78 protein-coding genes (1 of these 78 only partly in view) are annotated in these 53,169 nt (G+C 43.0%); 33 read left to right on the top strand and 45 right to left on the bottom strand.

The window, feature by feature from the left end; genetic code table 11:
- The 5 genes from QUB44_RS09840 to QUB44_RS09820 all read right to left on the bottom strand — a co-directional run.
- Positions 1-252 carry the 5' portion of a hypothetical protein gene (locus QUB44_RS09840; protein WP_333366154.1) on the bottom strand. 294 nt of this gene lie to the left of the window's left edge, so the window shows 252 of its 546 coding nt (coding positions 1-252); it begins with the start codon at positions 250-252; its stop codon lies off the left edge, out of view.
- A 115-nt stretch (positions 253-367) separates the two neighbouring features.
- Positions 368-541, bottom strand: coding sequence for a hypothetical protein (locus QUB44_RS09835; protein WP_333366153.1), 174 nt, complete (start codon positions 539-541; stop codon positions 368-370).
- A 170-nt stretch (positions 542-711) separates the two neighbouring features.
- Positions 712-1,005 (bottom strand): hypothetical protein, encoded by a 294-nt coding sequence (locus QUB44_RS09830; protein WP_333366150.1) that lies wholly within the window; start codon positions 1,003-1,005, stop codon positions 712-714.
- Positions 1,006-1,009: 4 nt separating this feature from the next.
- Entirely contained in the window at positions 1,010-1,336 is a 327-nt protein-coding gene (locus QUB44_RS09825; protein ID WP_333366148.1) for a hypothetical protein, read from the bottom strand.
- A gap of 351 nt (positions 1,337-1,687) precedes the next feature.
- Positions 1,688-1,912 (bottom strand): hypothetical protein, encoded by a 225-nt coding sequence (locus QUB44_RS09820; protein ID WP_333174158.1) that lies wholly within the window; start codon positions 1,910-1,912, stop codon positions 1,688-1,690.
- 656 nt (positions 1,913-2,568) lie between these two features.
- Here QUB44_RS09820 and QUB44_RS09815 point away from each other — a divergent pair.
- The 5 genes from QUB44_RS09815 (at position 2,569) to QUB44_RS09795 (ending at position 4,628) form a co-directional block, all read left to right on the top strand.
- A complete protein-coding gene (locus QUB44_RS09815) occupies positions 2,569-3,054 on the top strand; it encodes a GIY-YIG nuclease family protein (protein ID WP_333366144.1) in 486 nt (161 codons plus the stop codon).
- Positions 2,994-3,596 (top strand): hypothetical protein, encoded by a 603-nt coding sequence (locus QUB44_RS09810; protein WP_333366140.1) that lies wholly within the window; start codon positions 2,994-2,996, stop codon positions 3,594-3,596. The genes QUB44_RS09815 and QUB44_RS09810 overlap by 61 nt, the downstream gene beginning before the upstream one ends.
- An 82-nt stretch (positions 3,597-3,678) precedes the next feature.
- A complete protein-coding gene (locus QUB44_RS09805) occupies positions 3,679-4,041 on the top strand; it encodes a hypothetical protein (RefSeq protein WP_333366138.1) in 363 nt (120 codons plus the stop codon).
- 14 nt (positions 4,042-4,055) lie between these two features.
- Positions 4,056-4,211 (top strand): hypothetical protein, encoded by a 156-nt coding sequence (locus QUB44_RS09800; protein ID WP_333366136.1) that lies wholly within the window; start codon positions 4,056-4,058, stop codon positions 4,209-4,211.
- Between the two features lie 21 nt (positions 4,212-4,232).
- Positions 4,233-4,628: a nuclease A inhibitor family protein gene (locus QUB44_RS09795; protein ID WP_333366133.1), complete on the top strand. Its 396-nt coding sequence runs from the start codon at positions 4,233-4,235 to the stop codon at positions 4,626-4,628.
- Between the two features lie 386 nt (positions 4,629-5,014).
- Here the strand turns inward: QUB44_RS09795 and QUB44_RS09790 are convergent, their stop codons facing one another.
- Positions 5,015-5,914 carry a DNA/RNA non-specific endonuclease gene (locus QUB44_RS09790; protein WP_333366131.1) on the bottom strand — a complete coding sequence of 300 codons (900 nt, stop codon included), beginning with the start codon at positions 5,912-5,914 and terminating at the stop codon, positions 5,015-5,017.
- Between the two features lie 180 nt (positions 5,915-6,094).
- On the opposite strand from QUB44_RS09790, the gene QUB44_RS09785 reads away from it, so the two are divergent.
- The 3 genes from QUB44_RS09785 to QUB44_RS09775 all read left to right on the top strand — a co-directional run bounded on the left by QUB44_RS09785 (position 6,095) and on the right by QUB44_RS09775 (position 8,921).
- Entirely contained in the window at positions 6,095-6,895 is an 801-nt protein-coding gene (locus tag QUB44_RS09785) for a ParA family protein (RefSeq protein WP_333366128.1), read from the top strand.
- Positions 6,895-8,004: a ParB/RepB/Spo0J family partition protein gene (locus tag QUB44_RS09780; protein ID WP_333366125.1), complete on the top strand. Its 1,110-nt coding sequence runs from the start codon at positions 6,895-6,897 to the stop codon at positions 8,002-8,004. The genes QUB44_RS09785 and QUB44_RS09780 overlap by 1 nt, the downstream gene beginning before the upstream one ends.
- A gap of 320 nt (positions 8,005-8,324) precedes the next feature.
- Positions 8,325-8,921: a hypothetical protein gene (locus QUB44_RS09775; RefSeq protein WP_194060177.1), complete on the top strand. Its 597-nt coding sequence runs from the start codon at positions 8,325-8,327 to the stop codon at positions 8,919-8,921.
- A gap of 179 nt (positions 8,922-9,100) precedes the next feature.
- On the opposite strand, the gene QUB44_RS09770 is transcribed toward QUB44_RS09775, so the two are convergent.
- Positions 9,101-9,538 carry a hypothetical protein gene (locus tag QUB44_RS09770; RefSeq protein WP_333366120.1) on the bottom strand — a complete coding sequence of 146 codons (438 nt, stop codon included), beginning with the start codon at positions 9,536-9,538 and terminating at the stop codon, positions 9,101-9,103.
- Positions 9,539-9,941: 403 nt separating this feature from the next.
- Positions 9,942-10,442: a hypothetical protein gene (locus tag QUB44_RS09765; protein ID WP_333366117.1), complete on the bottom strand. Its 501-nt coding sequence runs from the start codon at positions 10,440-10,442 to the stop codon at positions 9,942-9,944.
- 396 nt (positions 10,443-10,838) lie between these two features.
- Between QUB44_RS09765 and QUB44_RS09760 the strand changes: the two genes are divergently transcribed.
- The 5 genes from QUB44_RS09760 to QUB44_RS09740 all read left to right on the top strand — a co-directional run bounded on the left by QUB44_RS09760 (position 10,839) and on the right by QUB44_RS09740 (position 21,634).
- Positions 10,839-14,258 carry a helicase-related protein gene (locus QUB44_RS09760; protein ID WP_333366115.1) on the top strand — a complete coding sequence of 1,140 codons (3,420 nt, stop codon included), beginning with the start codon at positions 10,839-10,841 and terminating at the stop codon, positions 14,256-14,258.
- A gap of 32 nt (positions 14,259-14,290) precedes the next feature.
- Positions 14,291-17,989 carry an Eco57I restriction-modification methylase domain-containing protein gene (locus tag QUB44_RS09755; protein ID WP_333366112.1) on the top strand — a complete coding sequence of 1,233 codons (3,699 nt, stop codon included), beginning with the start codon at positions 14,291-14,293 and terminating at the stop codon, positions 17,987-17,989.
- 2 nt (positions 17,990-17,991) lie between these two features.
- Entirely contained in the window at positions 17,992-19,458 is a 1,467-nt protein-coding gene (locus QUB44_RS09750) for an AAA family ATPase (RefSeq protein ID WP_333366109.1), read from the top strand.
- Between the two features lie 253 nt (positions 19,459-19,711).
- Complete coding sequence (locus QUB44_RS09745; RefSeq protein WP_333366106.1) at positions 19,712-20,527, top strand: site-specific integrase; 816 nt, start codon at positions 19,712-19,714, stop codon at positions 20,525-20,527.
- A 69-nt stretch (positions 20,528-20,596) separates the two neighbouring features.
- Positions 20,597-21,634: a GIY-YIG nuclease family protein gene (locus tag QUB44_RS09740; protein WP_333366103.1), complete on the top strand. Its 1,038-nt coding sequence runs from the start codon at positions 20,597-20,599 to the stop codon at positions 21,632-21,634.
- Between the two features lie 522 nt (positions 21,635-22,156).
- Here QUB44_RS09740 and QUB44_RS09735 read toward each other — a convergent pair.
- A complete protein-coding gene (locus QUB44_RS09735; RefSeq protein ID WP_333339203.1) occupies positions 22,157-22,498 on the bottom strand; it encodes a HepT-like ribonuclease domain-containing protein in 342 nt (113 codons plus the stop codon).
- Positions 22,495-22,803 (bottom strand): nucleotidyltransferase family protein, encoded by a 309-nt coding sequence (locus QUB44_RS09730; RefSeq protein WP_333158275.1) that lies wholly within the window; start codon positions 22,801-22,803, stop codon positions 22,495-22,497. Before QUB44_RS09730 ends, QUB44_RS09735 begins: the two co-directional genes overlap by 4 nt.
- Positions 22,804-22,969: 166 nt before the next feature.
- Between QUB44_RS09730 and QUB44_RS09725 the strand changes: the two genes are divergently transcribed.
- Positions 22,970-23,320 carry a hypothetical protein gene (locus QUB44_RS09725; protein ID WP_333339200.1) on the top strand — a complete coding sequence of 117 codons (351 nt, stop codon included), beginning with the start codon at positions 22,970-22,972 and terminating at the stop codon, positions 23,318-23,320.
- Between the two features lie 24 nt (positions 23,321-23,344).
- Here the strand turns inward: QUB44_RS09725 and QUB44_RS09720 are convergent, their stop codons facing one another.
- Both QUB44_RS09720 and QUB44_RS09715 read right to left on the bottom strand, forming a co-directional pair.
- Complete coding sequence (locus QUB44_RS09720) at positions 23,345-23,668, bottom strand: hypothetical protein (protein WP_333339197.1); 324 nt, start codon at positions 23,666-23,668, stop codon at positions 23,345-23,347.
- Positions 23,669-23,880: 212 nt separating this feature from the next.
- Positions 23,881-24,003 carry a hypothetical protein gene (locus tag QUB44_RS09715; RefSeq protein WP_333314549.1) on the bottom strand — a complete coding sequence of 41 codons (123 nt, stop codon included), beginning with the start codon at positions 24,001-24,003 and terminating at the stop codon, positions 23,881-23,883.
- On the opposite strand from QUB44_RS09715, the gene QUB44_RS09710 reads away from it, so the two are divergent.
- The 4 genes from QUB44_RS09710 to QUB44_RS09695 all read left to right on the top strand — a co-directional run bounded on the left by QUB44_RS09710 (position 24,002) and on the right by QUB44_RS09695 (position 25,549).
- A complete protein-coding gene (locus tag QUB44_RS09710; RefSeq protein ID WP_333339194.1) occupies positions 24,002-24,535 on the top strand; it encodes a hypothetical protein in 534 nt (177 codons plus the stop codon). The two genes, QUB44_RS09715 and QUB44_RS09710, sit on opposite strands and share 2 nt — an antisense overlap.
- 14 nt (positions 24,536-24,549) lie before the next feature.
- Positions 24,550-24,732: a hypothetical protein gene (locus QUB44_RS09705; RefSeq protein ID WP_333314554.1), complete on the top strand. Its 183-nt coding sequence runs from the start codon at positions 24,550-24,552 to the stop codon at positions 24,730-24,732.
- A 79-nt stretch (positions 24,733-24,811) separates the two neighbouring features.
- Positions 24,812-25,120, top strand: a complete 309-nt coding sequence (locus tag QUB44_RS09700; protein ID WP_333314557.1) for a hypothetical protein — start codon at positions 24,812-24,814, stop codon at positions 25,118-25,120.
- Positions 25,121-25,183: 63 nt separating this feature from the next.
- Positions 25,184-25,549: an HNH endonuclease gene (locus QUB44_RS09695; RefSeq protein ID WP_333339191.1), complete on the top strand. Its 366-nt coding sequence runs from the start codon at positions 25,184-25,186 to the stop codon at positions 25,547-25,549.
- On the opposite strand, the gene QUB44_RS09690 is transcribed toward QUB44_RS09695, so the two are convergent.
- The 11 genes from QUB44_RS09690 to QUB44_RS09645 form a co-directional block, all read right to left on the bottom strand.
- Positions 25,512-26,372: a 3'-5' exonuclease gene (locus QUB44_RS09690; protein ID WP_333339188.1), complete on the bottom strand. Its 861-nt coding sequence runs from the start codon at positions 26,370-26,372 to the stop codon at positions 25,512-25,514. The genes QUB44_RS09695 and QUB44_RS09690 overlap by 38 nt on opposite strands.
- Before the next feature lie 97 nt (positions 26,373-26,469).
- Positions 26,470-26,664 carry an HNH endonuclease gene (locus QUB44_RS31110; RefSeq protein WP_445299884.1) on the bottom strand — a complete coding sequence of 65 codons (195 nt, stop codon included), beginning with the start codon at positions 26,662-26,664 and terminating at the stop codon, positions 26,470-26,472.
- A 652-nt stretch (positions 26,665-27,316) separates the two neighbouring features.
- Entirely contained in the window at positions 27,317-27,685 is a 369-nt protein-coding gene (locus QUB44_RS09685) for a DUF7694 domain-containing protein (RefSeq protein WP_333366095.1), read from the bottom strand.
- Between the two features lie 117 nt (positions 27,686-27,802).
- Positions 27,803-27,952: a hypothetical protein gene (locus QUB44_RS09680; protein ID WP_333174269.1), complete on the bottom strand. Its 150-nt coding sequence runs from the start codon at positions 27,950-27,952 to the stop codon at positions 27,803-27,805.
- A 54-nt stretch (positions 27,953-28,006) separates the two neighbouring features.
- The gene (locus QUB44_RS09675; RefSeq protein ID WP_333339180.1) at positions 28,007-28,246 is read right to left on the bottom strand and encodes a hypothetical protein; all 240 of its coding nucleotides are present in this window, start codon (positions 28,244-28,246) and stop codon (positions 28,007-28,009) included.
- 9 nt (positions 28,247-28,255) lie between these two features.
- Positions 28,256-28,498: a hypothetical protein gene (locus QUB44_RS09670; RefSeq protein ID WP_333339176.1), complete on the bottom strand. Its 243-nt coding sequence runs from the start codon at positions 28,496-28,498 to the stop codon at positions 28,256-28,258.
- Between the two features lie 32 nt (positions 28,499-28,530).
- On the bottom strand, positions 28,531-28,920 hold the full coding sequence (locus QUB44_RS09665) for a hypothetical protein (RefSeq protein WP_333339174.1): 390 nt from the start codon (positions 28,918-28,920) through the stop codon (positions 28,531-28,533).
- Positions 28,921-28,934: 14 nt separating this feature from the next.
- On the bottom strand, positions 28,935-29,159 hold the full coding sequence (locus QUB44_RS09660; RefSeq protein ID WP_333339171.1) for a hypothetical protein: 225 nt from the start codon (positions 29,157-29,159) through the stop codon (positions 28,935-28,937).
- A 272-nt stretch (positions 29,160-29,431) separates the two neighbouring features.
- On the bottom strand, positions 29,432-30,049 hold the full coding sequence (locus QUB44_RS09655; protein ID WP_333366089.1) for a hypothetical protein: 618 nt from the start codon (positions 30,047-30,049) through the stop codon (positions 29,432-29,434).
- Between the two features lie 416 nt (positions 30,050-30,465).
- Positions 30,466-30,801 (bottom strand): helix-turn-helix transcriptional regulator, encoded by a 336-nt coding sequence (locus tag QUB44_RS09650; protein ID WP_333174282.1) that lies wholly within the window; start codon positions 30,799-30,801, stop codon positions 30,466-30,468.
- A gap of 35 nt (positions 30,802-30,836) precedes the next feature.
- Positions 30,837-31,160, bottom strand: coding sequence for a hypothetical protein (locus QUB44_RS09645; protein ID WP_333174283.1), 324 nt, complete (start codon positions 31,158-31,160; stop codon positions 30,837-30,839).
- A 231-nt stretch (positions 31,161-31,391) separates the two neighbouring features.
- Here QUB44_RS09645 and QUB44_RS09640 point away from each other — a divergent pair, with 231 nt between their 5' ends.
- Both QUB44_RS09640 and QUB44_RS09635 read left to right on the top strand, forming a co-directional pair.
- Positions 31,392-32,123, top strand: coding sequence for a hypothetical protein (locus QUB44_RS09640; RefSeq protein WP_333366086.1), 732 nt, complete (start codon positions 31,392-31,394; stop codon positions 32,121-32,123).
- Between the two features lie 36 nt (positions 32,124-32,159).
- Positions 32,160-32,291: a hypothetical protein gene (locus tag QUB44_RS09635; protein WP_333366083.1), complete on the top strand. Its 132-nt coding sequence runs from the start codon at positions 32,160-32,162 to the stop codon at positions 32,289-32,291.
- On the opposite strand, the gene QUB44_RS09630 is transcribed toward QUB44_RS09635, so the two are convergent.
- From QUB44_RS09630 to QUB44_RS09535, 20 genes are all read right to left on the bottom strand, one after another.
- On the bottom strand, positions 32,292-32,921 hold the full coding sequence (locus QUB44_RS09630; protein WP_333366080.1) for a hypothetical protein: 630 nt from the start codon (positions 32,919-32,921) through the stop codon (positions 32,292-32,294).
- A 129-nt stretch (positions 32,922-33,050) separates the two neighbouring features.
- A complete protein-coding gene (locus QUB44_RS09625; RefSeq protein ID WP_333366078.1) occupies positions 33,051-33,668 on the bottom strand; it encodes a hypothetical protein in 618 nt (205 codons plus the stop codon).
- Between the two features lie 79 nt (positions 33,669-33,747).
- Positions 33,748-34,095 carry a DUF3846 domain-containing protein gene (locus tag QUB44_RS09620; RefSeq protein ID WP_333366076.1) on the bottom strand — a complete coding sequence of 116 codons (348 nt, stop codon included), beginning with the start codon at positions 34,093-34,095 and terminating at the stop codon, positions 33,748-33,750.
- Between the two features lie 35 nt (positions 34,096-34,130).
- Entirely contained in the window at positions 34,131-34,517 is a 387-nt protein-coding gene (locus QUB44_RS09615) for a hypothetical protein (RefSeq protein WP_333366073.1), read from the bottom strand.
- Between the two features lie 48 nt (positions 34,518-34,565).
- A complete protein-coding gene (locus tag QUB44_RS09610; RefSeq protein ID WP_333339144.1) occupies positions 34,566-34,778 on the bottom strand; it encodes a hypothetical protein in 213 nt (70 codons plus the stop codon).
- A 35-nt stretch (positions 34,779-34,813) separates the two neighbouring features.
- Positions 34,814-35,104 carry a hypothetical protein gene (locus QUB44_RS09605; RefSeq protein ID WP_333339140.1) on the bottom strand — a complete coding sequence of 97 codons (291 nt, stop codon included), beginning with the start codon at positions 35,102-35,104 and terminating at the stop codon, positions 34,814-34,816.
- A 176-nt stretch (positions 35,105-35,280) separates the two neighbouring features.
- The gene (locus QUB44_RS09600; protein ID WP_333173953.1) at positions 35,281-35,949 is read right to left on the bottom strand and encodes an MT-A70 family methyltransferase; all 669 of its coding nucleotides are present in this window, start codon (positions 35,947-35,949) and stop codon (positions 35,281-35,283) included.
- A 1-nt stretch (position 35,950) separates the two neighbouring features.
- Entirely contained in the window at positions 35,951-36,313 is a 363-nt protein-coding gene (locus QUB44_RS09595; protein ID WP_333173955.1) for a hypothetical protein, read from the bottom strand.
- Entirely contained in the window at positions 36,310-36,537 is a 228-nt protein-coding gene (locus QUB44_RS09590) for a hypothetical protein (protein ID WP_333366068.1), read from the bottom strand. Before QUB44_RS09590 ends, QUB44_RS09595 begins: the two co-directional genes overlap by 4 nt.
- A gap of 99 nt (positions 36,538-36,636) precedes the next feature.
- Complete coding sequence (locus tag QUB44_RS09585) at positions 36,637-36,861, bottom strand: hypothetical protein (protein WP_333366065.1); 225 nt, start codon at positions 36,859-36,861, stop codon at positions 36,637-36,639.
- A gap of 58 nt (positions 36,862-36,919) precedes the next feature.
- The gene (locus QUB44_RS09580) at positions 36,920-37,336 is read right to left on the bottom strand and encodes a DUF1257 domain-containing protein (protein ID WP_333366061.1); all 417 of its coding nucleotides are present in this window, start codon (positions 37,334-37,336) and stop codon (positions 36,920-36,922) included.
- 31 nt (positions 37,337-37,367) lie between these two features.
- Complete coding sequence (locus tag QUB44_RS09575; protein ID WP_333366058.1) at positions 37,368-37,610, bottom strand: hypothetical protein; 243 nt, start codon at positions 37,608-37,610, stop codon at positions 37,368-37,370.
- A gap of 17 nt (positions 37,611-37,627) precedes the next feature.
- Complete coding sequence (locus QUB44_RS09570; RefSeq protein WP_333366055.1) at positions 37,628-37,969, bottom strand: DUF6283 family protein; 342 nt, start codon at positions 37,967-37,969, stop codon at positions 37,628-37,630.
- Positions 37,970-38,101: 132 nt separating this feature from the next.
- Positions 38,102-38,485 (bottom strand): hypothetical protein, encoded by a 384-nt coding sequence (locus tag QUB44_RS09565; RefSeq protein WP_333366052.1) that lies wholly within the window; start codon positions 38,483-38,485, stop codon positions 38,102-38,104.
- Positions 38,486-38,572: 87 nt separating this feature from the next.
- The gene (locus tag QUB44_RS09560) at positions 38,573-38,971 is read right to left on the bottom strand and encodes a DUF6876 family protein (protein ID WP_333366049.1); all 399 of its coding nucleotides are present in this window, start codon (positions 38,969-38,971) and stop codon (positions 38,573-38,575) included.
- A gap of 73 nt (positions 38,972-39,044) precedes the next feature.
- A complete protein-coding gene (locus QUB44_RS09555; protein WP_333366046.1) occupies positions 39,045-39,353 on the bottom strand; it encodes a hypothetical protein in 309 nt (102 codons plus the stop codon).
- A 48-nt stretch (positions 39,354-39,401) separates the two neighbouring features.
- On the bottom strand, positions 39,402-39,683 hold the full coding sequence (locus tag QUB44_RS09550) for a hypothetical protein (RefSeq protein ID WP_333366043.1): 282 nt from the start codon (positions 39,681-39,683) through the stop codon (positions 39,402-39,404).
- A 92-nt stretch (positions 39,684-39,775) separates the two neighbouring features.
- On the bottom strand, positions 39,776-41,347 hold the full coding sequence (locus tag QUB44_RS09545; protein ID WP_333366040.1) for an AAA family ATPase: 1,572 nt from the start codon (positions 41,345-41,347) through the stop codon (positions 39,776-39,778).
- 222 nt (positions 41,348-41,569) lie between these two features.
- Positions 41,570-42,847, bottom strand: coding sequence for a hypothetical protein (locus QUB44_RS09540; RefSeq protein ID WP_333366037.1), 1,278 nt, complete (start codon positions 42,845-42,847; stop codon positions 41,570-41,572).
- 105 nt (positions 42,848-42,952) lie between these two features.
- On the bottom strand, positions 42,953-43,489 hold the full coding sequence (locus QUB44_RS09535) for a helix-turn-helix transcriptional regulator (RefSeq protein WP_333366034.1): 537 nt from the start codon (positions 43,487-43,489) through the stop codon (positions 42,953-42,955).
- 356 nt (positions 43,490-43,845) lie between these two features.
- Between QUB44_RS09535 and QUB44_RS09530 the strand changes: the two genes are divergently transcribed.
- From QUB44_RS09530 to QUB44_RS09515, 4 genes are read left to right on the top strand one after another with little or no spacing between them, the layout of a single operon-like run.
- Positions 43,846-44,112, top strand: coding sequence for a hypothetical protein (locus tag QUB44_RS09530; protein WP_333366031.1), 267 nt, complete (start codon positions 43,846-43,848; stop codon positions 44,110-44,112).
- 16 nt (positions 44,113-44,128) lie between these two features.
- Entirely contained in the window at positions 44,129-44,497 is a 369-nt protein-coding gene (locus tag QUB44_RS09525; protein ID WP_333366028.1) for a hypothetical protein, read from the top strand.
- Positions 44,494-48,072, top strand: a complete 3,579-nt coding sequence (locus QUB44_RS09520) for a virulence-associated E family protein (RefSeq protein WP_333366025.1) — start codon at positions 44,494-44,496, stop codon at positions 48,070-48,072. The genes QUB44_RS09525 and QUB44_RS09520 overlap by 4 nt, the downstream gene beginning before the upstream one ends.
- Before the next feature lie 13 nt (positions 48,073-48,085).
- Positions 48,086-48,313 (top strand): NblA/ycf18 family protein, encoded by a 228-nt coding sequence (locus QUB44_RS09515; protein ID WP_333173989.1) that lies wholly within the window; start codon positions 48,086-48,088, stop codon positions 48,311-48,313.
- Between the two features lie 877 nt (positions 48,314-49,190).
- Here the strand turns inward: QUB44_RS09515 and QUB44_RS09510 are convergent.
- The gene (locus tag QUB44_RS09510) at positions 49,191-49,385 is read right to left on the bottom strand and encodes a hypothetical protein (protein ID WP_333173991.1); all 195 of its coding nucleotides are present in this window, start codon (positions 49,383-49,385) and stop codon (positions 49,191-49,193) included.
- A 192-nt stretch (positions 49,386-49,577) separates the two neighbouring features.
- On the opposite strand from QUB44_RS09510, the gene QUB44_RS09505 reads away from it, so the two are divergent.
- The 3 genes from QUB44_RS09505 to QUB44_RS09495 all read left to right on the top strand — a co-directional run bounded on the left by QUB44_RS09505 (position 49,578) and on the right by QUB44_RS09495 (position 50,767).
- Positions 49,578-49,814 carry a hypothetical protein gene (locus tag QUB44_RS09505; RefSeq protein WP_333292204.1) on the top strand — a complete coding sequence of 79 codons (237 nt, stop codon included), beginning with the start codon at positions 49,578-49,580 and terminating at the stop codon, positions 49,812-49,814.
- Between the two features lie 70 nt (positions 49,815-49,884).
- A complete protein-coding gene (locus QUB44_RS09500; protein ID WP_333173995.1) occupies positions 49,885-50,253 on the top strand; it encodes a hypothetical protein in 369 nt (122 codons plus the stop codon).
- Entirely contained in the window at positions 50,201-50,767 is a 567-nt protein-coding gene (locus QUB44_RS09495; protein WP_333366020.1) for a hypothetical protein, read from the top strand. Before QUB44_RS09500 ends, QUB44_RS09495 begins: the two co-directional genes overlap by 53 nt.
- Before the next feature lie 148 nt (positions 50,768-50,915).
- Here QUB44_RS09495 and QUB44_RS09490 read toward each other — a convergent pair whose 3' ends face one another.
- Positions 50,916-51,077, bottom strand: a complete 162-nt coding sequence (locus QUB44_RS09490) for a hypothetical protein (RefSeq protein WP_333366017.1) — start codon at positions 51,075-51,077, stop codon at positions 50,916-50,918.
- Positions 51,078-51,093: 16 nt separating this feature from the next.
- Between QUB44_RS09490 and QUB44_RS09485 the strand changes: the two genes are divergently transcribed.
- The 6 genes from QUB44_RS09485 to QUB44_RS09460 form a co-directional block, all read left to right on the top strand.
- Complete coding sequence (locus QUB44_RS09485; protein ID WP_333366014.1) at positions 51,094-51,426, top strand: hypothetical protein; 333 nt, start codon at positions 51,094-51,096, stop codon at positions 51,424-51,426.
- A 17-nt stretch (positions 51,427-51,443) separates the two neighbouring features.
- Positions 51,444-51,656 carry a hypothetical protein gene (locus tag QUB44_RS09480; RefSeq protein WP_333366011.1) on the top strand — a complete coding sequence of 71 codons (213 nt, stop codon included), beginning with the start codon at positions 51,444-51,446 and terminating at the stop codon, positions 51,654-51,656.
- A 9-nt stretch (positions 51,657-51,665) separates the two neighbouring features.
- Complete coding sequence (locus QUB44_RS09475; RefSeq protein WP_333366009.1) at positions 51,666-52,127, top strand: hypothetical protein; 462 nt, start codon at positions 51,666-51,668, stop codon at positions 52,125-52,127.
- Positions 52,128-52,335: 208 nt separating this feature from the next.
- On the top strand, positions 52,336-52,554 hold the full coding sequence (locus QUB44_RS09470; RefSeq protein WP_333366006.1) for a hypothetical protein: 219 nt from the start codon (positions 52,336-52,338) through the stop codon (positions 52,552-52,554).
- Positions 52,555-52,591: 37 nt separating this feature from the next.
- Complete coding sequence (locus tag QUB44_RS09465) at positions 52,592-52,927, top strand: hypothetical protein (RefSeq protein WP_333366003.1); 336 nt, start codon at positions 52,592-52,594, stop codon at positions 52,925-52,927.
- The coding region (locus QUB44_RS09460; RefSeq protein WP_333366000.1) for a hypothetical protein at positions 52,920-53,169 on the top strand (250 nt) is incomplete at its 3' end. The genes QUB44_RS09465 and QUB44_RS09460, both read left to right, overlap by 8 nt.

Genomic DNA, 53,169 nt, shown 5'->3' with positions numbered 1-53,169 from the left:
GAAGAGTTCATCAAGGGTTTGATAAGAAATTGCCCGATTTGCCGGAGCTTTGTAAGTAGGGGCTTCGGGATTCAGCGCCTTGATTGCAGCTCTTCGCATTGAAGCATCTCTGGAAAGGATAGCTACGTCATCCAAAGGCTGTTTCGCTCTTCTAATTGCCAGCAATGAATCGCCTTCGGATTGAGGCCAGAAATTGTAATCGGCAATTGTCGATCGCAATAGTTTTGTGGCTAGTCCTGCTGTTAACACCATGTCCGTAATCAACTAATAAATTATTTTTAGTTTATATCCCTTTCCTTGTTTTGAGTTTATAGACTAAAAACTTGACTTTTATCCCCGTTTGTTATAGAGATAAAAGCCAAAAACGTCAATTGGATTCTGACCAATTAACTACAATAACAGAGACAGAATCTTTGGCGAAATTATTAGCTTTGAAGTTTTGCTGTAGAGTTGCAACTACTTGTTCTGCTTTTTCCTTACACTCAAAGAAATAGGCTTCTTCAAAATCAGTAATCCATTCAGGAGTTTCATAGTTAGCCAAGAACATAATGCTACCATGTTAGGTGGCAGCACCCAGCGAATAATAGGCGTAACAGATAACAAATCTGTGCTGAATCAAAGAAGGTGAATCAGCATTAGCATTGGAAACGGGGGAATTGAGCATAAAAAAACCAGTAGCGAACTGGTAAACTGCTGCTGTTAGGTAAAAAACTAGGAAACAAGAGGCTTGAAAGTGTTAATTCTTGTCCAATCGAAAGTATTTCCGATGTAACTGTCGAACAAATGACTGTCACCGCGAAACAAAACCTTGTTGGCAGGAAACCAATGACTTTCGCCACTACAATATCGAACTAAGATAAAGGAATGGGAGTAACAGGGGACGATCGGTAATTCAATTGCACCAACCGCCCAACCTGGACACCAAACATTTCCATAGTGAAAGAAACAGTCTTTTGGTTCAGAAAACCAAGTAATGTGTTCTTGAGTGATTTTTAAGGTTTCCATAGAATCACCAGATAATTGGCTTAAAACTGTTGATTTTCTCCCAATCGAAAGCATTTGCTGCGTAAGTATCGAAAAGGTGAGTTTGACGATGATTGCCCCCTCGAATGGCAACATTTTTAGCAGAAACCCAATGGCAGCCACCTTCAACATCACGAACCAAAGTCAAGCAACGGGAATAGCTAGTAGGGATAGGAAGCTCAATTTGACCGATCGCCCACCCAGGACACCAATTAGAGGGATTGTACAAGAAGAAACAATCTTTGGGTTTCAGAAACAAATCAATGTGTTTCTGAGAGGTTTTTTGTTTTTCCATCGTTTCTACCGTTTCCATCGTTTGTGTTTCTCTTCAATTCAATTTCTGCAACAGCTTGATTGAAAGCTTCATCGGTAGGTTTTTCAATGATACCAATCAAACAAAACCATCGGAGTTGGATAGTACGTCCGCCTCGGCAAATAGTTTTTTCCGCGCTGTGGCATAAGTGCTGGGAGCCGCCATTGAGGAGTTGATCGTAATAGTATGTGAGTCGTTTGGGGGGGGAGGTCGATCGGTTTTTTCCCACCAAACGGACAGGAATAGCAGCAGTTTGCTGGTACATTGTAAGCACTTAAATCTCTTGCCATGTGTTTTAGGGTTAGTATGAGTTCTGACCTCCCAGTAGAATGAGAGGTCAGTGGTCAGTAGTTAAACAGATTCTGCAATTTTATATGCTGCTAGATAGGTTGCCTCGGTACTTTGGGGGCGCTTCCCTTCTATCTGGTCGCTTATTGCTAGGGCTATTTTTATCCTTTGAGCTTCGGTTGGTGATGGAAGCACTTGGTTCTGAAAATAGTATCCAGCAGTGGAATCAAAGAATCTGTTGAGGTCAGTTTCATATTTCAGAAACTTTACTAATTTCTCTAGATTCATGAGTTTTCCGATTGAGCTTTCAGATCGTGCCTACTTTCGGACAGTCTGGAAAATGTCGAACGTCCCGAAATGAACAGAGATATCTGTTGGGATTTTATGTCCGGTTCAACTCTTTTTTGGATTGATAAAGAATGATGATGATAGATTCTCATAGTTAAAGAGCAAAAACATCATCACCCCAAAGCGAAGCATAATGGTTTTCTTTCGCCCTGGATTGTTAGCTCGTAAGAAGCGCAAAAGCTGACGTAGCATTTCTTTATAAATTGCTGTGATTTGGTTCGATTTGTTATGAAGAGCTAAGAATCGATCGAATAGATAGGCAACGTGAAGGCAACGGTTTCCGAAACTTGGCTAAATAAACCTTCATTTACATCAAAAAACTAAGGAATCTGTAACAGAATCTCCAAATTCTCCTAATTTCCATTCATGAATTCTCTAGTTTTTTAAAGAATCACGGTCATCAGTTTGGTATAGTTGTGACAGTAGCAGTTCCATATTTGGAGACATTACTACCGGGAGCGTGATGTTTGGTATAATTCCATTGAGCTAAACTTGACAGCAGCGATCGTTCAACAATCTTTAAATCCGTGGAGCCACTCGAACTTTTCCCTGAATTTAAATCCAAAGCCAGAACCCCGAAATCTCCTCAATTAACGATGAGTTCTGATGCGCTAAAAAGCTGGAAACAGCGCATTTTTGAACACCAACAATCTGAAGGCACTGACCAACCGCGACAGGGAAGTCTATTCGAGCTCGCACCCAATCCCTGTGACTCTAACAGCATCGACCCGTTTACCCTGGAATTACACAATCTTTCCTTCTGCGAAAAACCGGATTGGGGTGATCGTACTTGCCTCTACTTCGTTATCGACAACGAACTCCCCTTGGTGCTGTATATAGGAGAAACAGACCGTACTCCCAAGCAACGATGGATGAGCCACGATTGTCACAGCTACATTGCCAACTACATCGAATTGCATCGGCGTTATTCTCTGGGTGTGAGTGTAGCCATAGCATTTTGGTACGGAGCGCCGAGCAATCGGAAACAGCGGCTACAGTTAGAGTCCGAGCTTATCTACAAATGGCGATCGCCTTTCAACAAAGAATGCTGGCAGTGGTGGGGGCAACCGTTCGGGAAGTAAAACTGCTGCAATTTGGTATTTTAAAGTTAGAAACGATAGAGGAACAATCAGCCATCCCCGAATCAAATATGGATCGATTTGAATTTCAGCTAGCCATGCTGCAACAAGGAGCAGAGGAACTAGAGAAAAAAATAGCTAATTTCAGTACGATTTTGCAGCAGGTAAAAACGGCAGCTATTACCATTTGGGTAGCGTTAATTGGTTGGGTGTTTGCCAGCAAAATAAATGCGTTAACTCCGCTGGGATACGTTATAATTTTTGGTTTTTGGTTTTTAGAAGCTACATATTGGAGAGTACAATTTTATTATATGCAAAGAGCCGCTGAAGTTACTGAGTTCTTGAATGATGAAAGGGCTTTAGATGAAAGTTTTAATACTGGTTCTATACCCAAAGGTTTAGTTCACCCGCTCGGTTCTTTGAAAATATTTAAAATGCCTTCTTTAGGGAGAGCTATGGGTGCTCCATCAATCTATATTTTTTATACCTTTTTGTTGGCTGTTAATTCAGTCGTTTGGTTGATAAGCCTTAAAACAGCTCTTTAAGTGGGCGAGTTCCGAACGTGCGCTCGACCGAAGAATATCTTTCATCCCAACTAACTAGAACTAGACGCATCTCCACCTACCAATGAAAAAATACATCAACCTCGCCACCGCCCTCATCGCATCACTCAAGCCCAAATCCAAAATACCTATAATCGACACTTACGGTGAATCCACGCTTAACCAAGACGAGCAGCAAGCTCTTATGGAATGGCTCTTTGCTAGTTTGATGGGTGCGGGCTACTTCGGCAAAGCTCACCTCATCTGGGATGATGGCAAAGACAGAGAGCGGGAGATATTTACGGCATTGATGAGAAACGAGCCGATATTCCTGTACCGCCAGGGAACGCGATCTACCCCAACGGTTGAAGGATATCGCTGGCGGCTGATTGGCGAACATCCGAGTTTGAGGGTGTATGAGTTGGAGATGGAGGCTGAAGGAGATTGAGGACGATCGATATCGTGACCGACGAAGAAAGTTGCCAAGGTTGCCGTGACGTAACTAAACACCAAAACTCACCCAGCGTCATCACCACAGGCAGTTTTAGGAGTTTCAGAATTCCCAGAGCGATCGCCTCGAAGCCCGCTGTAGCAACACCAACTGTACAATCACAGTAAAGCTGAGGAACCACCGCAATCATGACCGACTCGATCGCCACCCAACTCAAACAAGCTTCCGAGGGCTTACTCTTCGGAAGCGAAACCGATGCCCCCTTCGAGGTCATTCATTGGCCGACACAGGGAGAGCTAACCCCGCCGAAACTCTTGCAACTCACCGAACATTCACCCGATGCTTCAGTCGAAGTAGTAACAGTCGATGAGTTCTTTGATGCCGCCACCCAAGAAGAAGATTGGCACGATGAAGAAGAACGCGAAACAGTGAAGCACTTTCAGAACTTAGTGAGCGTCTTGAAGCAGAACCTATCGCAGTTGCAGGTTTACCGAGTGGGCAGCATTGAGATTGATGCGTACATCATTGGAGTGACGGACGGTGGCGGAGTGGCGGGGCTGTCTACGAAACTGGTCGAGACTTGATTGCAACAGACAGGTCAGCGTTGGCTAGTTCACTCATCTCATTACATAGCACCCATAATTAGAGTCAGGAACAGAGGTTGTAATATGAGCGCGCTTGGCAAAGTAATTAGTTGGCTTGCTTCTCTTTACTGTTTAGTTATGCTAGGAATTTTATTATTCCTCTCTTACACAGAGGGCAAGCCATTCCAGATGGGTATTATAGCTTCCTTTTTTATGTTCCTAATTGTTTTTCCTCCCCTCTGGTCTTACCTTGATCGAGAATATAATTTCAGGATTAACTGGCTAATCAAGTTTTTTCTATTCATCGCTTCTTACGGATTCCTAATGCTAAATGTTAATGCAGTTGGTTAAAAGTCTCAAGCAAAAAAGTAAGTTTTATCCTTTTTTTACTGACTGTCCACTTTGCTTTCAATCACCTGCTGAACCTGGGGCGGGACATTAGATAAGAAATTTAGCCCCGTCTCGCGTTCAACTCTTGCTACGGGAACTCGAAAGCTTTTCCATCCTTTCCCCTTGACGCTGGCATCGTTGGGCATCATCACGGCGATCGTCCTCGTGTTGGTCGTAATTCCCTGCATCCCCAATCCTTGTTGGTTGAGAACCACGATAACTTTCCAATTCCTTGCGGGCACAGCAATCTTCTCCTTCCTGCCAATGCTGCCTTTCCTCCCTACGGGCCCCGCTACGATGTAAAGTTCTTTGCCCTGTGCCACCAATTCCCGGCAATACTCTTCCAAGTCACCCCACACGCCTCTGTTAACTTCTGGTACTTGCGGCATCATATTGGTCATCAGGAATGTGCTGCTGTTGTCCGCTTCGTTGCGGGTGCGATCGGCACTGGGTGCAATGTGTCCCCGGTCATAGCCGCTTCCCATGTAATCGCTCGGTCGCACTTTGTACCAATCAGCGGGCAGGGAATCATCGGGGCGGAAGTTGTCTTGACGATCGGCTGCTCCAATCCAAGAGCGGTTCAGTTGCCACGAAACCCAGTTGGCGGTCTTAGTTTTACTGTTGTAGCTCATCACGTACTGGGGCTTCACCAGTAAATAGTTGTCGATGCTGGCAATGCTAGGAACGGCATTGCTGGGATTTCCCAGGAGTAAGTTGCGGTTATTGGTGGCTGAGCTGATGGGTTCTCTGGTGCTTGATTTTGGTTGCTGCACCCTTGGTTTTTCACGACCAATTTGAGGAAGTCGAGACGGCGGTGATGGCTCAGTCAAGTTGCAGCCGCTAATAATCCCTAACAAAATCAGAGCGATCGCCCCCCGTTGCCACAAATTCTTCACTCTCAACCGCTCCTCTTACATCTTCCATGCCAAGCTTATCAGCAGCTTGCCACTTAACAAAAAGAATACAGCACCGCTAGTCGTATCTTAAAAGACGAAGCAAATGTTCTGTCGTATCTTAAAATACGACGAGGCAAACTTTCTGTCGTATCTTAAAATACGACTTTTCTGAGTGAAGTTATGGCAAAGCAGAAAATTATTATTGGGATTTTAGCCAATGCAGGCGGGGTTGGGAAAACAACGTTAGCAGTACATCTAGCCTACGAGATATGCAAGCGAGGACTCACAGTAGCTTTAATCGACCTCGACCCTCAACGAGCTTTAGATGTATTCTGTGGCTTACCGAACGCAGAAGTTGAAAACACAGTTGTCCGAGTGTTTGACAAAGACTTCGACGGAAATTGGCCCTTGGTTTCGGCTTGGAACCATCCCGATATCGAAATCTGTCAAGGTCATCCCGCTACCGCACAGGTGGCAAGCGATTTAGTCATTCGGAGACGCGGTGAGTACGTGCTAGCCGATCGCTTAAAGAGCCATCCTCTGCGCCACGATGTGATCATCTTAGACTGCCCTGCCACCATTGGAATCATTTGCGAAAATGCAGTTGCGGCTGCCACCGGCATACTAATTCCCCTTCAGTTAGAGATGAAATCTGTTTCCGGCGTAGCTGACTTGACGCAGTGGTTGATTGGAATTGCTGACGACTTAAAGCTAGAACCACGCCCTCCAGTCTTAGGCTTAGTTCCCAGCTTATATGACAACAGCCGCGCCATTCACCGCCAGTACCTCCAGCAGTTACCTGAAGTCGCCCAACAACTGCGAGTAAAACTATACCCGCAGATTCGAGATTCCTCAGAATTCAAGAATGCGAGCGCCAACGGTCTGCCTTTACAAAAATACCGCCCAGCCCATCCCGCTTGCAAAGACTTCAAATCGATCGCTGACGACCTCGTTACCTTAGTGAAGAAAGGAAAACTTTAATGGGTAAACTTCCTAAAATAAACGAACGCTTTGCGGGTGCTTATCAAGCGGCTGACCAAGCCGAACGGATTGCCCAATTACAAGCTGAAGTAGAGAGGCTGCGAGCTACACCATCTCCAGAGCTAGAGCAACAAATGGCAGCTTTGCGAGAGCAACTGAAAGCGCAGTCGGGTGAATTAGAAGTAGCTGTAGATTTAATTGACCCCAATCACTACCAACCTCGCCAGACAATTACACCGGAAAGCATTCAAACTTTGGCTCGGAGTTTGGCTCACGACGGGCAAATTACTCCACTAATCGTCATTCCTCAAAGTGAAAGATACTTGTTATGGGACGGACAGCGCCGTTGGGAAGCGGCTAAACAGTTGGGTTGGAAAACAATGCGGGCTGTCACTGCCCCCATGCCTCAAGATTTACATCGCAAAGCGCTGTTGACGTTTATCCATCACGAAGACCTCAACCCCTTGGATAAGGCTGAGGCGATTATTCAGGAAATAGCTACCACTACCGGCCGTGAGGCTGAAGAGATTTCTACTGTACTGTCAACAGTGTTGCGGCGTTTGGAGCGTTCGTCTCAGGCTCATCAACTGACTGCCCTCGTGACGGCTGCGACAGAAGAACAGCAGCAAGGAGTGAAATCTTTGGGAGTGAGCGAAACGGAGGAAAAGTTGCTGTTAGCTTTGTTGGATTTAGCTTTAAATCCCGCTTCGGTGAAAGCTAACTTGATTCCTATGTTGTCCCTGCCAAAGGATTTGAAGACAGCAATTCGAGAGCAAGGGCTGAAAGGAGCGCACGCTTTAGCTTTGACGGTTTTATCTCCTAAGACTTTAAAGACTTCTGAGCGTCAGGCTAAGAAGGAAAGGATGGAAGCGACTAACCAAGTGATTGAGCAAGATTTGACGGTAGCGAAGACTCGCGAATTGGTGGGACAGATCAAGGCTAAATACCTAAAATCAGTCACTTCTGAGTCGAAAGAAGTCACAACATTGGTGCGGGGGGTTAAGAAGTTATCGAAAGTAGTGATGGTTTCGACGAGCGCCGAACAACTGACGGAGTTGCGCCAAGTTTTACAACAAAAGCTTTCGGAAATTGATGAAATTTTGAGATGATACTAAGCGGGAGTTTCTTGGTATATGCTGACCCAGGGCTTAAAACCGCTAGAGCTTCATGAGGATAGGTACATATTGACCAAAGGCTTAACACTGCTACAGCTTCATCAGGATATACCAATTTCCTGCTTCAGAACGTCAAATCTCTATAACTGCGTGTTTGTACAGACGTATCAAAGCAAAAAGGGAATTAAGGTAGAGATAGAGGTGGATTTTTATGCGAGACGCTATAGGGTGATCGAAACGCGATCGCAACTCGCTCTTGATTCTGCTGCATCTACGGCTTGTTTGACTGCAATATCACACCTAAATAAAATCCCATGAAAATCAATCGCAAAGTATCTAAAGCCCTAACTGTAAGTTTTTTAGCTTTATTTACTGTCTCACTCACAGAAAATAGCTGGGGACACTCAGGTGGCACTAATGCCCAGGGATGTCATAACAGTAGCAGTGGATACCATTGTCACAATTCTGGTTCAGGGTCTGGTTCCCCTGGTTCAGGGTCTGGTTCCCCTGGTTCCGGGTCTGGTTCATCCGGTTCCGGGTCTGGTTCGTCTGGTTATGGGTCAGAAGGCATTTGCTTAACGTATAACGACTGTATTAATCGGGGAGAAAAACAGCTTAATTCAAATGCTGCTCAGGCTCTCAGCTATTTTCAACAAGCTTTACTCCTCAAACCGAAAGATATAAAAGCATTTACCCAAATTAACATTATCGAACCTTACGTGATGGAAATACGAGGTAATTGCCCAACTTTCCAAACCTGCATGAGTTTAGGATACACGGCAGTGAAAAAGCAAGAATACCAAACTGCATTAGTCAATTTCAAGCGGGCATTAGCGTTTAATTTAGGAAACAAAAACGCTGTTGAAGCAATTGGAAATGTTTCTCGCTCTATCCAACAATCACGCAATTGATATAAACCCTTTAAAACCTTTAAACCCGCTACACTGTGACTGTGACGGGTTTTCTGTAAGTGCCAGCTTCTTAAAAACATCAAGCATTTATAGCGGTTATTAGTCACATGAGGGAGATTTTTGAATCTAAAAACTTTACCATTAAAGGAATTCAACATACCTCAATATAGTGAGAAATGCTATAGGTTGCGATTAATTCTTTGAATCGGTCGGACGTAATTTGTATTAGCTCTGACCCAGCAGCGAAATCGACTGAATGAAGTACCAACCCATAGCCAAGGTTTTCCCCGTCGGTCAAGAGAAATTCCAACAGTATCAAATCTTTCTCCAGGTGGCATAACCCTATCAACTGGCAACTCAAGCATATCCAGTCGGTTACTCGGACCAGTCCTATCTTGACAGCGAACATTCAAACCTTCTGGATCTACGGCTTCCCACACAAAAGGCATGACTACACTATTTCCGTTGACAATGCGGTAGTCTCCATTTTTGTCAGCCTCTGGATATGCGTTGGGATTTTGAACTTGGAGCAAGGGAGTAGCGACACTCCCACCAGAAAAAGAAGGAAAGAAAACTCCGGCAGTGAAGATTAGACGAATCCCAAGATTTTTGAACATAAGAATGATATATCTCACCTGACCAAGAAACCCTATACATCTGAAGGTTTAACGTAAAAAAGCTAGACCCGCAACCGCTCTAACCTTGCCAACACTCCGACCGTGGCAACAGCGCTAGACCTGCGAATCGTGGCAGCCGTGGCAGCGCTCCGACCGTGCCAACCATCGAATCACCCCAACAGCCACCACAACGCGCTAGATTGTGCATTTTGGAGCCGTGCCAGATACGCAAGGCATCAGAGCGATCGACACGAGGCGATCGGCGCTTTAATTTGGTTTAGGTTGATTTTGCTTGACTTATTCTGATTTTCTTGGTTTAGGTTGATTTTTGTTCAGTTTCTGACAGCCAAAGGCGATTTTCCTGACAGCCAAAGGCGATCGCCATCCTTGTCCGAGTGATATGTCAAGTCAAGTTGCTTCTCATCTGCGAAATAGCTTGGTTCAATCCTTCACTGTGAATCCAGCCTACGAAGCCACCGTAAATCATTTTGCCATCGCGATCGGCTAAAAAAATGTGGTCAACGCCGAGGGGGTTTTTCCAAGCCCTAACCGCTGTTCCATCCCTAAGTCTCATAATCGGATTGGAGCTGTTAAAATCCCTGTGGTGTGCTGGTGTCATCCCTGGGACAGCTTCTAAAATGGCGCGAGCCTCCCTGGTAACATCTGAAAGGTTTGCAGCGCTGGCTGCTGAACAGCCACATCCATCTGTCACGGTTTGCTTGAGCCTTTCTTTGATATCGCCATCAAACAGGGATAATTGCTCAATCTCATCTAAAAGTTTCCCGTGTGGCTCAGATAAGCGCCTTTGGCAATAAATTGCTGTCAGCAAGTCCTCTAACCCTACTTTTGTTAAGGCATCTGCAATTAACCCCGTCAAACCTAGTACGGCCATGCCTCCGAGCATTCCTGCCGGGCCACCTAGAAATGCTAGAGCTGCTGTGATTGCAGCCTACAAGCACCAATGGCTGAGAGTTTACTGCTTTACTCACGGGGGTGACAACCCGCCAGATTTGCTTGTGTACCAGATGCAAATCTGGCGGTAGAAAAACTGGTTTTTTATGCCCAATTGTTGATTCAATCGTTTAAATCATTAGCAGGATCGTTTCAATTGTATTATTTTAGTTCAGCAGTCAGATTTTTCCACTAAATTTGTGTAATATAAAAACAGGTAAGCGCTAGATACTCACCTTCTGGCTTTCCTAAAAGGCAAAACACTTGTTTTTTGTATGACTCAACAGTTTTTTGAAAGCCAAAGAAAGGAAACAGTGGCAACGAGTATTTGAGCTAAGGGGTAAGAACGATGATATTAGACAACGAAAATCCGAATCCGAAAGTCCATGAATGGATTGCTAAATATACAGAACAAGGTACTATTGACATCGTTACAGGCTATTTCACTATTGGGGCTTTAGCTTATCTTTCGCAGCAGGTTAATCAAAAAATTACGGAGTTTCGCCTAGTATTGGGAGACATCGTTAACTTAAATCGAGTTGATGATCGTCCCCTAGATTTACTAAATGAAAATATTACAATAGAGGCAGCCCTGAAGCTTAGTTTTTTGGCTCAGGAAGCAGTTGATTTTTTAAAGCAGGACAAGGTGAAAGCAAAAACGTTAGAGCCGAATTTTTGTCACGCTAAGTGCTACTTATTTGAGCCATCAAACCAAGACGGTCGCAACAAATACTTTATTTCAGGCAGCTCAAATTTAACCGAAGCAGGGATAGGCTTAAAGCATACTAATAATCTGGAGTTAAATATCGCTGAGACGGGAAATAATAGCCAATATAAAGAGCTAGCTGCATGGTTTGAGACACTATGGCAGAAGCCCCAAGCCCATACAGAGAAAACGATTCTGACTAAGGATGGTACGAGTAAAGAGATTGATTTTAAGCAGTATTTGATTGAGGCGATCGCTAAAATATTTATCGAATATTCGCCACGAGATATTTACTACAAGATTTTGTTTGAGCTATTTGGCAATCAAATTCTAGAAATTGAGAACGATCCAGAGTTTAATCGTCAAGTGGGCAGATTAGAAAATACGGCTGTCTTTAATGCTCTATATGACTTTCAGAAAAAAGGTGTCTTGAGTTTAATTCGGATGCTTCAGAAATATGATGGGGCAATCTTAGCGGACGCGGTGGGTTTGGGTAAAACTTGGAGCGCTCTAGCAGTAATGAAGTTTTTCCAGATGCAGGGGCGTGAGGTGATATTGCTTTGTCCTAAGAAACTGGAGAATAACTGGAGACGCTACAAGGAAGATCAAACATCTAAGTTGGAGGTAGACAAGCTCAAGTTTTTTATTCGCTTTCATACGGATATGAGTAAGTCTCGCTTAGAGTCATACACTGATCGCGCTGATAAGTTCTTTGGTGACGATAAGCCTAAGCTGATTGTGATTGATGAAAGTCATAACTTGCGGAATGACAAGGCTAGTCGCTATAAGTTTTTGGTTGAGCAGATTTTGCAGAAAAATCAAGATGTCAAAGTTTTGTTGATATCAGCAACACCGATCAATAATTCTCTGAATGATGCCAGGAATCAGTTTAAGCTAATGGTGCAGGGAAATGTGCATGGCTATGATGCAAAATTGGGAGTGAAAAATATTGATTATTCTTTTAAGCAAGCGCAGACCCTATTTAATGAATGGCGCAAAGATGATAATCCTACAATTGGCGATTTTATTAAAAAACTTTCGGGTAATGATTTCTTTAGATTGACTGACTCTTTGCTCGTAGCACGAACTCGAAAGATGGTTGAGAGTCAGGAGACTGATTTAATGTTTCCTATCAAAAATAAGCCCGTAAATTTGTTTGTAACGCCACATCAGCTTGGTAATTTTGAAACCTTTGAGGAGTTGTTTGAGCATTTCCCACCGATGCTGTCAGGCTATCAACCAGCATTTTATTTGGACGAGGATTCAGGGGTAAAGAAAGATATATTGCGTGATGAAAAGTTGCGCGATCGCTTTCTGGTCAAAATGATTTATATTCTGATGGTGAAGCGGTTAGAGTCTTCTTGGTTCTCCTTTTATTCAACAGTTGAGAAGATTAAGGATCATCATCAAAATACTTTGGACAAAATTAAGGTATATCAAGCAAGCAAGGCAAAAACTGTAATCCTAGAAAATGATCCGCTCAACTTGGATGATGAGCAAAATGACGATGAGTTTACAGAAGCGGTTGAGCAGTACACGCTAGGTCAGAAACGCCGGATTAGTATTAAAAAAATTGATCTGGGTGGGAACTTAGATAAGTTTAAAGAGGATCTGAAAGAAGATTTAGATGCTCTAGATAAACTTGCGGTTAACTTGCAAAAGTTTGCTGTAAAACTTGATAAAGAAATTACTCCAACTTCCAAGAAGTCGGAGCGGCTGAAATCCTGTGATGATAAGTTGAAGGCTCTGATTGCAGAGATTCTCAAAAAGCGGAACTCGGGCGCAAATAACTATAATCCCAAGGTGGTAATTTTTACGGTTTATCGAGATACAGCGGTATATCTGTTTGAGCAGCTTCAAGCGAGAGGGTTTCAGAAGATTGCGATCGCATCGGGGACAGGCTCATACTCAGACGATGACACTCGCAAACAATCAGTGGAAGCAATCCTCGAAAGATTTGCCCCCTATACAAAGCTGTTTCGTGAAAAAGAATGGACTTTTGAATCTGACAAACAAGGGTTAGAGGCTTTTGCAGAATGGAAAAACTGGATCGCAGAAAACCATACTGAAACTCACCATAAGTTAACTAAGCCAATTGATATCTTGATTGCTACTGATGCACTCAGCGAGGGGCAAAACTTGCAGGATGCCGATATGGTGATTAATTACGATATCCATTGGAATCCTGTACGGATTATTCAGCGTATGGGACGGATCGATCGCTTGGGTAGTCCGAACGCGCAAATCTTCGGGATTAACTTCTGGCCCTCAGCCAATATTAATTCTTACCTCAATCTGCAAGGACGGATAGAGCAACGGATGGCGGCGATGAAGTTAGCTGGGTCAGAGGTCGATCATCAGTTCTCTGACAGCTTTGCAAAGATGGCTCATGATGAGGACTTTGACCGCAAGATGAATGATCGTATGATGGAGCAAATGCTGATCACTTGGGATGACATTGAGGTAAGCGAGCAAGGGTTAGGCTTTGATAGTTTGTCTTTGGAGCGCTATCGACAGGATTTACTCGCTGAGTTTAATCGCGACAAGGATAAATATCGCCAGATGCCCAAGGGTGTTTATTCGGGATTTGTGGAAGATATGGCGACAGGCGCTCGTGACGGCATTGTGGCTTTACTTGGCTATCCTGCAAAACCATCGAAGAAGCTCGATCATCAATATCAGGTGTTTGACTTGATTTATATCGACAAGTCAGGCAAGCTGGTTTTAAACAATCAAAAAGAGGTGTTGGATTTTCTGACTGTAAACAAAGACCAAGAGCGATTTGTACCTGATGCTGTGGATCAGGGGGGACAGGTTGCGATCGCAGAGTTAGTTAATGCGCTCAAGGTTTGGCTCAGTAGTCAGGCGGTGCAAACTGAGGTGATGGAGGATGGCACTGAGAAAAAGACGATGGGTAATGCTCCAAGGGATCTGTTAGGGCTGCTCAAGAAAGGTGACAAAATGGCTTTAGGGACAATCAAGCAAAATGTTAAGATTGATGAAAAATTTCAGCCTGATAACTTTGATTTAGTTGCTTGGTCTTTGGTTAGCCTTACTACATAATAGAAAAACCGTCTTGGAAAAATAAAACAAACATGAAACTTAGCATTTTTAATGAGCTAGATTTTTTACCTGCTTTACGCGCTTTGTTCAAGGAACTGCAAGTGCCGATTAATGCGGTAATAGATAGCTCTATTGATGCTAGCGATATTCTCACCAATACTTACCGCGATCGCGAATCTTTCAATCTTATTAATGATGTTTATTTTTTAGGCATGGTTGATGATGGCGCATTTCGGGGAAGAGGGGCGATCGCCTTGGAAAATGTACAGGAATTTACTAAGGATTATGAGGGAATTGTTATTTTTGGGGTGACGCTGAAAGGGCGCGAGGGTGGTTTATTGCCAACGCGATCGCAGTTAGCGGAAATATCGCGGGCTTTTAATCGGGAGTTTTGCTATACGCCTGTGGTGGTGGTGTTTAAGTATGCGGGTGCTGATGGTGAGTATCTCGCGTTTGCCAATACGGAAAGGTCAAAATATAAGCGCGATCAGGAAGGGGAGAAGGCGGGCAAGGTAACGCTGCTAAGGGATATTGATATTAGGCAGCCACATTCGGGACATGAGAAAATTTTGGCGGATCTCAAGATTCCAAATGCAGGTAAGGATCGGGTGGATTCCTTTGACAAATTATATAAATATTGGCAAAAGGTACTTGATGTCAGCCTATTAAATAAGCAGTTTTACAAAGAGGTTTCGACTTGGTATTTTCATGCTTGTAAGCAGGTGGTTTTCCCGAAGGATGCTAAGGACAATCAGGAGAGCTTAATTAGGTTAATTACACGGTTGATGTTTGTGTGGTTCCTCAAAGAGAAGGGATTAGTTCCTGATGCTTTGTTTGATAAGCAAGATATTCAGTCGATTCTCAAGAGTTTAGAACCGCAGGAAAGCACTTATTACAAGGCAATTTTGCAGAATTTATTCTTTGCAACGCTGAATACAGAGGGTAAGCGCGAATTTATTAAGGAGAGTTCGGGCGGACGCAATTCGCGGTATATGGTGCATAATACGTTTCGCTATCAGGACTATTTTCAGCAACCCAATCAGGTAATAGATGACTATTTTGCAGATATTCCGTTTTTGAATGGTGGTTTATTTGAGTGTTTAGATCGCCGCGATGAAAATGAGCCAGAGGTAAGGATTGATGGGTTTAGCAACAATCCGAAAAATCCTTTGTCAGTTCCCAATGATTTATTTTTTGGTGAGTTGCAAGATGTGGATCTAAATGCAGATTTTGGCACAAGTCGCAAGAAGTATAAGGTGCGTGGCTTAGTCGAAATCTTTAAGAACTATAAGTTTACGATCGCTGAAAATACACCTTTTGAAGAAGATGTAGCGCTTGATCCTGAGTTATTGGGGCAGGTATTTGAGAATTTATTGGCGGCTTACAATCCTGAAACCCAAACGACGGCGCGGAAGCAAACGGGTTCTTTTTATACGCCCCGTGAAATTGTGAATTACATGGTGGATGAGAGTTTGATTGCTTATCTCAAGAATCAGTTGTTAAGCGAAGAGGCTGAGTTAGAGCAGAAGTTACGGCAATTACTTTCCTTTGATGATGTAAATTCTTTTGCGGGTGATGATGCAGTTCAGGAGTGTTTAATTAAGGCTTTGGATAATTGCAAGATTCTCGATCCGGCTTGTGGTTCGGGGGCTTTCCCGATGGGTGTGTTGCAGAAAATGGTGCATATTTTGGCAAAGCTCGATCCTCATAATGAAGGCTGGAGAAATCAACAGAGGGAAAGGGAAATTTTGCCTGTGTTGGCTGATTTACAACAGGCGCAAAAGATTAGTTATGAGCAAGCTAGGGATGCGGCGGTGAGTCAATTAAGGGAACGTTTGGCGCAGATTGAGGATGATTTTGCTAATAATGAGAAGGACTATCCGCGTAAGTTATTTTTGATTGAGAATTGCATTTATGGGGTAGATATTCAGCCCATTGCTTTGCAGATTACGAAGTTACGCTGTTTTATTTCGCTGATTGTGGAGCAGAAGGTAGATAATAACCAACCGAATCGGGGGATTTTGCCTCTGCCAAATTTGGAAACAAAGTTTGTGGCGGCGAATAGTTTGATTAGTTTGCCACTTCAGATGAGTTTGCGGAGTCCTGCGGTTCAGGAAAGGGAAAAGGAGTTAAAGGAGGTTAGACAAAAGCATTTTATGGCACGATCAAAGGCGACTAAGGATAAGTATCGTCTGCGTGATCAAGAGTTACGCAATGAGATTAGAGCTTTGTTGAAGGATACGGGGTTAGAGGTGGCTTTGGCTGATAGTTTGGCTAGATGGAATCCTTATAATCAAAATACTTCGGCGGATTTTTTCGCTCCTGAGTGGATGTTTGGGATTGCTGATGGTTTTGATATTGTGATTGGGAATCCGCCTTATGGAAAATTAGATACTAAGAATCAGAAATACTTCACTGAGACATATAAGCATCAAGACTACCAGAAAGATATGTATTTACTTTTTCTGGAAAGATGTCTGGACTTATTAAAAGGTGTGAATAGTATCCTATCTATGATTGTTCCAAATACATGGTTATCTTCGGTAACATATAAAAAAATTCGTAAATATCTTTCTACTTACTACACTTGGTTAAAATTTCTTCATGTATCAACAAAAGTTTTTCAAGCAGTTGTAGATACTCACGCTTTTGTATTTATAAAAAATCTCTCTAAAGCAAAAAAACAACCATTGTTGTCTGTTCAAATAGATATACTTGGCGACAATGGTATTTTTTCATCTCACCAAATATCTCACGAATCAATTCCTACGGATGGAAATACTATTAATATAGTTGCCAATGAAATAGTTCAAAAAATTTACAGAAGGATCATTGATAGAAGCTTGCCTTTATCTAGTTACTGTGATGTTTTTAATGGTGTAAAACCATTTGAAAAAGGGAAGGGCAAGCCCCCACAAACAGATAAAATCATGCGTGATAAACCTTATGTATTAGAAGGTAATCGCCCTAGTCCAGAATGGAAACCTTTGTTAAGGGGAAGTCTAATTCAGAAATATCAAGTTCTTTGGGATAACAACTACTGGATACTTTATGGAGAATGGTTAGCAGCACCTCGTAATCCTGCAATATTTGAGGCAAAGGAAAAACTCTGTATTAGACAAACAGGTGATTCTATAATTGCAACTTTGATTTCAAATCAATTTATTGCAAGAGACAACTTACATATTGCAATTATTAAAAATGATGTTAATAGTAGATTGTGTTTCATTCTTGGCATTATAAATTCAAAAATCATGGATTTTGTCTATACACAAATTAATCCAGAAAAGGGGGAAGTCCTTGCACAAGTAAAGAAAAATCATGTTGAACAATTACCTATTCCCACCGCCACCGAAGCAGAACAAAAAGCAATAGAAACCCTTGTAGGCTATGTCCTCCACCTCACCGCCGCCCTCAAAGATATTCCTAGCGTCGGTCAAGGCTTAGAACAAGCATCAACAGACAAAGTGATGACCCAATACTTTGAGAAAATTATTGACGGGCTAGTATATGAACTCTATTTACCCGAAGAACTCCATGCCAAAGATAAATATTTTATGCGCTATCTCCTGTCAGAGAATCTGCCAAATATAGACAAAATTAAAGGCGACAAAATGACAGAATTACGGCAAATATTTCAGAAACTATTTCACAAAGATCATCCCATTGCCAAAAATCTATTTTTCCTAGATAATGTTGAAGTAATCCGCATCATCGAGGGCAAAAAATAACCATGACCCGCATCACCAAAATTGATATCAAAAACTTTCGAGCCTTCTACAGCAATCACACCATCAACCTAAAACAAGACGGTAAAAACTTACTCATCTGTGGTGAAAATGGCAGTGGCAAATCATCATTATTACTTGCTACAAAATTGCTTATAGATTCCTATATCCAAAACCTAAATTTCTCAGATCATCGCAACCGCTTTGCAAACACAGCCGAAGACGCTTTTATTAAAGTCACTACTTCTAATAATGATGATACAGGTGATAGTATTCATACATGGTCAGAGACAGCTAGAGATACTGGCGCAAACCTGATTCGGAATGCAGCAAAAACTAAAGGAATCTTAGACTACAAATCTCTACTAGAAGTCTATTTTCTGCAAAGAGAAGCATCAGGACTAAATATTTTTAACTTATTAATCGAAAATTTATTAGCTAATAGCACCGATCGCATTACAGGCAACATAATTGGAGAAGAATGGCAAGAAATAAAACAAAGTATTCCCACACATCGAGGACATAAAAGAAAAGCTAGAGAACTCCAACAAAAACTAGATCTATTTACTGATCGAGTAAGAAACTTATTAGAACAATTACAGGAAAAAGCAGCAGAAATATTACTATATTTTAATTATCCAATCCAGCTTCAAATAGAGTTTCTAGGCTTGACCTATAATTCAGATATCAAAGAAATTGATGGCAAAGAAATTATACTCACAGTTGATTTTTTACAACAAACTATCAACTCTCCTCATCAATTCCTCAATGAAGCCAAACTTTCAGCGATCGCCCTATCGCTTTATCTCGCATCACTCCTCATTAGTCCCGATAGCGATCTCAATATTTTAGTTCTAGACGATGTTTTGATTGGACTAGATATGTCAAACCGTCTACCAGTCATCAATATTTTACATAACCATTTTCAGCACTATCAAACTTTCTTTATGACCTACGATCGTGAATGGTATAACATCATGAAGCAAAGAATTGAGGCATCTGATACTAGAGATAATTGGCTATATCTTGAGTTATTCTATTCACGCATTGATGATGAATTAGAAATCCCAGTTTTTGCTCAAGACAAAGACTATCTAGCCAAAGCAAAAGAATATCTAAATGCAAACGACTTCAAAGCAGCAGCTATATATTCACGCACAGCCCTTGAAGTTTTAATCAAGAAATTCTGTGAAAAAAAGAGCCTGTCTGTAATGTATAGAGAAGACCAAAGGAAACTAACAATTAATAACTTCTTACAACCAATTAAAGACGGAGGAACAGATAGAAATGGCAATAGACTAACTTATATTGATGAGCAACTAAAACACGACATTGATCAATATCTCAGTATAGTGATGAATCCTCTAAGTCATTCACGATTTGTCACAGTTTATAGGCAAGAAATTGATGACGCGATTCAAACTATTGACAGGCTAGAAAATGCTTTATTTCCTCCAAACAATAGGAGGTAGATTTTTAATACATAATCTCTTCCTACCGCCACGGAAGCAGAACAAAAAGCAATAGAAACCCTAGTCCAGAAATGCCTTAAAGCCAAAGGTCAAAACGTTACTCAATGGGAACAGGAAATAGACCAAATCGTAGCGCGGCTGTATGGATTAAGTGATGAAGAGATGCAGATAATAAAAAGTCAGAATCGCGGATGATGCGGATTAAAGGATTGCGCGGATTAGGGGTAAAGCCGAGATACCTGCAAAATAGGACGTGATATTAAGAAACGTAACAAATAAGTCCCTAGTTAAGAAATCCCCGTCTACCGATGCAGCAATGCAGTATTTGCGGCAAACTTTGTGGTATCGGGTCGAGTTTACCAAGATGAAGATAGAGGGACACGGGCAGGCCAAGATATTCACGCAAGAGGAAATCGAACTCTTGTTCAACGAAGGTTTGCTAACCTCACGCGATCGCACCCTCTTCGGAGTTTGTCTCTACACGGCTTGCCGGATTGCCGAAGCTTGTTCCCTGGAAGTCATCGATATTTACACTGCCAGAGGTACAGTCCGACCTACAATCAACTTCCGCAAGCGCAACACCAAAGGAAAACTCCAAACCAGGACGATTCCAGTGATAGAGGATTTGCGATCGCTCCTAACATCTTGGAAACCCAACGCGGGTCAGACTTATTTATTTCCCGGCCGCTACCCCAACCACCACTGGAAGCATTTGCATCCCAACTCAGCGGATCGGATTTTGAGAGAAGCGTTCGATCGCGCCGGCATCGAGGGAGCCTCCACCCACAGCTTCCGTCGCACCGCCCTGACTCAGATGAGCAACGCCGGAATTCCGCTGCGGATTATTCAAGAAATCAGCGGCCACAGTAACCTCGAACAGTTGCAGAAATACTTAGAGGTGAAGCCGGAGCAAGTCAAAGGAGCGATCGCCTCTTTATCGATGCTTTCCTACGCGGGGAAAGAGGTATTTCCCCGCGTACAGGATGAATTACCCGCTGGGCCGTTACCGAAAGAGCAACTGTCACAAGGCCTATCAGACTCGGAGCCTGAAGAAATTCCCGATTGGTGACGAGCAGTTTTAGATTTTAGATTTTAGATTTTAGATTTGGGATGCAAGGATTAAAGTCACGCATCCCAAATGGAATGCCTAGAGCTTTCTTTCCCAAGGCAGAAGCCCTCACCCCTGGATTTGTTACAATTCTCGATCGTGTGGAGCAGGTGCATCTACGAAAACCTGCTTTTAGGAGAACTTTTGACTATGTGGCTAAAATACGGCGTTGCTCTCAGTGGCGAACTGACGAGCATTGATGAGGTTGTGCGCGGAAAAACTCAGCTAACTTGTCTCTACTGCGGTGGCGGATTGACAGCAAAAAAGGGTTCGGTGAAAGAACATCACTTCGCGCACACCGGGGAGACTTGCAAGCCCGTGTCACAGCGGATTAAAACCAAAGCTTTCCCATCGCTGCCCCTCTACAATAATTTCAACATCGAACTCAAGGGTGATGAACTAGAACAATTGAAAGTGCTGTGGAAAGAGTACGGGGCCCAAAAGCGATCGATTCCCAAAGACTTGGTAAACTTTCGGTGGGAACTCAAAGGATTGGTGGAGTCGTCGGGCGATCGCTCTTATCAGTTTACCGACTTGGGTAAAATCCCCGTCGGCGCGCTTCCCCTGGCGTTGTTCAACAAAGTCCAAGAACCGCTGCTGCTATCAGAGTTAATGAAGTTAGAAGGCTCTGTAGGGATTGCGGAAGCTGCGGAGTTATCTTGTTTGGATGAACGGCGGGCTGATTTGCTGATTTATCGAACGCAACTTCGTCGGATTCTGGTGAACGCGCTCTATTTTCTGGAAGTCAAAGCTGACGAAAGCTGCTTCTATAAAATTGGAATTACTACTCGATCGATCGAGGAACGCATCGCCGAGGTGCAGCGGGATGTGAGGGCGCATTACTCAGATGTGGTTGTTAATTTGCTGGGACTTTGGGAACATCGGGGGAATGTGGAACTGTACTTCAAACACCGATATCAACCCTTTAACTATCGCATTGGCAAGCTGACGGAATATTTTGTGTTTCCGAACGTCAAGGCGGTGCTGAATGATTTGTACGGGATGGAACCCAAAGTGTTGAGTGATGTTGAGTTGGATGCGATCGGGGGCGGGTGGAAGAGGATGTAAGTGAAAATCAAGAGAAATGTATACCATATACCACGCCTATAAATCAGCGACTCACCGATTTTTTATAACAGAAGCTTGTCTTAAGAAAGGCTCGGTAATCCACTATCCAGCAAATATGAATCAAGTTGAAGTAAAATATCCTCAATCTCTTGCCATTCTTGAAACTACACTCTTCTGGAAGGGCGAAATAATTGCAACTAATGGGGATTGCTTGCGAATTTCAATTAGAAAGAGGCGGTATAGCTCAGGAATTTTTTGAGGGAAGTTCCAGTGGCGGGGAGAGAAACTAGAGCTGAATGTCGGAGTTCTGCGACAAGCGGACAGCCAACGCGAGTTTCTGAGCGATCGCTCCCTAAAAAGTAGCAGTTCCTTCGTTAACTTGCTTTTGAGTTCAATTAACAGTAAAGGCGCTTGGACTGCATTAGATCACGGGGCGCTTTTACGGTCATCAGAAATTCTTAGGAAAAACGCTGCTGCCAGAAACTCTGGGGAAAAACGCTGCTGCCAGAAATGCTGCTGAACTCACGTATCTAGCAATTCCTGTAAAATCTGTTCTACTGTTATTTTCAACGGAGGTAAATTATTCTGTACGATCGCCCAAACTAGGTTTAGCGAAACTCTGAAATATTCATGCACTACCAGATTTCTAAACGCTACAATTTGCGCCCACGGCACTTGGGAATATCGACCTGTCAACTCGGACGATAACGCATTTGTTGCTTCTCCAATAATTTGCAGGTGATGAACAATCCAAATTTGGATTAATTCTTGGTTATCAAATGCCTGCCTGCCAAGGCTAGCATATCGCTCAATTGCGGCTATTGCATCTAATATATCTTGCAGCCGTTGGGCTTCCCGTCTCATAGTGGTACAGCTTCCTGCAAAACGCGCTCCCGAATCCGTTCTTTGAGCATATCTACTGTGGCGATATCGACCTTGCGATTGAGTAGTTGTTCTAAATCGAGCAATAGTCCACCTGGAAACCAAGGCGTAATTTTTTCTAAATCGTAATCCACTAACAAATCAATATCACTTTCTGGGGTCGCTTCGCCCCGTGCTACCGAACCGAATACGCGCACATTGTAGGCTCCGTGTTTTTGGGCAATGGCTAGAATTTGCGATCGCTCACAATACAGCAATTCTTGAATGCCTAATCCTGTTTTTTTCATCAAGCCCTCCTCAACGCCTTAAGATGGTGCCCTCATCGCTATTTCTAGTCTGGCACTTTCAGCAACAAGTTAAGCTCACGCTCGCTACACAACGCCATTTGCGATCGCCACTAACACCCCAATTTGCGAGAAACTAAACCCAAATCAAAACCTCAACAGCCCCGTCATGCCCAAACTCCCTGAGTGCGATCGCTGTCTCCTCTACGGCCGCAACCCACACCTCATCTGTGCCGTGCATCCCACAGGCCCTAACACTAATACTTGCATTGACTTTCGAGAAAACCCCGATGCGGAACCAGAGGAACTGTGGGAACCCGAAGGGGCGACCTACTATGGCGACGAACTTATCCTGCAACCGAGGCAACGGTGGACACCAGAGCAACAGTTAGAACTTTTGGATACGCACCCACTGTTTACTGGCCGGTGTCCCCAATGTGAAATGACTTATCCCCAGTACGGAACGCCCCCGGTTCATTGGGATTGTTCGGAGTGCGGATGGATGGATGATTCGGTTTGAGGCGATGGTTCGCAACGATAATTATCAGCAACGGGAAAACACTCGCTCGACACCCCACTTGGAAGTGCAGCCGACTAATCCTCCAACAAACACCCAGAACGCGCCTTGAGGCCACACACTTAACACCGCAAACTCATGCGGCCACGATTGCCACAAGCGAAACATGATTGCGGCGATTGTAGCTAGTAGGGCTATTTTGCCCACAGTTGCTTCACCGATCGTCCAACCCCGGTAGATTCCCTGGCAACAGGCGACTATCAGTTGAACGAACAGCACCAAGTTCAAAACGCTGATGATGGCGCTGTTGATGTTGCTGTTGATGTTCTGCAAAAAGGTTAGTGAATCCATAGGGTTGATTTTTAAAACTACTCCCCAATCTAGCAAGCTTAACAGAAGTTGTGTAGCCGCTGCTTTTCAAGTTTCCTCACCAACGGCCATCAGCCCAGGAGTCACAAACTAAAAAACCCAGGGAGCGGTGGTTGAATGCGATAATGGGGGTTTTAGGAGGGTCAGCGTTTGACGATCGCTCTTCGTCGTTTTCTTTTACCAGTCAAGCTGCCCTAGCGATCTGCACCGTCTCTCCTAGAAACTGTTTTGTGTTGTGGATGGGTAGCAGGAGGCTCGTCGGGAGCACCTTTTTTCTGTCGTTGTGGCTTAGGTGGTTCTTGTTGAGGATCGGACATGGAAAATTTTCAAATAGAAGATGAACAAAGCGAACATACCAATATTAACTTAATATACAGCTACACCGAGTATCGACTTAAACTTACTAATGATAGTATCAATGCACTCAATACAAAATTGAGTTCTATTTTGGCTTTTAGCGCCACCTCAATCATTTTTTCGATTAACCTACCTAACCAAGCATTTATAGCTAGTCCAGGTCATCAGTATATCTGCTATTGCTGCTTGTGGCTAAAGATTGTAGTATGCGTTTTCCTAGCTCTAACAATATATCTAAGCGTTCTTGGATTTCGACCTAGGGCAGCGGGAGGCATGACCCCACCCGACCTGTTGATGAAAGAAAACTACTACGATTCTGATGAGGACTGCCGATTAATTATTACTAAAACCTGGATAGAAGCCTTAAAGGAGCTTGAGATGTTGCGAGATCAAAAAGCTAAGGTGGCAGATCAGGCAATCCATACGTTATGTGTTGCCGCCTTTTGTGCAACAGGTAGTGTTATCTTAGCTTCTGTACTTTCAATGTTATAAGCTGGAGGTTTTCAATGTCGGACCCACAGAATCAGCCATCCAACCAAAACAAAGACAATACATCCCACAACCCCAAGTCAGGCGAACGAAGTCAGAAGAAATCAGCCCCAGAAGACCCTCCGGCAACTCCTCACGACCAGAGGACAAACTCCTCGAATTTCGGGGAAGGCAAATCGGATAAAGTAGCAGAATTTTGATGTGACAAACGATCGCTAAGAGTGGATGTTGTGTTGGAATAGAGGAACAGTCCCCGATCCCGATCTTGAAGCCTGACTGATGACCGACTCACCGCTCGAACCGCTCGATTTGCTGGACACCGACTACGCCGACATCCTCGCCCACAGCAGCCATCCCCCATTCGAGCTGCAACTGGTAAGGTCGGGGATTGAGCCATCAGAAGCCCGCATCAAAACCAATTTCCTCACTCGGGTGCGCCAAAAACCTAAGACTCCCGAACAATGGGCTGCTTTGACCGAAGCATGGGAAGTAGCTTGCGAGTATAAGCCCACAGATGAAGATTTTCGCTTATTGGCAGAATTCCTGTGGGAGAATCAAGAAAGCGTTGAAGTTGACCTTGACTGCTGATAATTTAGAATTTACTTTCACTTCGATAACAGAGCGATCGCCATATTGTTGGAGAAATGAGCTGTGGCAAAACCAAAGAGGTATCCCGACAATTGGCAAGAGATTGCGCTCTCGGTGAAAGAAAACGCAGGGTGGCGCTGCGCTAAGTGCCATCAACAATGCCTCCGACCCGGTAAACTCCGACCCGGTAAACAAAGCGGCTTAACCAAATCTGAACGGTGTGCTTTAACTTTGGCGGTGCACCATCGCAACCGGATACCGGAGGACAACCGCCCTGAAAACTTAATCGCCCTGTGTACCGCGTGTCACCTGTCCTACCACAATCGCGGTCAATCCAACGTATCGCCGGGGCAATTATCGCTGTTCCCTGATGATGCGATCGATTGGGATATCATGAATTTTTCTGGGGAATCGGCACGGGGCAATTGATTTGATCCGAATCCCCTGCCATCTTCTTCAGGCAATCCAGCGCCGCCAGACAATCTTCCAACGCTCGGTGGCCTCCACCAGGCAGGGGAAAATACTTATAATCTTCGTAATAGTAGCTCCAATCTCCTCCCCACTGTGCTGCCCATTCCATGAGGCATTCGGAGCGCTTGGATAATTGCAGTACGGGTAGATTGTGAAGCCTGCAACAATAAGCCAATATCTTGATATCGAAACTAGCATTGTAAATAATCACTCGTTTCTTTTTCAAAGCTGCATCAATGCGGGGATAGACTTGGGGAAAAGTAGGAGCATCGGCTACCATTTCATCTGTTATCCCGTGAATCTCTGTTACTTCTGCGGGGATGGGAATTGAAGGTTTGATGAGGGTATCGAGCAAGGTTTCTTCAGTGCGATCGATAATTGCTATCTCTACAATTTCAGCATCGTACAATCCCGTAGTTTCAGTATCCAGAATTACCCAATCGTTCTGGCTTAATTGTTCTCTTGCCCAAAGAACAGCACTCACCCTATCCCTTTCTATAAAACCTACTTCTCGATACCATTCCCGATAATCCCGCTTGATTTTAGCTTTGAGGCGATTAGCAGCCAGGGTTTCCAATTGTTTTGGAGATGGCTTTCTTTTGGGTCGGCAGGATTCAGGATTAGTGGAATCGTAGAGGAACACGTCGTATTTTCGCGTTTCGATAACGCCTGAAGGTTTCAGAGGCGATAAACCAAGTTCACCCAGTTGCTTTTTAGTTTTCAGGTGCGGTGGCGGCTCGTTGGATTCGCCCCACCAACTGTATTTTGTTAGTTCCACCATTGCAGTTTCCCTATCTCTGCCATTTTATTATCGCATCATTGAGGAAAGTGAAAGCAACTACGAATACGGTATTTGTTGGTAATGGAGTGCCTGACTTTTACTCAAATTTCTGAGGCAGTGACCGGGTGTGATATTGCCGATGCACTGATGCACTCGAACAAACCACCAGATTGTCTGGTGAGCTATTGGTTTTGTCATGGTCAAGATGATGGACAACTTCACCGGGTCGGAGCTTGTGGTCGATCGTCTGTTCGGCAATTACACGATGCAAATAAACGGTTTGATAGCTCATGGATCTTCTAGATAAACGGGGGAAAATTGCTTGAGAAGTGTCCAAAGTTGGGGTAGGGGTTTGTTTCCGAACTTCCTCAAAGCAATCTTTATCGGCTTGAAAAACTGCTGCCAGAGCCGAGATTAACACTTGCTACTCTTCATACGGAATATCAGCGCAATCATTTTCTATTCGGCTGAGTTCACAGAAACTTCCATTTTTTTCTGTGCGAACGGTCAATCTACGAGCCAGTTCTATTGTTCTATTTGACTCATAGATTGATACAATCAGGCATTTGTGATTAATCTGCCGAAGGTGATTTCGCAGTTCATAAAGCTTGAATTGATTGCTAAGATTTAGTCATGGGTCGTTGACGTTGCTGACTCCTTATTATTTAATGCCCAGTTTACTGCTTCGTTGAAAGCTTCATCAGTCGGCTCATCTAACATTCCTATTGCACACAACCATTTCAGTTGTATATTCCTACCACCGCGACATATTTTCGTGTTATTCGTACTATGACAAATGTGTTGCCCGTTTCCCATCAAGTTTTCGTAGTATATTGCCAAATCTGATGGAGAGAGAGGTAATGGTTTTTCTCCACTAAACGGACAAGTTTTGCATGGTTTTTGTTGAACCGGGTAGGTTCTCATGTCATTTGGATCGAGTGTCATTAAATTGTTCCTACTTTGCGAAAATCAGGGATTGGTCGTTGATCGAGACATTGATAAAGATGCAGACAGAACTCATGAACATTTACCCATTCTGATCGAGCAGGCAGAATCTGAAGTGCTAAAGCGTCCGCACCCAAGAAAATCTCTTTGACTTTGACCAAATCTATCCAAGTTGGAACTGATTTTTTACGAGACAGGGAGACATGAACCCACGAATAACCGTCTTTTTCAATCGAACAAGAAATTATTACAACCAAACCGTCACGACTTCTATAAGCTCCGCCATCAGGTCCGATCGCCTGAACTGACCAATTACATGGCAATTCTTCAGCAGTCGGGGGATTCCATTCAACAGTTTTAGTTTTCATGAAGATGCCGGCAGCGACCCGGCGACAGCGCTATTAAGTATCAAATTGGTAACGAGGGAGATTATTGACCAAATCGCATTCAGATTCTTCGATCGCCTGATAAACTTCGTTCAGTGCCTAAATAGCATCCGCCAAACCTAATTCATTTTGCGTGACAAATTTCTCACTGCTTGCTATTTCATGATACTCTGGCTGGTTCAGTAAAAGTCGCAGTGTTTCTTCAGCACCCGCAATTATTGACTTGATTTGTTCGACTGTGATTGTCATGACTCTTACTCCTTAACTGATTAAACTCACTCAAAACCTCAACGCGAAGCATTATTAGCTAAAAAGAGTTTTCAAGTAATAATTTTCATCAATTTTATTCTCACAGACAACCATTGACTTAGCTGCTTGTTCGGCTAGCGATCGATTCCAACCTTTTAGCTGAGACTTAGCTACCAATTCAAGTTCTGGCATAACGACTGCTTCTAAGTAAAATACATTCCCTGGTGAATCGTCATAATAACAAGAGCTTTCGACTGTAAATTTCCAGTTTGACCAGTAAAATGTACTTTTCATTGCTAGCTATTAATCGCGGTACAGTTCAACCTCAATAATGGAACAATGAGGATTTTCAGAAGCCCGGTTCTCCTCAGCTAAGCGTAATTCAGCAGCCGATCGAGTATCGAAGAAATGAGCTGCTTCAAATTCTTCAGTCCATTTCCCTAGAGTTTCGAGTAACCAGTAAACGCTGCCATATTCAGTAGCATCGCCAACCCAATAACTCGCCTTAAGAATCGCAAACTTGATTTCAGACTTAGGTTCAGACATAATTTTAAACCGGGAGCGACCCGGCAATCCCGCTATTCACTACACAATTGATAGGCAAATACCAAGCACAGGATGAAATTGCTTTCCAATCCGTAGCCTTCCCAACGACTATTTTTGACTCCAACAATGTGACGGCATTGCTTAAGCCATTCAACACCGCCACGTTTGGTAATTTCTTCAAACAGTCGCGGATGTTGCTGTAATTTGCACTCAATGATTTCCGTCATAACCTCGATCGATTCCTGCAAATCACGACTTTTGTGCTTTTGATATGCAGCTTCAGCATCAGGAAAATTCACGTCTCTGAATGCTACTGGGTAGCGCTTTTTGATGTTGCCCTTTCGGAAAGCTAGCTCTGTGGGATTGGTCAGAGCTGCACCAATCCCAATATCAGAGCCAGACCAAATATTAATGCCGTCCATCTTATCAGCTCCAATTAAATAGACTGAGCAATTTGATAGGCTTGTTGATAGAGTGGATCATTACTCTTTGGCTGCTGACCTTCTTTTTGATCGCTGACGGCTAAAGCTACCTTGATTTTCTGACTTTCAGTTTCCGAAGGTAGTGTTTGATTTTGCTGGTAGTAATTGGCAGAAGTCTGGAAAAAGGTAGCGAGATCGGCTTCATATTTCAGAAACCGAACTAATTCTTTTAAGTTCATAGCATTGAGAAAAGCAACACCACCTTACAGCGAAGCATTATTGTGACTTTTTACTATTGCCTTCTAGTTCTTCAATTTGAATGCCGATCTGATAAGCTTCCTGATATTCACCAAAATATTTCTCAATTTCTTGGGTTTCTTTCTGTGTCTCTATCTATAGCAAATAGATAGTAGCAGTAGCAGTCAAAGTGATGGCAGTTAAACCTCGGAGTAAAAGTTTTTGCATTCTCAGGGAAATAAAGCCGGGAGCGATCCGGCAAAACGCTCTTGAATTAGTGTTGAATCAGTCGATCAAACTTTTTAACTATTTCGTTGGGGGTTTCTTGGCAATCAGCCCCGCCAAACCGTTTGAGCATGAGATTTGCCCAAATAAAATTGACAATCCCTGATGCTGCACAGACTTCATCTTCGTTGCGATCGCCACTCATCCATGAATCCTCCCAGTCAACCGGGTCAGCATCAGAATGAATGCCAGCAACAGCCTGTAACAGCATTCCGTGTCCTGGTTTCCGACATGAGATTGAGCCACCGCTGTTACCGATCGGCGCCTGAAAAGAATTGATTTCACCAGAGCGAGAAACTTGAAAACAGTTTTCACCCCAGCTAGGACAAAAATAAATCTCCGACAACTTGGGAAAAAGCTCTAGGGTAATCTTCTGTTCCTCGATCGCATCCTCTAAACTTTTCCGTGGTTTGTTGGTGGCAGGGTCAATTGCAGCACATCCACCTTGATTGGTGATGCCAATGAGAATGAATCCGATTGAACTCAAATATTCGGTTGCTGCTAAAGCTCCGGGAATCGCTTGTTGATCGTCTGGTCGGTTGATAAATGTTTCCCCGCTTTTCGTTTGGCGGAGTGTACCGTCTAGGTCAAGGAAAAATATTTTCATAGGTGAAAGGTCAAAGTAGATTGAACTTGAATTTTGCCGAAAATCGGCAGACTTACACATTCCGACGCTGAGGCGATGCCCTGAGCCTTGCACTACCCTTCGACGTAGTTTATCCTGAGCGTAGTCGAAGGACTCAGGAACCGCGTAGCCGAAGGGTAGCCAAAGGGTGATGTGTAAGTATTTCTAACTTTTATAACCACAAATCCTCAACTTGAATCAGAGTTCGCTCGACTTCAAGTTTTTGTCACAGAGAGCGGACATTCAGGGCGTCTGTGAACAGAAGCACTCTTTACAAATTACCAGGGGTTCTGGCGAGTTGTTAGATTTGTTCTCGTCCAAGTGATGAACAACTTCACGCCCGTCTGAGCTTACGATTGACGGTTTGTTCTGCCACCACCCTATACAGATACACTGTTTTATAGCTCATAGGTTTTCTCGTTGAAGTAAACGGGAAATACGGCTAGCGCTTTGCTGAAATCGAAAGGTTCGACTTCGGTTTGCTGACGGATTTGTTCAAGCCAAACAATATCACAAGAAAATATTTCAGCTAATTTGGATATCAGCCAGTCATACTCAGGCGATCGCACATCAACTCGGTTGTTTTCGATTTTTGCTAGCAGACAACGATCGATCGTCTCAAAACTGTCTGATGGCACAATCAGCAATTTACACAAATCTTTCTGGCTAAAACCGTACTCTTGCCGAGCATTTTTTATGGTTTTGCCTAGCGTTATCTTGCTTTGGTCGTACATGGTAAGAATTCTGGGAGCGACCCAAATATGCGCTATTAAAAGGTTATATAACCAAATTGTTGATTTGCTAGCTGGACAATCTTCTGAATTAGTTCCTCTCTTTGTGCATCAAATTCTGCATGAGGCAGTTTGATATACCGATAAACTGTTGAGTTTGACCATCGGCTTTCAGAGTCATATCCTTCATCGCCACTAATCACTACAATCTCAATTGATGTAGTTTTTGGCCATCTGGTAATTTGGAGGTGATACTCGCTCCAATCGTCATAGCTATTAAGTAGGCAACTTTCTTTTGTGTATTTTACCAGTTTGCCATCTTTGCTTTCCCAAGTACCATGTTCTGTCTCAAATTCTGCCATTATTTAGTCCTCCATCTCAAACCCTCACAAGCGAAGCATTAGAAACATTGCGAGAAACATTACTAAAAACATTGCGAGAAACATTACTAAAAACATTGCGAGAAACATTACTAAAAACATTACTAAAAAGATTACTAGAAACATAGTAAAGAAGGCTTTACACAACTAAATAATTGCTCATTAAACAAATAAAACGTTAAACTGGAAAAAATTCATTATTGAGTAAAGAGTATGGGCGAAGCTAAACGTAGAAGAGAGGCGGGATTAGGATTCGATCCAAATCAAAAGCTAATAACTGGTTGCTACATGGCTCCGGCGATGATAAGCGATCGACACACAGTTTACTTAGGGATCAGAAGAAAAAATCCCGGTTTAGTAAGCAGTAAACCGTTATCGGTTCATACAAAAGTGACAGATGCTTTCCAAGTTATGACGGACTATAACAAAATCTTGAAGAAGTGCTCTTTTTCTATGAATCAATCAGATGAAGAGATTTTTAAGTTATTCAAGGAAATGCTTTTGTCTACTTATGGAAACCAGAGTGAGGAAGGCGATCGATATCAAGTATCTGGCAATATAGATGCTTTCAATGCCTGGATGAACGAGGGCAACTACCGAGATAAAAATAATCCACCGCCGGGAGTGACAATTACCCATTTAACATCGGTAGTTAGGAAACGTTACAGAGTTTTTAGTAGTCCGATCAGAGAAGAATCACCTAAATTCTATGGAAATCCTGAAGATAATTCGATTTTTCATGTAGGTGAAAGCTTTGACCGTCCTATTGCCGGAACCAAAAACGAACTGTTTATCTGGCAAACTTATGTAATTGCAGGATTCTTCGCTGATTACCTGAATCTTCATGATAAAGATTCCCTGAGCGCTGAGGAAGCCCAAAGACTAACTCACGAAGTACAGGATTTGATGAATCAGGAGCGATCGCCAGGAGTTACCTTTACATGAGTTTTAGGCATTTTCTTCTTCCTGATTGGTAAAACGGTGGTAAATCAAACTTTAGTCGCGTCCCTGGACACTGCCAATGCCGATGCGGATGGCAGTGACAGTGCCAGTAACGAATTAGGAATGGCGATGGCGATGAAAGCAAAGCGGCTCGCAAGCTACTGTGGCTAATTAAACACGTAAAAACTCTTCAAAAATGGGAAGTAGACTCCGGTGAAGCCCTTGATTTAGAATTCTGTCTTTCAAGGGTTGCGGAATATTTCTACGATTTACTTCTTCACCATAACTATCAGAAGCGTAGTTGTAATCCTGTCCAAATTCTAGGATGATTTGCCGTCTACGTTTCTCGGCAGACAAAATTTCAAACAAAGGATTTAACGGGAGATATTTGGTATCGTTCTTATCTATTTCATTCCAATTCCCCGGCGAAAACCAAATACTTTGGGAATCGCCTCCGAAGAACCATTCCTCATTGTAGGTGTTTTTAATTCGATCGAGGAGCTTGTTGCAAGCAATCCACAATGTATCATTGGGGTCATTTGAGTGAGGATAACCTAAAAGATACCAGTCAAAGTCTTTGGTGATGACAGTTTCCCTCAAAGCCTTGCTGATGCAAATGCTAGCAACAGATATCACCGTTGGGTCGATCGATTCATTCTGAAGCAGCTCAACTATCAAATCGAAACCAGTATCGCCATATTTGAGAGCTTCAGATATTCCAGCAATCTGTACTTCTATATTGGGCGAATTTAAAAGCTTTCTGAGTATCGCATCATATTCGGTGGGTTCTTGTGTGGACATAGGTGTTACCTCTGATTAAGAAATTATTACTTTACTTGCTGTGGGGCGCAACTTCCACGTAAATGCGCTAAAATTGATGCTAGCTACTGACTACCGATGCGCTAATACACGCCCGCAAGCTACGATACTTCAGCTATAGTTTCTAAGAAGTTGAGGGATTACGGATTTAACTTGGGTTGCACTTATCAAGAAAAACTTTTCATTAGCGTCAATCCCTAGAATTACAAGTAAACCTCGCAACTCTTGTCCGTTATTAGTGACAAAATTTACTTCATCCTCCGCACCAGCATTACTTAAAATTGCCAAACTCTTGTCAATGAACTGATGTTCTGTGATTTCTAAGAAGGCTTTCTCTTCCACTTGTATATCCAAACCCAGAAGTCTTTGGATATCAGGTAAAACTTGGTTTTTGGAGAATCGAACTTCCAAACCTTGGTCTGAAACTAAAACGTAATAGAGCATAGGTGTGTCGATCGTATATTTTACTCTGGGTCTACCATTGATGGTTTCTGTAGGAACTGACTTAATTTCAATTCCACCATTCTGCAAAGCCAAAATAATTTGATTAACGTATTCTCCTGACAAATCTCCCAATTGAGTCCCTATGTCTTCTGGGTAAAGTGGCTCTGAAGTTTTAAGCAGATTATAGACACTTCGAGCAGTGTACAAACCTGACCACGGTAATTCATCCCCCCCAGCAATTACCCTGGCATACTGAACAATTCTTCGGTACAGGTTGTTATCCATTTTCTTGGTTGTTGTTCTTTGATAGGTGCTTTGATAAGTTGCAATCACGCCCCAGGATGAGGGGCATGATTTGTTAGGGCTAACGTAAATTTGCTTGATAGAGTTTGGTTTCTCGTTTCACAAGCTCTACCTGCTGCTGAGTCAACAGACAGAAATCTTCAATTTGTGGATCGATCGCCACAACAAGAACTTGTCCCTGAAGGATGATGCGCCTCGGAGTAAGCATAGTTGGCTGATGAGCCTTCCGCAAGAACTCCTCATCACACAGAATGACGATTGACGGGTCAGAATAACACTGATAGACAGGTTCCAAGTAAGCTTCTTCCCCTGGGATTCCTACAAGTTTTTGAAGTTCTGGCAGTTTGGGAAGTTCAGTTGCTTGTACTTCTTCAACTCCTGTTGAGTTAACTAAAACGTAAAATTGCACTTGAATGACTCCTAATGATCGAATTACAGAAAATCTCAATCCCGCAGCGAAGCACTAAAATCGTGTTGTGGCTTGGGTGGTTTTTGGTGCAATCTGAGTTCTTCTTTCACCATTTTTACTTGCTCAAGATTTAGCAAACACAAATCTAAGAGTGAGTTGTTAGTTCCGAGAATAACTACCTGACCGAAAATCACGCCTCCCTTTTTAGTTACACAAGTCGGTTTCAGCGCTTTCGGTTCCACGTCATTATCACAAATTATGACAATCTTGGGGTCAGAGAAATTAGAAGAATCTAGCACCTCAAAAGTGGCTGGCTCTCCTTCAATGCCAACCAAATCTTGAATTTCTTCTGTTGTCAACATTTCGCGAGTGGTGTAGACATCTATCTCTTGTTCGTTCGTAACCAAAATGTAGTAAGGCATGAGAGAAAACTGGGAGCGACCCAGTTATTGCGCTATTAATTTATAAAGTTAACCCGAAGTTTTAGGGATTGGTTCACACAAAACTTTGGCTGCCTCAAGATGTTCAGGGGGAACATAGAGGCTAAATTTGCCTTGATAAACGTAAAACTCTAGTTGATGAGGGATTTTGTTGATGGCAGTAACAACCGTGTGATGCTGATTCGATGGAAAATCTCCTACTTTGTGAAATCCTGAAATATTGATGTCAGATGATGAAGACATTTGTTAGAACTGGGAACGACCCAATTATTACGCTATTATTTGTTGGATTTGTTGGCAAATTCGATCGATATACAGAAAGTTCTAGCTGCTTCAAGATGTTCCTCTAAAACATACACTCTAAAAGCACCTTTTCTCCAAAGCTGTTTCGGATCATAAGGATGAAACTCTATCAGGTATTGAAACTCGCTATTTTTCAGTGCGGTTTCGATTAATTCACGCTGATGTGCGAAAAAGTCACTCACAATAATAAAGCCGTTTTCAGCAATCTCTGGCAATTCATTAGATTCTGATTCTGTCGTTGTGCAGTCGTTATGAACGGTTGTCATGATGGTAAATATGAGAGAACAAATCAACATCTCAAAGCGAAGCACTAACGGAGAGACTTAACCCTAGTAATTCCATTGAAAAACTAGGGAAAGTATTCAATTGCTATTAGTCAAGTGAAAGACAGTCTTTGTTCACATCATTCCAATAGACCTTAAGAACAGAAACCTCAAAAGAATTAGGTTTTAGGCAAATTAGCTTCAGCACCCCAGGAATCCCAGTTCGATCGCTGTTGCCTTGCAAATAACTCAATCCTCGACGGTTGCGACAATTGCCCCAATTCCTCACAATTCTCTAGTTTTTCTGCCAGTTGATTTGCGATCGTCCAAAACTCTTCCGGCTTCTGAGAATGTTTGCGTCTTCGCGCTCTAATGATATTCGGGATGTTGGTTAGACCGTGGGTACTAAAACTCCCTGGTTCGCCTTTTGTAGCTACCAGGAAGTGCTCAGTACAATTCCTCCCGTAGTGACCCATTCCGATGTGAGGTCGGCCATCCTTCGTGACCTTCTCCCATGTGAAGGTCGATCGATGAGTAAATCCCCAGTTTTCTAAGCACCGGAACCCTAGCGCTTGATGGTTATTTGTCACCCACAGCAGCAGATAAGAGTTATCGCTGGCGATCGCACTAATTGGCATATTGAGAATTTCCTCCTCGGTCATAGATGGATAACTGCAACGGCCCCGGTGAGTTTTGTCTGTTTCCCGAAGTGAATAGACCCAAGGAGGATCTATTACGATAAGCCGATAATCCTTGCAGGGAATCGGGGGCAGATTCGGTAGCAGATGGAGTGCGATCGATAGTTTCAGTTGTCCTACCGCATCATCAGCTTTGTAAGTAGTCTTCATGCTAATTTCTCCTTTTTTCTGCTAATCGTTGTTCGGTTTCCTGTTTATTGATGACTAAGCCCTGGAAGAGTATGTTTTGTGCTTGCTTAATCTTCAAAGGGTCTAACTGACGAACTTTATAAAGCAAATAGTTCAGGATATTGATTGAGCTTTGTCCATCTAATTTGGTCACATTTTGAACGAGTTGAGCAGCAATTGAGAAATATCCAAGTTCATAATCTGTGGCTCCCGCGAGAACTTTAATCGCAAATTGTTCCAAACTCCAGTTATTCGATCGAGCCGTCTCAAAGATTTTATCAACCTCTATTTGGATTCTTGCAGCTTCGTCTATTACTTCTTCCGTGTGATGCCCCATGATTTTCACTCCTTTTTTTGGACTTCTGAAGTCTTGATACTTCGTAGTGTACAGCCGTATATTTCGACATAAACGTAAGTCATGATTTGACCTTCAGTAATCGAATCTTCAACTGTTTTTCGATTGAACAAGAAATACATTCCCCACCAAGTTAAAATCATTGGCGGTTCCTGCAAGACTTCGGCTGTCAGATTTTTTTCATCAATGACTTCTAAGATGACAATGTGTTTCATATTGTTAATAGTTTTGAGAAGAAAACAATTAAGATTAACTGTTTTCCTCTCTCCTTAAAAGCGAAGCATTAACTTAAGCTAAAGACGTGATTTTGATACTTAATCATTGCTACTATCTGACAAATCAATTGAGTCATAACCTAACTGTTGAACTAATTTCAGTGCTAACCTACCAGGTTCTGTCTCGTATTTACTATCAGTTGTTCGTGTGGTAATCAACAAGGCATCGGCTGCACGATCGAGACATTTTATAATCTCAATGAAATCGTTTATTTCAAGGTTTACATCGCTGCCTTCTTGGTTGGTTATAAAAGTCCAAATCATGATTTCTCTTCCTGTTAAAGTTTTTGAATTCCCTATGCGAAGCACTATGGGTTAAGACCTAACACCATTTACCAGCAACTATGACAATTTCACCATTTTCTTCAGTTTGAGACTCAATATTGAACCCTTGACTCCTCAATGCTGCTAGAGTAGTTTCCCGTGCGTACCAGGGTAAAAGTTGTTGCATAAATTTCTTTGCAGCATGGATGGAACCATCACGAGTTAAAAACTCATATTCATCTGTCCCTTCTATCAACTTAAAGCCAAAGTCGTAACCACCCTGATAGCTTTGTTTGCGTCGAATAACAAACTCTGCTAGCTTACTGTTGCCGAATGGGTCAGAGATTTGGGTGTTTGTTTCGAGGTAAGCTCCAGCAAGAATTCCATTAAGACCCGATCGAATCATCTCCTCAAGAATTTCCTGTAGAACGATCGGATTCTTGATTTGAGTTTTGATGTGACTAAGATGCGACATTTTGTAAATCTCCTAAAGTTCTGAAAGTGGATTAAAACCGAAGTTTGAACGAGAATAAGTTGGCACGTTTAGCAGCTTGAAACTTATTCCCAAACCAAGTAACATTTCCCTCACTATCCATTTGTACCCAACAATAGAATTGTCGATTAAGCTTGTTGGTTTCTATGAGAATCTTGACAGGTAGATTAGGCGAAAAACGTATCGGTTGCCAAGAATACCCAGCTTCGATTAATGCTTGTTCAATTTCTTCACTTGTCCATTTCTTGTGAGTCATAGAGTTGAAACCTGAGCCTAAATAAGAGTTTCATCAAAGGTATCTTTTTGTTCACCATCAACCTCAATTTCCTTGGCGTTGGAATAAGACATCATCTGTATTCGCAAAGGTACGTTACTACCTCTACCAAGCTGGTTATGCAGCCAACCAACACAGGGCGATCGAATCGACTTATGACAAGTCATCACCGTAATGTTTTTGCATTTAATCTGAGAAACATTGCCTGTTTCATCAGCGATCGTCTCGCGTAATGCTTCATGAGTTTTAACGCAGTAGTTGGGGATATCAGCGACTGTTACTGATTTTTTCCACGGACAATTTTTGCATTGTTTGGTTTGAGTCAGGGTGAGTTTATTCATTAGTATTTGACAGAAATAATGCGGTCGAATTCGTCTCTGACTATTTTGGGACTGTGGTAAAACATCATTCCGCAATGTCGGCAAGTGTAATGTCTCAAGTATCCGAGTTGACCCAGAAATATTAGCTGACCCTTACACATTTGGCATTTCAAATTTGCCATTTTGGTCATCCTCTTTGAGAGTGTTGTTGATAATTAAACCTTGATTAATTAAATCGACTGCCCAGTAGACGATCGCAGTATCTTTTTCCAGAGTTCCCTTAGCTAGATATCGCAGAAATTGCAGTAATTCATCTCCCAGAAAAGTTGTGCTGTGGTGAATCATGCGACAAGCAATTGCCACATAAGGTCTTTTCTCTAACATTGCCTGAACCCAAATTTCAGTTGCAAAGTCGGCAGTTTTGACCTGATTAGTAATTGCTTCAGCAAAAATTTTGTTGACCTCTGCCTGCAATTCTGCCAGTTTTTTATGCTTTTCTTGGAATGTACGATCGGAACTTTGTTCGCTAGCGGTCATTTGATTTGCTCCTGATATTAGTTGAATAATGTAGTGCGAAATTGTGTCCAGTCTCCAGAGTAGGAGGACTGGACAGCATTTCAAGGCTTAATTTTCGCTTGGCAAGTAAAGAACTCTATCTCGTAAGAAAAGCTTGATTTCCGGCAGGGAAAAATCGGTATAAGGTATCTGCTGAATAACGGCAGGTGTAACTCCGAGTTTGGGCGTATCTTCCCAACAAGTCAAAACAGCATCATTAGGCGATTTAGGCTTGATAAATTCATGTTTATCGCCAACATGAAGGAACCAAAGTTGAAACTCACTTAAACTACGAACTTTCCTCAGTCTGTGTTGATAGGAGACAATCGCATCAATCAACCAGTAAGCTTCAGCATTTTCAGCCAAGTATTTGACTCCATCGGTGTACAGAAGTCCAAGGAAATGCTTGTAATATTGCTCACTTCCATTAAAGTGTTGCAAATTCTTCGACAGTGTTTCAGCATCCATCTTTACTTTTGACATGATCTGACTCACAAACTCAAAACATCACTTCCTTACAGCGAAGCATTACACGACTATTTCAATTTTCTGAACCTTTATTTTCAAATGCTTCAGCTAATTTGTCATCAATGGCAAAAGCAATAATTCCGATCGCACCTGCTATAGCTGCTTCGTTTCCTGCTTTAGAAGCTTCGAGAAAAGTTTGAATCTCATCTTTATCTTTGTTGGTAAATAGTTCGGTGGCTATTGCTAAAGCATTTGTGTTGCCAGTGACGGCGCTTGTCCAAATCATTGAGGCAAATGCCCAACTATTCATTACTTCTTTTTGACCTTCATCGGTATCGATCGTTTCCACGCTTGACAAAGGATGAACAAAATGGGGTTCCATATTCTGCCTCAATTTATGTGATCAATTCCTCAACTTTAAACTCTCGCATTAAACTGTCCAAGTAGGACGTTTATCATTCTTGTCCCACTCTTCAAGAATTTTCCGAGTCCGTTCTAATGCTATTTCTTCAGATTGGAATTCTAGACAGAAATCAGGTGAGTAATAGCCTGCGTAATTTTGCAACCACAAAAGACCGTTAGTGCTTCCACATCTGCCATAACTCCACCATCCAATAGCACGTTTATTTCTCAGAATCAATTTTCTGAGAAGATATCCGTCTCTTCTAACATTAGGGTTAGCAAATACTTTGCCTAGTTCAATTGCTTCCATCTGATTCTTTGAAAGTAAATGACTTATTTCATAAACCAAAACCAAAAAGCGAAGCATTTAACCTTTGGGCTACCTTCGCTTTTTGATAAGGATTAATTTTCGTCAACCTCAAGAGGTGAGAGATGAGAGTAGGGAGTTACAGGGCTTTCATTTCGCTCGGCGATGCTAGCAGATTTAGCGCCCGATCGAATCGCCCAAGTTTTTAGTTCGTCAATTTGACCTTGAGCAATCCGCGCTAACGGGACGCAGCCAGTAATTGCTATGGTCAAATCTCGTTCTGTGAATTCGCGTCCGGCACTGAACGCAGTTTGCATCGCATCAAAAATGACTTGCTCAATCTCTGCACCGGAGAGAGACGGTGACTGACTTGCCAACATTCCGCAATCAAAGTCTCCCGACTTCACTCGCTCTGGACGGACACGGGTGAGGTGAACTCGAAAAATTGCCTCCCGCTCTGTGAGGTTCGGCAAATCAACCCAGAAAATTTCATCAATGCGACCTTTGCGAATCAGTTCGGCGGGAAGGACTTCGGCGCGGTTCGCAGTCATCACCACAAACACTGGCGCGGTCTTTTCTTGCATCCATGTCAGGAGCGCGCCGAATACCCGCTGGCTTGTCCCTGAATCTCCATCCATGCCAGACGTGATGTTCGCGAACGCTTTGTCTACTTCGTCTAGGAATAAAATCACCGGTGCGATCGCCTCTGCCAACTTAATGACCTGTCGGATGCGGTTCTCGCTCTCGCCGACCATACTGCCAAAGACCCGACCGACATCGAGGCGCAGCAGGGGCAATTTCCATTCAGCAGCAATGGTTTTAGCCAGCAGGGATTTACCCGTTCCCTGAATGCCGGCCAGCAGTACCCCCTTGGGATTGGGGAGTCCATACTCACGGGCTTCATCGCTAAAAGAGCGCGATCGAACTGTTACCCATTGCTTGAGATTTTCGAGTCCGCCGATCGACTCCAAACTAGATTGAACCGGGATGAATTCGAGGATGCCCGTCTCCCGGATGGTTTGGCGCTTCTCCTCGATGACCGCAGCGAGGGCCCGAATATCAACTTTTCCCAGAACTAAGCACTTGGCAAGGACGCGAGCTATTCGGCACCGACTCAGCCCCTGGCAAGCCTTTATGAGCTGTTGCCGTTGTTCCGCGTTGAGTTTGAAATCAGGGGCAGGCACTAATCGAGTGAGCAACTTCGATATCTCCTCGATGTCTGGTAAGGAGACATCTACGACGGTAATTTCTTCACGCAGTTCTTGGGGAATTCGCAGTTGGTCAGAGATGATGATCAGACAGCGACGGTCACGGGCGATCGCCACTGCCAAATTTTTCAGTTCCCGGACGATGGCTAGTTGGTTACTTGCTATCTGCCCATTCGCACCCGGCGCAATCAGAGTCGCGATGTCCTTCATCACAAAAACCGTAGCTTGTTCCATTGCTGGGGCTTTGCTGATCCGCTCCAAGGCTTGCATTGGATTTCCTTTGGCTGTCCCGTTATCTGTCCAGCCACGAGCAAAATCCCAGAAATAGATTTGCCCTTCCTTAGCTTTTGCTATATCACACAAAATTTCTTCGGCTGTTTCCTCTTCTGGGCTCACTACCCACAGCAAAGGAAATCTGGCCATCAACATTAGCTGAATTTCTTTTTTTTGATCTATCATGTCTTTAATCCAATTATCAATTGCTAATTACTCTCTACCCAGCAATCGAGCTTTTGAGTCACCACTTTTGCTACAAGTTTTGAGCTACCCACTCAACACTTATTAGCTCTCTAGCAATACCCATTCTTCCTTCAAAGCTCAGTAACAGTAACAGCAACTGTTACTGAGCTTTTGTTTCTGTTTGTTTCTGTTTCTGTTTCTGTTACTCATTTAGCCGGCTACTCATTTAGCCACAGCAACTTTTAGCTTTTTATTTCTGGGAACAGGTTCAAAGGGCTTAGCTGGAGGTTCAACAGACTCAGAGTTAACAGGGTCAGAGTCAAAGCCAAAGTCTGAGTCTGAGTCTGAAACTGCTTCAGGGAGTAGTTCTGGGAGTATTTCAGGAAGTAATTCAGCTTGAGATTCACAGGGAGCTTCAGATTGAGCGACTTGAGTTTCAGCGAGACGTGCTTTCAAATCTTCAATTTCTTTAAGAGCATCCGACAAATCAGCATGGAGTGTTTCGTTTTCCACCATAAGCTGAGCATCAGTGACTAGCTCATCATCTGAATCATCTAAAACTCGATCGACTTGTAAAGCGCCACTAACTTTCTGTTGACTTTGCAGGTTAGTGATTGTTGTTGAAGCTTCTCTTAGCTGAGTTCTCACTTGTTCTAGTTGAGCTTCTAGGACTTGTTTCTCACCAACTTGTGCTTGGAGAGTTTGAATTTGAGCATGAAGGCTAGAAACTTCACGTTCCCGTGCTTCGATTTGACCGTTGAGTTTAGAGATTTCAGAGATTCGATCGCGGGCTGCTGTTTCAAATTCAGCAACTTCCAGCAAACGTTGTTCGGAAACTGTAAGTTTTGCTTGTAATTCGCTGCGATCGGCTTGTAGAGAATCCAACCGATGACGAAATTCTTCAGAATCTGCCAATTGTTGCTTGTTCAGATTCATGTACGCTTCCCTCAGTTCGTCGCGTTGGCGTTCGTACTCCCCTTTGTAAAAATTCAACTCGTACTGATTTTGAGGATAATCCTTGAGTTGTTGCCGAAGAATTTCGTTCTCCTGAGCGAGAGATTTCATTCGATCGCCTGAAATAACGGTATCTGCTTTTTGGTAAGCGAGACGGTAAATGGCAAATCCCATTTGCTTCATGACTGCCAGGATTTCTTCAGGCACTTCCGATTCATCAAGCAATCCGTCGTCTACGGCTTCCAGCAATGCACTTGCTAAATCTTTTTCAGATTTTCCTTGCTTGAGCATCGACAGATTATCTTCCCGCCATTCACGGACGAGTTTGCACACTATATCAGTGCTACCCCCGATTCCATAGATTTCTTTGAGGGCGGCGCTGACACTGCGGACTGCGACCCCTACCCGATTTTTTTGAAGGGCAGCACAGGCAAAATCCACCATTTCTCGGCTAATTCCTGTGTATCCGGGGTTTTGCTTCTTGTGATTATCTAAGTCAAACCCCGATAAGTCAAGGCTGGTAAACGTTGTTGCTAGTTTTGCCATTGCTACTCATTGGTAAATAGTGCTAGTAAGCTACTTACCAGTATACGCCATTTACCAATAGTGGTAAATACATTTATTAAAAAGTCATAAGAGAAATAGAAGGATTCAGGAGGCAATCCGCTCGGCAATAACCTGGAGGACAACAGCAAGCTCCTCCTTTGAGATAGTACGAACTTGCTGTACAAGTTCTTCCAATTGGCTGGGTTTCTGCTTCCCAGCAAGGAATAGCTTGAATTCTTCAAGAGTTTCCCCTCTGAAGTTGGCGACACGTTTAAGATTTTCTAGATCGGGAACTCCTTCAAGATTTTCCCAAGCTTTAATAGTGGGATGAGTTACGCCAATCAAGCGACCAAATGCTCGATATGGTCGCTGTGCACGCATTTCATAGATCAGCTCAGCAAATTTTTTCCTGGTGCGCTCATCCATTACATATCGCTGAGATTCCTTCGGACTATGGCTTTCACAGGCTTCAAAATCATTGAGGAAAGGATTTTGATGGTTCTGACAATTGTTCTGGCAGGCACTGGAAAGAGAGGAAGATTTACTTTCCAGGTCTGGATAGTCACCGTCCGAAAAACGAAATTTGATATGAGATGGGGTATCCATTTTGGTAAATAAGGTAGTATTGTGGTAAATACGCATGGTAGGGCCCTTACCAGCATCCTTCGCAGGTAAAAGGCACAGGGCACAGGGAAAGGTAGATAAGCAAACTCAAGCTAGTAATAGCTTAAGCCATAGCAGACATTGAGTTAACCACATTCTGAGCTGTTCGGAACCTTAGTTTGCTTTGAGCTGTTCTGGATTCTCAATCACCACACCCTTAAATGCTTTGCGGTCTTAGCCTGTCCGACATTGAAACAGGTACTACGTCCGCCTTACTTTCTTACTTTAGCGTAACAACTTAGCCGTACATCAGCAAAGCTCCATCATTCTTCTTTGAGCTTGGCAGATTTTGCAATGCACGGGCAACCATTACACGCAGTCAGGAAATTTTAAGCGTGGACGGCTACCAATCTTTTACCCACTATTGCTTTTTTATGATGACAGAATCACTAAGCTCAACAGTGCTAACTGTGTTAGCGGATACAAACAATTTGCCAGAGAAAGTAAAAAAAACTAAGCGAACTTTATTAATTTCTGAAGAAATTGACCACAAAGTTCGTGTTTTTGCAGCGCACAAAAGAATTAGTGTCGGTTCTTTAGTTGAAGCTGCTCTAGTTCTTTACTTTTCTCAGAATCTCTCTCAACAAAATACTGAAATGTAATAGAGCAGAGGTTCTGATGACCATAAACGGATGGTGCCACACCAATTACCACAAAGATGGTAAACGTCGTTTTGCGAAGTTGACTGGCGGTTTGTGCTGTGAATGTATAGCCGATCGACTTGCTCAACCAACTACTGAATCCCTTAATGAATCAGTCGCTGAACCTAAAAACACGCCACAAAAAACTGCACAACAGAAGAAGGACACAGCCGATCGAAGGAAAATTACTTGTCTTCAACAACAAATTGTTGATATGGAGGTAGAACGCAACCATCTAACTGCCGAAATAGACCGTTTGCAATTTAAATTGCAGACTCTTATCAACTCTTTGAATCAATCGAAAGTTGAAAAATCAGGAATAAAATCAGGAGTAGCAAAGACGTGAGTAATAAAATCGTGATTGATCGTGAATTAGCAGAAAAACATCTCAATTACCTGGGATATCAGCCAGGGGAAGCATTTTTGAGATTTTTCTTTTATTCCACAGACGATCGTAAGAAAAAAGATAAAGGGCGCAAACTCTCTGGCTTAGACTGGCAACAAATTGAACAATACCAAACAGATGATCGCGGTGTCTATGTAGTCGTCAACGGCGCTGGTGGCACTGGTCACACCGATGCTGATATCACCCGTTGTTGCGGTATTTTCTGCGAATGGGACGATATACCGCTGGCTGAACAATTTGAAAAATGGAGTGCTGTAAACTTTGTAGAGCCGACGTTCACCATATTTAGCGGTGATAAGTCGATGCAGCCGTATTGGCTGTTTGAGGAGCCTATTACACCGGAACAGTGGCGCGAACTGCAAGTGCTTCTCATCGAGATCATGGAAGCTGATGAAAGTAATAAAAATCCCAGTAGGGTGTTTCGCCTAGCAGGGGGTTGGCACGTCAAACCCGAGCGCCAACCAGTCAAGTCAGAAATTGTCAGTGAATCAGGTATTCGATACAATTACAATGATTTGCGGGAACGTCTCATTAGATTATTCCGGGAACTTGAGCAAAGAAGAAAGGAGGAGCGAAATCAGCAAAACTTACTCGACTTATTAGTCAATTCTTCTAGACCGATAAGTATTGAAAATACCGCTAACGGTACAGGAAGTCCGAGTACGTCAACAGCAACACTTATAAAGCCGACAGAAACTCTCCCCGCGCCAGGAACCAAAAAGATAAAATTTAAGGATCTTAAGGTTCCGGTGCCGATCGCCATACCCTTGGATTCCGCTTTGGGCAAGGCTAAGGTTTATTTGAATGGCGTCGAAACTCGAAGAAATACATCAATGGCAATGCTCGCCAGAGATTTACTTGGAGTTCAGACAGAGTTCCAGCGACTTGGACAACTTACAGATGATGATGCTTATACATTGTTTCTGGATGCTTGTCGCCGTTGTTCACCCGGTGGTGGATGGGATGAGGATGAATGGCAGCAGGTGTGGGATTCGGCTCTTAAATCCAACCCCATATCTTCTATCAAACACTATATTCCTGATGGAGTAGAAAGCTGCATCAAAGGCGTATACTGGCGCTTTCTCAAAGCTCAGCAACCCTTTGATTTAGGTTTCTCACCGGAATCTGATTCTACTTCTCTTCCTAATTCTGTTCCTGATTCTGTTGCTGATTCTGTTCCTGCTTCTGTTGCTGAGTTAGAAAATCAAAAGTCATCGGGTTTCAATATTTTCAATTCTGATGACAAGATGATTCAGGATTACAAAAAGTTGAATAGACATTTTGGGAAGCGGATCAGGCTAAACACACTCAGCAAACGAATCGAAATAGATGGGAAACCAGTATCTCTCGATCGAGTCCGTCTTCAACTCGCAATCAGACACGGAGTATTGGCTCGATCGAGTAGAGAAGATGTCCAAGACATTCTCACAGAAATAGCCGTGGAAAATCAATATTCACCTATTCAAGAGTATCTAAATTCTCTGCCAGTGGCTTCAGATACTTCGATTTTAGATAGTCTGGCTGCAAAATACTTTGGTGTTAACGATCCAATTTATGAAATGTTCGTCCGCAAAACATTAATTGGCGCTGTCAAGCGGACTTTTGAGCCAGGCTGCAAAATAGACACAGTTCTGATTTTGCAAGGGAAGCAGGGCTATAGAAAGTCCACTTTTTTTAAGATACTTGCGGGAGACAAATACTTTGACGATTCTCTGGGGACTGTCTCTGATAAAGATGAAAGACTCAAATTGCACCAAGCTTGGTTTGTTGAATGGGCAGAACTAGAAAGTATTTTCAGACGGCGCGATGTCAGCGCAACCAAAGCTTTTTTATCCACCGGGACAGACAAAATTCGACCGCCATATTGCCGAGATATTGAAGACTTCAACCGACCCAGCATCATTGTCGCAACCACCAACAAGCAAGAATTTCTCGCTGATGAAACAGGCAACCGGCGATTCTGGGTAATCCCAGTCCAACACCGGATCGATACCAAACGGTTAAAGAGAGAACGAGATGATATTTGGGCTGCTGCGATGCTGGCTTACCAATCTGGTGAAGAACCTTGCCTCGATTATGAAGATGAAGAGACTGCCGAGCACGTTGCTCAAGAGTTTCAGTCATCAGATCCCTGGGAAGATGTCATCGAAAATTTTATCGAGCACCGGGGATATGTTCAGCTTAGCGATCTGCTCACTCATCTCCAAGTTGACCTGAGCAGACAAGAGCGATCGCACCAAATGCGCTGTACCGCTATCCTCAAGAAATTTGGCTGGGAGCGAGAGTTCCGATCGATATCCAATAAACGAGTTCGAGTTTGGTGCAAAACTGAACCCATTCCCGAACCCGTTCCTGAACCCGTTCCCGAACCCGTTCCCGAACCCGTCGCTGTTGGTGAAAATGAGGTTGATTCAATCCCTGTTGAGGCTGCTGATCAACCTCAAGTTTTGAAAATCGACCAAAAAAACGAGGTCGATCGTAAGGTTGATCACCCTGCTACAGAAGCATTTGATCAACCTGATCAACCTGATCATCCTGTTTCTCAAACTTTACTAATTTCTGAGCAGACTGTTTATCCAACCTCCGAGCTAACCTCCGAGCTAACCTCTGAACCAACTTCCAACTCGAGCGGTAATTCGATTTCCGATCCGAGCGCTGAGTTGAAAAATGAGGCGACGGCAGCAGAAGATTTGCAAAGTTTGGGTGAAAAGGTTGATCAGGTTGATCGGGTCGATCAAAACCTTACAGAGCAAGGCTTTGATTCCGATCGACCTACCGAAAATGAGGTTGATCTTTCAAAAAATGAGGTTGATCAGCAAACTCAGCAACAAAGAGAAGAAGCTGGCCTACTCGAATATATTCGGACAGTGCTCGAAGCCGGCGACCCGGAATTAGCCAGAAATATCCAGGGCATTCTGAAGGAAGTTTGCGGAAGTGGCGCTGCCGATCGCCAAAAGGTCTGGGCAAGCCTGACCGAAGCTGAAAAAGCCACCTTCACTGCCTTACTCGCAGCCCCTGAACCCGAAACCCCCGAAACCCCCGAAACTCCCGAAACCCCTGAAACCATAGACAAATCAACCACACCAACATCTGAACCTGTAGAGGAATCTGTAGAGGAACCCGCAGAGGAATCCATACTGGTCACGCCAGCCGAAACTATAAGTGAAGCGACATCAACACCAAATTCTGCGCCCACACCAACCACACCTGAACCCGTAGCCAACCAATTAATTAGTGAAGAAGATGCAGAGAAACTGCGAGATATAGCTCTGATTTGGTGGAATGAATACCATCCCGAACGGATGCAAGCTCTGCTAACACAAATGTACGGTTGGCAGACACCAGGGACTAAGTACGACGTGGCTGTGATAGTTCAGTGGCTGGAGGGGGAAAGTGCGGAGACTCGTGATCGAATCAATCAACTGATAACCCTCAAAAATAACAATTCTTCAACCGATTCTCTATTCACGGATTCTCTAACAGACAAGGAAAAAACCCAGGAAGCAGACGATTAAAACAGTAGAGATTATGACCACTGAAAGAACAGGAAATGATGAAGATCAATCGAATAAGCTTTCAACTGAACTTACGGTTGAACAGCAATTTAAACTCAAAGTTTATTCGGATGAGACTCAATCACTTTCGGCTGAAGAAGCGCAGATATTGCTCATTGAAATGGTTCGGAGAAACATGATTAAGGATAATGTTATTAAACATTTAATTAATCATCATGGTGGCGAAGTTCACCATTTCTAAATAGGTTGTTAAGGGCTTTAAGAGAGGTTTTGACACGCCTATGGCGACCATATTCGGTCATAGTACAAGGAGCGTAATCAGGTACAGACAACAAAATAAAATTTTGGAAGGCATTCACTGGGAACCCTATCCTGGTGGAAAAGTTCTCTATAACTCTGTATTGCAAAGGTGAGGTGACTTAAATAAGAGTAGGGATTGCAGAAATTCTTGCCGTCGATCGTACTTCTTTCGACGACCTCTTTCGACACTGTAAAAAATTTAGTCGGTAAAAAATTGGGTCATTTTTCGGTTCAGTTTGCCAATTTTTAGGTATGCGATCGAGAAGTAGTTGTTGCAACCGAGGAATTAGCGGCACAATTCGATCTCTGTTTCTTTTGCAAGCTTTATTGGCAGCTTTCGGATTGCGTTTTTCTCCATACCCACTTACAGAAGAGTTAAAAGTTTCACCAACCCACAGGTGATAGAAAAGCGAGGCGCATAGCGCATCGCCCGTGCTATGCACTCCCTGGAACAGTGCCGCCATCTCAGGGCTGCGGCTTCCCCTGCTTAAGTTTTTGGGTGTCTCGGCTGACCCCCTAAACTTCTATACTACTCTCTCAGAAACACAAAAACACGTTTTGTTTCTGAAAAGCACAGAAACACGTTTTTGTAACCCAAGATATTTAGCGAAACTAGAACGCTCGATTTTACGGCGTTTGTACTTGACAAAGTGGTCAAAGAGGTCAGAAACAGAAATGGATTCTTGTTTCTGGGGCTTGTACTTGGCAAGGGAGGGGTCAAAGTTGCCACCTCAAAGTAGTTTCACTTTACTTGTAATACTTACTGTATATAGATTTTTAGCATTTTCAATAACTGATCTATCAATTTAATCCTTTTTTTAAGAATTCTCAGAATTTTCAGATTCTTCAGATTGGACAGCTTCCCGTTGCTCAAGCCATTCGAGCACAGCCATCCTGACGATCGATGCCAGTGACTGGCTCGGCTCAATCGCCTGAGCTTTTAATCGCTCCCGCAACTGCCCCACGTCGAATGTAACACTTATCCGATCGCGACTATCCCTACTTTTTGCCATGAAATCTCATAAAATCCCATAAAATCCTTTGACTACTCAAATCAGGATAATGGAAAACTTAGAAACTTTATAAGTTTTTCTTGACGTTACACTAATTTAGTGTTACATTTGCAAAAACGCCTGGTAAACGTGCGTCAACACGTTCACCAGACTTTCCACCAATGCCGGCACACGGCACTAGGAGACAGCATTATGTTACTACAGCAACAGCATCTAGTTGTGGTTGAACGTTCGTTCAACCCCAACTGCATTGTCAGAGGTTTCGGCAAAACGGCTCAAGAAGCAGCTCGCAAAGTTTTGGAACAAGCACGGGAATATGGCTACTGGGACGCAACGAAAACTTACCCCAAAGCTAAAAGCCCGGAACCAGCAGTCCCAAAAGGAAGCGGACGGGACGATGGCGCGTTCGCGCCCCGCAAGCTACGATAATTTTTTTTAAATGCCTGTGAGCTACTTGAAAGACAGCGCCAGCTATCCCTAAATTAGCTCATACAAAGAGATGAAACGCCGAAAGACAATAACAGCGCAAGTTACAGAAGAATCGGGTAGGCGCAATTTCTGGACGCGATCGGAGTTAAGGGCAGAACTGGGCAAGATTTCCAACAAAACGAATAAGCCAATGGCAGAAGCAACTTTTAAACGAAGATTGGCGCTGCTTGAGGAAGAATGCCCAGAAATTGACCGATCGCTCTATAGTCGCAAATTCTCGGATTTTTCAAAATGGTGTCTGGTTCAGCTAGAGGAAATCTTTTTGAGCTGCGATCGAGATATCGACAAAACCCGCAATTACTTACAAAACATAGGAATCAACACAGATGAGTATTTCAAGAATCGAACTCAAAGCTCAACTTGGCCTGGGCAAAGTTAGCGACATCACCAATGTCCGTAAAGCCCTGGGTCAGAAAGATTGGCAGAACTCTCAGGTTTTAGAGGCTGATGCTCTCGAAGTGACTGAATATTACCGACTTGTTCGCGAAGAAATGATTATCCCGTCGGAAGCATTGCTACAAATTGCCAGCAACCGAACTGGCAGCAGTGAATATCAGAATGATCAAATTGATGAAAGTGTGATCGACCATAGCGAACACCGCGACGGTCAAGAAGAAACCAATGGAATGGTACTTGCTATCCGATCGGTCACTCAAGAAGCCAGCTTAGCAATGACTGATGTTGCTGAGGCAGCATCCGAACAAATAGTTGATACTTTTTGCATTGCCCTGGGCGCAAATGTAATGGGCAAACTTCAAGACAGAGCAACTAAAGTTCGAGCAAATTTTGGTTCAATCACTGACTCTATTCGAGCGACTCCTTTAGATCTCCGTGGTGGAAGTTTACCGGGAAAAAAACAGCAACCGAAACAGATAACTGGACTTTGGGGCTAATCGAATCTTGTAGAGAACTAGCTGAAGCTTATAGCGAATCGCTATGCGATGGCTACGCCTCACGGCTAGTTCTACAGGAAAAACTTAAGCAAGCTCACAAAGAAAAACTCTTCACTGCCTTAGTTATTTACGCAAGCTTCCGTTCTTCTTACCCTACTCGTTCCGATTCTTGTACAGATATTTGTACTAATTCTGCTTCATCAACTACTTCAAGTTCAGAAAAGGAGAAAAGAGCAATGTTCAAATGGTTGCTATCAATTTTTACCGCTCCAGTTAACCCGTACCCAATTAGCTCAGCTTCAGTTTTCATGACAGGAGTTTGCTAAATGCTAATTTCCATTACTTCTGACCAAGTTTACAATTGGCATCCAGACCAAAAAGTTTACGTCTACAGTGCTGATAAAAAATGTTTGGAACTGTGCCGAGTAATTGACTTAGATTTGTCTCCATTAGGCGATCGAACTCGACTTCTGGAACCAGTAGACGACAACCTGCAACTCTGCAAACCAAAAGAACGAGAAATACCTCCTAACTGCGTCGGAGGTAGGCATTGCCCTTATCCTGGAGTTTGTTACCGTTTCGAGACTGAACAACAAGATTATGAATGCACTTTCCCCACTGTTGAAGATCAGTTGGCACTTGATGATTGTTGGAAATAATAGCAGGATGACAAAGGGTGGAAATAACGCCGGAGATACAAGCCATTCTCGATTTCTTGAAACAGTTTGGGAAAGGTAGTACAGCCGAAATTGCTTTCTGTACTCTAATCGAAGAATGGCGCGTAGAAATTGATGTTCAAGACATGGCTGATGAAGGTTGGGTCAGACTCTCATCTGATAGCGAAAGTAATACGATCGCAACATTGGTAAACCACAGCAAAGATTATTAGGAGGTAAGGATGGTAACAAGAATCACAAGCATGAGCTATGACGAGCTTCAGGCTGAGCGCCATGCTAATCAACTGCTGAAAGATAATCTGAGAGCGCAACTCGAAAAAGTCACAGATACAAAGCAATCTTTGAAGTTAACTCAAGAACTTTTACAGCTCTCGAAACGAAATGAAAAACTGGCAGAACGACAAGTAGTTTTGATGCGTAAAGTCAAAAAACCGATCGATATGTCGCTTGATGAAATCGAAGCGAAAATTGAAAAGAATAAAACTACGATCGCCAAGTTTGAAGGAGAATTAACATCTAGTGATTTTGAAACGCGGTTTCAGGCTAGTCAAACACTACGCACTGTTTATGCACGACAAAAAGCCCTGAATCGTCAACGCATTTCACTTTTAGAACATTCGATCGCAGAATTAAGGAAAGAAATGAATGCTACGATTGCCACGACGGTTACGCAAAAACGCTAAATCAACCTTAATTCTGAAACACCAACGGCAACCTAAACAACCTAAACCTCAAAGGAAAAGTGATTATGTCCCAGGGTTTAATTACATTTTCCAAGACGGCTTTCTTTCCAAAGTTGGGTTGAGTGAGACACCAAACTCACGGCACTATTTTCTGTCACGAGAGTACCGATCGAATTTACAAATCAGGTTAATCGTGTTCACGATGAACATGAGACTGACAGAAAAAACGATGCACAAAATGTTTAAGCGCTGGAATGTTCACCGCGCTCCTGGCTTAGATGGTAGGACAGAGTGGTTTGAAGCTCCTCCTTACAGAGTTTTACTGATGCAAGTCACGCTATTTCTCCTCTGTTGGCTGGTCAACTTTGCTTACTTAGCTCTGACTATTTTAATTTTGATGCTCTTTTTCACTCTGGTTTTTAGATAATATGCTCAACAAATTCCTGCAACTATTCCCAAATCTGTTGGCTTCTCAGGAAAAAGTTACTCAAGTTTCCCGAAAACTCAGTAATAAAATCTTTCAAAATTGTAATCAGGAGGCTCGACATTTACTACCAGGTTGCTATTTCTATGTAGGGTTGCAAATTCAAATCAAGTTTTTCTCTACATATTCTGAATTTCTGAAAGAAGATATCGAATATTGGGATTGGATAATCTATGACGGTTTTGGGCAAGTAATTCTAAAGACTGGGGTGGGAGATACCAGAGATGAGGCTGTTGCTCTAGCTCAAGTTTGGACAGTCGAATTTCTTCAAGGCAAAGTACCTTTTTCAATCGTTCCAGGTGATCAAAATGCTTAAGCAAGTTTTGAATTTTGTTCCAATCAATATTCTTCAAAAGATTGGTACTTCGATCGTAGAAATCTTACACGAAAAAGATGAGTTACGGAATTGGCAGCCGGATCAATCCGCTGTATCCGAAACTTACTGTTATCTGGACTTAGAAATTAAAATCGTTGCCTGTGTAAAGTTAAATTACTGGTACTGGTATTGGTTTGTTTGCGATGGTAGAGGTACTGAAATCCTTGGAAATGGAACAGCTA

Source organism: Microcoleus sp. AT3-D2, assembly GCF_036705715.1.
Classification (GTDB): domain Bacteria; phylum Cyanobacteriota; class Cyanobacteriia; order Cyanobacteriales; family Microcoleaceae; genus Microcoleus.
This window is presented reverse-complemented; position numbering and strand designations above follow the sequence as displayed.

Excerpts from the sequence above, each read along its gene's own strand:
- QUB44_RS09830 (WP_333366150.1), bottom strand. The coding sequence starts at position 1,005 with ATGGAAACCTTAAAAATCACTCAAGAACACATTACTTGGTTTTCTGAA.
- QUB44_RS09825 (WP_333366148.1), bottom strand. The coding sequence starts at position 1,336 with ATGGAAACGGTAGAAACGATGGAAAAACAAAAAACCTCTCAGAAACAC.
- QUB44_RS09820 (WP_333174158.1), bottom strand. The coding sequence starts at position 1,912 with ATGAATCTAGAGAAATTAGTAAAGTTTCTGAAATATGAAACTGACCTC.
- QUB44_RS09815 (WP_333366144.1), top strand. The coding sequence starts at position 2,569 with ATGAGTTCTGATGCGCTAAAAAGCTGGAAACAGCGCATTTTTGAACAC.
- QUB44_RS09810 (WP_333366140.1), top strand. The coding sequence starts at position 2,994 with ATGGCGATCGCCTTTCAACAAAGAATGCTGGCAGTGGTGGGGGCAACC.
- QUB44_RS09805 (WP_333366138.1), top strand. The coding sequence starts at position 3,679 with ATGAAAAAATACATCAACCTCGCCACCGCCCTCATCGCATCACTCAAG.
- QUB44_RS09795 (WP_333366133.1), top strand. The coding sequence starts at position 4,233 with ATGACCGACTCGATCGCCACCCAACTCAAACAAGCTTCCGAGGGCTTA.
- QUB44_RS09785 (WP_333366128.1), top strand. The coding sequence starts at position 6,095 with ATGGCAAAGCAGAAAATTATTATTGGGATTTTAGCCAATGCAGGCGGG.
- QUB44_RS09780 (WP_333366125.1), top strand. The coding sequence starts at position 6,895 with ATGGGTAAACTTCCTAAAATAAACGAACGCTTTGCGGGTGCTTATCAA.
- QUB44_RS09775 (WP_194060177.1), top strand. The coding sequence starts at position 8,325 with ATGAAAATCAATCGCAAAGTATCTAAAGCCCTAACTGTAAGTTTTTTA.
- QUB44_RS09770 (WP_333366120.1), bottom strand. The coding sequence starts at position 9,538 with ATGTTCAAAAATCTTGGGATTCGTCTAATCTTCACTGCCGGAGTTTTC.
- QUB44_RS09765 (WP_333366117.1), bottom strand. The coding sequence starts at position 10,442 with ATGCTCGGAGGCATGGCCGTACTAGGTTTGACGGGGTTAATTGCAGAT.
- QUB44_RS09760 (WP_333366115.1), top strand. The coding sequence starts at position 10,839 with ATGATATTAGACAACGAAAATCCGAATCCGAAAGTCCATGAATGGATT.
- QUB44_RS09755 (WP_333366112.1), top strand. The coding sequence starts at position 14,291 with ATGAAACTTAGCATTTTTAATGAGCTAGATTTTTTACCTGCTTTACGC.
- QUB44_RS09750 (WP_333366109.1), top strand. The coding sequence starts at position 17,992 with ATGACCCGCATCACCAAAATTGATATCAAAAACTTTCGAGCCTTCTAC.
- QUB44_RS09740 (WP_333366103.1), top strand. The coding sequence starts at position 20,597 with ATGGAATGCCTAGAGCTTTCTTTCCCAAGGCAGAAGCCCTCACCCCTG.
- QUB44_RS09735 (WP_333339203.1), bottom strand. The coding sequence starts at position 22,498 with ATGAGACGGGAAGCCCAACGGCTGCAAGATATATTAGATGCAATAGCC.
- QUB44_RS09730 (WP_333158275.1), bottom strand. The coding sequence starts at position 22,803 with ATGAAAAAAACAGGATTAGGCATTCAAGAATTGCTGTATTGTGAGCGA.
- QUB44_RS09725 (WP_333339200.1), top strand. The coding sequence starts at position 22,970 with ATGCCCAAACTCCCTGAGTGCGATCGCTGTCTCCTCTACGGCCGCAAC.
- QUB44_RS09720 (WP_333339197.1), bottom strand. The coding sequence starts at position 23,668 with ATGGATTCACTAACCTTTTTGCAGAACATCAACAGCAACATCAACAGC.
- QUB44_RS09710 (WP_333339194.1), top strand. The coding sequence starts at position 24,002 with ATGGAAAATTTTCAAATAGAAGATGAACAAAGCGAACATACCAATATT.
- QUB44_RS09715 (WP_333314549.1), bottom strand. The coding sequence starts at position 24,003 with ATGTCCGATCCTCAACAAGAACCACCTAAGCCACAACGACAGAAAAAA.
- QUB44_RS09705 (WP_333314554.1), top strand. The coding sequence starts at position 24,550 with ATGTCGGACCCACAGAATCAGCCATCCAACCAAAACAAAGACAATACA.
- QUB44_RS09700 (WP_333314557.1), top strand. The coding sequence starts at position 24,812 with ATGACCGACTCACCGCTCGAACCGCTCGATTTGCTGGACACCGACTAC.
- QUB44_RS09690 (WP_333339188.1), bottom strand. The coding sequence starts at position 26,372 with ATGGTGGAACTAACAAAATACAGTTGGTGGGGCGAATCCAACGAGCCG.
- QUB44_RS31110 (WP_445299884.1), bottom strand. The coding sequence starts at position 26,664 with ATGAGCTATCAAACCGTTTATTTGCATCGTGTAATTGCCGAACAGACG.
- QUB44_RS09685 (WP_333366095.1), bottom strand. The coding sequence starts at position 27,685 with ATGAAAACTAAAACTGTTGAATGGAATCCCCCGACTGCTGAAGAATTG.
- QUB44_RS09680 (WP_333174269.1), bottom strand. The coding sequence starts at position 27,952 with ATGACAATCACAGTCGAACAAATCAAGTCAATAATTGCGGGTGCTGAA.
- QUB44_RS09675 (WP_333339180.1), bottom strand. The coding sequence starts at position 28,246 with ATGAAAAGTACATTTTACTGGTCAAACTGGAAATTTACAGTCGAAAGC.
- QUB44_RS09670 (WP_333339176.1), bottom strand. The coding sequence starts at position 28,498 with ATGTCTGAACCTAAGTCTGAAATCAAGTTTGCGATTCTTAAGGCGAGT.
- QUB44_RS09665 (WP_333339174.1), bottom strand. The coding sequence starts at position 28,920 with ATGGACGGCATTAATATTTGGTCTGGCTCTGATATTGGGATTGGTGCA.
- QUB44_RS09660 (WP_333339171.1), bottom strand. The coding sequence starts at position 29,159 with ATGAACTTAAAAGAATTAGTTCGGTTTCTGAAATATGAAGCCGATCTC.
- QUB44_RS09655 (WP_333366089.1), bottom strand. The coding sequence starts at position 30,049 with ATGAAAATATTTTTCCTTGACCTAGACGGTACACTCCGCCAAACGAAA.
- QUB44_RS09650 (WP_333174282.1), bottom strand. The coding sequence starts at position 30,801 with ATGTACGACCAAAGCAAGATAACGCTAGGCAAAACCATAAAAAATGCT.
- QUB44_RS09645 (WP_333174283.1), bottom strand. The coding sequence starts at position 31,160 with ATGGCAGAATTTGAGACAGAACATGGTACTTGGGAAAGCAAAGATGGC.
- QUB44_RS09640 (WP_333366086.1), top strand. The coding sequence starts at position 31,392 with ATGGGCGAAGCTAAACGTAGAAGAGAGGCGGGATTAGGATTCGATCCA.
- QUB44_RS09630 (WP_333366080.1), bottom strand. The coding sequence starts at position 32,921 with ATGTCCACACAAGAACCCACCGAATATGATGCGATACTCAGAAAGCTT.
- QUB44_RS09625 (WP_333366078.1), bottom strand. The coding sequence starts at position 33,668 with ATGGATAACAACCTGTACCGAAGAATTGTTCAGTATGCCAGGGTAATT.
- QUB44_RS09615 (WP_333366073.1), bottom strand. The coding sequence starts at position 34,517 with ATGCCTTACTACATTTTGGTTACGAACGAACAAGAGATAGATGTCTAC.
- QUB44_RS09610 (WP_333339144.1), bottom strand. The coding sequence starts at position 34,778 with ATGTCTTCATCATCTGACATCAATATTTCAGGATTTCACAAAGTAGGA.
- QUB44_RS09605 (WP_333339140.1), bottom strand. The coding sequence starts at position 35,104 with ATGACAACCGTTCATAACGACTGCACAACGACAGAATCAGAATCTAAT.
- QUB44_RS09600 (WP_333173953.1), bottom strand. The coding sequence starts at position 35,949 with ATGAAGACTACTTACAAAGCTGATGATGCGGTAGGACAACTGAAACTA.
- QUB44_RS09590 (WP_333366068.1), bottom strand. The coding sequence starts at position 36,537 with ATGAAACACATTGTCATCTTAGAAGTCATTGATGAAAAAAATCTGACA.
- QUB44_RS09585 (WP_333366065.1), bottom strand. The coding sequence starts at position 36,861 with ATGATTTGGACTTTTATAACCAACCAAGAAGGCAGCGATGTAAACCTT.
- QUB44_RS09580 (WP_333366061.1), bottom strand. The coding sequence starts at position 37,336 with ATGTCGCATCTTAGTCACATCAAAACTCAAATCAAGAATCCGATCGTT.
- QUB44_RS09575 (WP_333366058.1), bottom strand. The coding sequence starts at position 37,610 with ATGACTCACAAGAAATGGACAAGTGAAGAAATTGAACAAGCATTAATC.
- QUB44_RS09570 (WP_333366055.1), bottom strand. The coding sequence starts at position 37,969 with ATGAATAAACTCACCCTGACTCAAACCAAACAATGCAAAAATTGTCCG.
- QUB44_RS09565 (WP_333366052.1), bottom strand. The coding sequence starts at position 38,485 with ATGACCGCTAGCGAACAAAGTTCCGATCGTACATTCCAAGAAAAGCAT.
- QUB44_RS09560 (WP_333366049.1), bottom strand. The coding sequence starts at position 38,971 with ATGGATGCTGAAACACTGTCGAAGAATTTGCAACACTTTAATGGAAGT.
- QUB44_RS09555 (WP_333366046.1), bottom strand. The coding sequence starts at position 39,353 with ATGGAACCCCATTTTGTTCATCCTTTGTCAAGCGTGGAAACGATCGAT.
- QUB44_RS09550 (WP_333366043.1), bottom strand. The coding sequence starts at position 39,683 with ATGGAAGCAATTGAACTAGGCAAAGTATTTGCTAACCCTAATGTTAGA.
- QUB44_RS09545 (WP_333366040.1), bottom strand. The coding sequence starts at position 41,347 with ATGATAGATCAAAAAAAAGAAATTCAGCTAATGTTGATGGCCAGATTT.
- QUB44_RS09540 (WP_333366037.1), bottom strand. The coding sequence starts at position 42,847 with ATGGCAAAACTAGCAACAACGTTTACCAGCCTTGACTTATCGGGGTTT.
- QUB44_RS09535 (WP_333366034.1), bottom strand. The coding sequence starts at position 43,489 with ATGCGTATTTACCACAATACTACCTTATTTACCAAAATGGATACCCCA.
- QUB44_RS09525 (WP_333366028.1), top strand. The coding sequence starts at position 44,129 with ATGACCATAAACGGATGGTGCCACACCAATTACCACAAAGATGGTAAA.
- QUB44_RS09515 (WP_333173989.1), top strand. The coding sequence starts at position 48,086 with ATGACCACTGAAAGAACAGGAAATGATGAAGATCAATCGAATAAGCTT.
- QUB44_RS09510 (WP_333173991.1), bottom strand. The coding sequence starts at position 49,385 with ATGGCAAAAAGTAGGGATAGTCGCGATCGGATAAGTGTTACATTCGAC.
- QUB44_RS09505 (WP_333292204.1), top strand. The coding sequence starts at position 49,578 with ATGTTACTACAGCAACAGCATCTAGTTGTGGTTGAACGTTCGTTCAAC.
- QUB44_RS09500 (WP_333173995.1), top strand. The coding sequence starts at position 49,885 with ATGAAACGCCGAAAGACAATAACAGCGCAAGTTACAGAAGAATCGGGT.
- QUB44_RS09495 (WP_333366020.1), top strand. The coding sequence starts at position 50,201 with ATGAGTATTTCAAGAATCGAACTCAAAGCTCAACTTGGCCTGGGCAAA.
- QUB44_RS09490 (WP_333366017.1), bottom strand. The coding sequence starts at position 51,077 with ATGAAAACTGAAGCTGAGCTAATTGGGTACGGGTTAACTGGAGCGGTA.
- QUB44_RS09485 (WP_333366014.1), top strand. The coding sequence starts at position 51,094 with ATGCTAATTTCCATTACTTCTGACCAAGTTTACAATTGGCATCCAGAC.
- QUB44_RS09475 (WP_333366009.1), top strand. The coding sequence starts at position 51,666 with ATGGTAACAAGAATCACAAGCATGAGCTATGACGAGCTTCAGGCTGAG.
- QUB44_RS09470 (WP_333366006.1), top strand. The coding sequence starts at position 52,336 with ATGAGACTGACAGAAAAAACGATGCACAAAATGTTTAAGCGCTGGAAT.